Below are 46,116 nucleotides of genomic sequence, written 5' to 3' on the forward strand. Positions count from 1 at the left end.
ACCGTTCGCGCGCCTCAGCGGCGGCCAGCTCGGAGAATCGCCCGATGCCCTTGATCGCCACGATGACGGCGATCGCTTCCGGATAGCCCGAGATCACGCCCACGGCGACGGCGAGTCGTTCGAGGTAGCCGATCGTCGTCCCTCCGCGCAGCAGCGGCTCCATCTCGCCCGCTGCTGCCGCCGGATCACGTCGCGCAGGCAGCAGGATGCCACCGTCGGCCGTCTCGCGCACGCGCCCGCCGGTGGCGATGTCGAGGACGCGTCGGGTGATCGGGTTTCCGCCGAAGACGGCGACGGCGACGGCCAGCAGCGCGATGATCGCGCCGAGAAGCGCCGGAACGCCGACGGGGGTCACCGAAACGACGACGACGGCGAGCACCAGCAGCCCCGCCGCGACGGCGAGCGGTGCGGTTCGCGGCGTCCGCAGATTGAGCATCGTCAGCACGAGCGCGGTGCACAGTGCACCGAACACGGTGATCGACAGGGCGGTGATCAGCACGATGTCCGGCACGGGGAGGTCCATGGCGCCAGTCTGACACGGGCCCCGGATGCGACTGGCGGACACACGCCCGCTGATAGCCTGGAACGCGTGTCCGAAACCATCGTGAGCGCCCTGGCGCCCGCCAACGATCCGACGTTCGAGAACGTCTGGGATGAGATCGTCTGGCGCGGCCTGGTGCACGTGTCCACCGACCAGGAGGCGCTGCGCGCCCTGCTCTCCGGCGGCCCGATCACGTATTACTGCGGGTTCGACCCGACAGCGCCGAGCCTGCACCTGGGCAACCTCGTGCAGCTCCTTCTGCTGCGTCGTCTGCAGTTGGCCGGCCACAAGCCGCTCGGTCTCGTCGGCGGGTCGACCGGTCTCATCGGTGATCCTCGTCCGTCGTCCGAGCGCACGCTCAACACGAAGGACACGGTTGCCGAGTGGGTCGGGTACCTGCGCGCGCAGGTCGAGCGGTTCCTGAGCTTCGAGGGCGACAACGCCGCGCGCATGGTGAACAACCTCGACTGGACCGCGCCGATGAGTGCGATCGATTTCCTGCGTGAGATCGGCAAGCACTACCGCGTCGGCACGATGCTCAAGAAGGATGCCGTCGCCGCGCGCCTGAACTCCGATGCCGGCATCAGCTACACGGAGTTCAGCTACCAGATCCTGCAGGGCATGGACTTCCTCGAGCTGCACCGCCAGTACGACTGTGTGCTGCAGACGGGCGGCAGCGACCAGTGGGGCAACCTCACCAGCGGCACGGACCTCATCCACCGGGTCGAGGGCGTCTCGGCGCACGCCATCGGCACGCCGCTGATCACGAACACCGACGGCACCAAGTTCGGCAAGAGCGAGGGCAACGCGATCTGGCTGGATGCCGCCATGTGCAGCCCGTACCGCATGTACCAGTTCTGGCTGAACACCGACGACGCCGACGTGATCGCACGTCTGAAGGTGTTCACCTTCCTCACGCGTGCCGAGATCGAGGAGTACGAGCGCGCAGTCGCCGATGAGCCGTTCCGACGTGCCGCACAGAAGCGGTTGGCCCTCGAAGTGACGACCCTCGTCCATGGAAGGGAAGCGACCGGCGCGGCAGCTGCGGCGTCAGATGCGCTCTTCGGTCGTGGCGAACTCGCGTCGCTCGATGCGCAGACGCTGCGCGCCGCACTCGAGGAACTGCCGAACGCGACGGTCACGGCCGGCACCTCCGTCGTGCAGGCGCTCGTCGATACGGGGTTGGTCACGAGCCTCGGCGAGGCGCGGCGCGCGATCGCGCAGGGGGGCGTCGTGCTCGACGGTGCGAAGGTCGATGACGACGCGACTTCGATCGCCGGCTCGCTCCCCGGGGGAGTGTCCGTGCTGCGCCGTGGCAAGAAGACGCTCGCGGGAGTCTTCTTGGCATCCTGACCATGACATCGCGAACGACGCCGCCCGGTTCCTTGTGGACCGGGCGGCGTCGTTTTGCCGCGTGCGCGGCGAAACCGCGGAAAATCAACGATCTCGGACGCGACACGCCCGGGATGCGAGCCTGATTTGCCGGACCCCCGCAACGCACGTAAGTTATTACCTGTTCGCCCCACAGGGAAGAGCGAGAAGGCCGAAAGGCCTCGCCCCCTCAAGCGGAGAACCAACCCCCTCCTTCAAAACAAAGATTCCTTGTGTGTCTGCGTGTCGAAGGCCTAGCATGGGGGATCCCACTCCTCGAGTCTTGTCGATGAGTGCTGCCGGAGACGCGAAAACAGTCACGGACAGCCGATTTGACAAGCTGAGCGGGAGGGATAAGATAGAGAAGTTGCCCGAGAGCAGCGAGATCCACTGAGATCCGAACGCTCCGGACAGCATCTCGATCTTTGTGCCTCAGGCCGTCGAACCAGCCGCTTCCATCACGGAAAACGCCGATTTGACAAGCCGGACACGAAGAATAAGATAGAGAAGTTGCCCTGCAGGGGAGGCCGAGAGGCTGAACGGCAGGAGCATCCGATCCTTGAGAACTCAACAGCGTGCACTTGTCAAATGCCAAAAAACCTCGATTCAGCTTCGGCTGAATGAGATTCCTTTGGATCAAAGACCGGCACTTCGGTGCCGGCAACGGATAGTCAGCAATGACATCCCTTTGGTCAGATCAAACTCGTCGCAGTGACCCTATTCCGGTCGCTGTCGACAACATTTCTTTACGGAGAGTTTGATCCTGGCTCAGGATGAACGCTGGCGGCGTGCTTAACACATGCAAGTCGAACGGTGAAGCAGGAGCTTGCTCCTGTGGATCAGTGGCGAACGGGTGAGTAACACGTGAGCAACCTGCCCCGGACTCTGGGATAAGCGCTGGAAACGGCGTCTAATACCGGATACGAGCTGCGAAGGCATCTTCAGCAGCTGGAAAGAACTTCGGTCTGGGATGGGCTCGCGGCCTATCAGCTAGTTGGTGAGGTAACGGCTCACCAAGGCGTCGACGGGTAGCCGGCCTGAGAGGGTGACCGGCCACACTGGGACTGAGACACGGCCCAGACTCCTACGGGAGGCAGCAGTGGGGAATATTGCACAATGGGCGAAAGCCTGATGCAGCAACGCCGCGTGAGGGATGACGGCCTTCGGGTTGTAAACCTCTTTTAGCAGGGAAGAAGCGAAAGTGACGGTACCTGCAGAAAAAGCGCCGGCTAACTACGTGCCAGCAGCCGCGGTAATACGTAGGGCGCAAGCGTTATCCGGAATTATTGGGCGTAAAGAGCTCGTAGGCGGTCTGTCGCGTCTGCTGTGAAAACCCGAGGCTCAACCTCGGGCCTGCAGTGGGTACGGGCAGACTAGAGTGCGGTAGGGGAGATTGGAATTCCTGGTGTAGCGGTGGAATGCGCAGATATCAGGAGGAACACCGATGGCGAAGGCAGATCTCTGGGCCGTAACTGACGCTGAGGAGCGAAAGGGTGGGGAGCAAACAGGCTTAGATACCCTGGTAGTCCACCCCGTAAACGTTGGGAACTAGTTGTGGGGTCCATTCCACGGATTCCGTGACGTAGCTAACGCATTAAGTTCCCCGCCTGGGGAGTACGGCCGCAAGGCTAAAACTCAAAGGAATTGACGGGGACCCGCACAAGCGGCGGAGCATGCGGATTAATTCGATGCAACGCGAAGAACCTTACCAAGGCTTGACATATACGAGAACGGGCCAGAAATGGTCAACTCTTTGGACACTCGTAAACAGGTGGTGCATGGTTGTCGTCAGCTCGTGTCGTGAGATGTTGGGTTAAGTCCCGCAACGAGCGCAACCCTCGTTCTATGTTGCCAGCACGTAATGGTGGGAACTCATGGGATACTGCCGGGGTCAACTCGGAGGAAGGTGGGGATGACGTCAAATCATCATGCCCCTTATGTCTTGGGCTTCACGCATGCTACAATGGCCGGTACAAAGGGCTGCAATACCGCAAGGTGGAGCGAATCCCAAAAAGCCGGTCCCAGTTCGGATTGAGGTCTGCAACTCGACCTCATGAAGTCGGAGTCGCTAGTAATCGCAGATCAGCAACGCTGCGGTGAATACGTTCCCGGGTCTTGTACACACCGCCCGTCAAGTCATGAAAGTCGGTAACACCTGAAGCCGGTGGCCCAACCCTTGTGGAGGGAGCCGTCGAAGGTGGGATCGGTAATTAGGACTAAGTCGTAACAAGGTAGCCGTACCGGAAGGTGCGGCTGGATCACCTCCTTTCTAAGGAGCATCTGGCACCCACGGGTGTCCAGGCGCCGGATCGAGACGAACGTTCTCGCCGGTTAGCTCATGGGTGGAACATTTGACGAGGTGCCGGAGGGTGAACCTCGAACTCAGTACGCTGCTTGCAGCTGGAACAGTTCGGAGCGAGCCGACCGGCACATGCACGCTGTTGGGTCCTGAGGGACCGGATGAGCTCTTCGGAGCCAACCAACCTCAGGACCTTTTCTGACGCCGGCAGCGCCGGCAGCGGAGAAGGTACCGCCCGTACTTTGAGAACTACACAGTGGACGCGAGCATCTTCGAGACGACTTCGGTCGTCTCGTATAGATGATCTTAAAGATCATTAGTCAATTTCAATTGACGATTCAAACTCATGTGATTTCAAGTCTTTAAGAGCAAACGGTGGATGCCTTGGCATCTGGAGCCGAAGAAGGACGTAGCAATCTGCGATAAGCCTCGGGGAGTGGATAAGCACACTTTGATCCGAGGATCTCCGAATGGGGAAACCCCGCTGGGCGGCGTGCCGACCCAGTGACTCCCGCCTGAATATATAGGGCGGGTAGAGGGAACGTGGGGAAGTGAAACATCTCAGTACCCACAGGAAGAGAAAGCAACCGCGATTCCGTTAGTAGTGGCGAGCGAAACCGGAACAGGCTAAACCGAGTACGTGTGATATCCGGCAGGAGTTGCGTATTCGGGGTTGTGGGACTTTTCAGGCTGTTCTGCCGAACAGCCGGCGTTACAAGAAGGTATAGACGAACCGCATTGAAAGGCGGGTCATAGAGGGTGCCAACCCCGTAGTCGAAATGCCTCCCTTGGCGCGAAGAGTATCCCAAGTAGCACGGGGCCCGAGAAATCCCGTGTGAATCTGTCAGGACCACCTGATAAGCCTAAATACTCCCAGATGACCGATAGCGGACAAGTACCGTGAGGGAAAGGTGAAAAGTACCCCGGGAGGGGAGTGAAATAGTACCTGAAACCGTTTGCTTACAAACCGTTGGAGCAGCCCTAGCAGCTGTGACAGCGTGCCTTTTGAAGAATGAGCCTGCGAGTTAGCGATACGTGGCGAGGTTAACCCGAGAGGGGTAGCCGTAGCGAAAGCGAGTCTGAATAGGGCGATTCAGTCGCGTGTCCTAGACCCGAAGCGAAGTGATCTATCCATGGCCAGGCTGAAGCGACGGTAAGACGTCGTGGAGGGCCGAACCCACTTAGGTTGAAAACTGAGGGGATGAGCTGTGGATAGGGGTGAAAGGCCAATCAAACTTCGTGATAGCTGGTTCTCTCCGAAATGCATTTAGGTGCAGCGTTGCGTGTTTCTTGCCGGAGGTAGAGCTACTGGATGGCCGATGGGCCTCACCAGGTTACTGACGTCAGCCAAACTCCGAATGCCGGTAAGTGAGAGCGCAGCAGTGAGACTGTGGGGGATAAGCTTCATAGTCGAGAGGGAAACAACCCAGACCACCAACTAAGGTCCCAAAGCGCGTGCTAAGTGGGAAAGGATGTGGAGTTGCTGTGACAACCAGGAGGTTGGCTTAGAAGCAGCCACCCTTGAAAGAGTGCGTAATAGCTCACTGGTCAAGTGATTCCGCGCCGACAATGTAACGGGGCTCAAGCACGCCACCGAAGTTGTGGCATTGACATTATTGGTAGGCCTTCGTGGTCCAGCCGTGTTGATGGGTAGGAGAGCGTCGTGTGGCGAGTGAAGCGGCGGTGTAAACCAGCCGTGGACGCTACACGAGTGAGAATGCAGGCATGAGTAGCGAAAGACGTGTGAGAAACACGTCCTCCGAAAGACCAAGGGTTCCAGGGTCAAGCTAATCTTCCCTGGGTAAGTCGGGACCTAAGGCGAGGCCGACAGGCGTAGTCGATGGACAACGGGTTGATATTCCCGTACCGGCGAAGAACCGCCCAAGCTAATCCAGTGGTGCTAAGAGTCCTAGCTCGGAATGTACGGATCCCTTCGGGGTGATGACGTCCGTGTGAACGCTCGACCCCATGCTGGTGCGGCTAGCGTATTAACAGGTGTGACGCAGGAAGGTAGCCCAACCCGGGCGATGGTTGTCCCGGGGCAAGTGCGTAGGCCGAGCGATAGGCAAATCCGTCGCTCTTATGGCTGAGACACGATGCGGATAAAAAGTGGGTGATCCTATGCTGCCGAGAAAAGCATCGACGCGAGGTTCTAGCTGCCCGTACCCCAAACCGACTCAGGTGGTCAGGTAGAGAATACCAAGGAGATCGAGAGAATCGTGGTTAAGGAACTCGGCAAAATGCCCCCGTAACTTCGGGAGAAGGGGGGCCTTCGACGTATTAGGACTTGCTCCGAAAGCGTTTGGAGGCCGCAGAGACTAGTGGGTAGCGACTGTTTATTAAAAACACAGGTCCGTGCCAAGTCGCAAGACGATGTATACGGACTGACGCCTGCCCGGTGCTGGAAGGTTAAGAGGACGGGTTAGCGCAAGCGAAGCTCAGAATTTAAGCCCCAGTAAACGGCGGTGGTAACTATAACCATCCTAAGGTAGCGAAATTCCTTGTCGGGTAAGTTCCGACCTGCACGAATGGCGTAACGACTTCCCAACTGTCTCAACCGCGAACTCGGCGAAATTGCACTACGAGTAAAGATGCTCGTTACGCGCAGCAGGACGGAAAGACCCCGTGACCTTTACTACAGCTTGGTATTGGTGTTCGGTGTGGCTTGTGTAGGATAGGTGGGAGACTTTGAAGCGGTGACGCCAGTTACCGTGGAGTCATTGTTGAAATACCACTCTGGTCACTCTGGATATCTAACTTCGAACCGTAATCCGGTTCAGGGACAGTGCCTGGTGGGTAGTTTAACTGGGGCGGTTGCCTCCCAAAAAGTAACGGAGGCGCCCAAAGGTTCCCTCAACCTGGTTGGCAATCAGGTGGCGAGTGTAAGTGCACAAGGGAGCTTGACTGTGAGACTGACAGGTCGAGCAGGGACGAAAGTCGGGACTAGTGATCCGGCAGTGGCTTGTGGAAGCGCTGTCGCTCAACGGATAAAAGGTACCTCGGGGATAACAGGCTGATCTTGCCCAAGAGTCCATATCGACGGCATGGTTTGGCACCTCGATGTCGGCTCGTCGCATCCTGGGGCTGGAGTAGGTCCCAAGGGTTGGGCTGTTCGCCCATTAAAGCGGTACGCGAGCTGGGTTTAGAACGTCGTGAGACAGTTCGGTCCCTATCCGCTGCGCGCGTAGGAAATTTGAGAGGATCTGACCCTAGTACGAGAGGACCGGGTTGGACGAACCTCTGGTGTGCCAGTTGTTCTGCCAAGAGCACCGCTGGTTAGCTACGTTCGGGATGGATAACCGCTGAAAGCATCTAAGCGGGAAGCCGGCCTCAAGATGAGATTTCCATGCCTTCGGGCGAGAGGCTCCCAGCCAGACTACTGGGTTGATAGGCCGGATGTGGAAGCGCGGTAACGCGTGAAGCTGACCGGTACTAATAAGCCGATGACTTGATAACACCTTCGTTTTGAACGATGCTTGCGTCCACTGAGTGGTTCTCGATGTACGGTCGAGAACCGCATGACTCGATGAGTTATGCAGACTGAAACATCAATAGTGTTTCGGCGGCCATAGCGTGAGGGAAACGCCCGGTTACATTCCGAACCCGGAAGCTAAGCCTCACAGCGCCGATGGTACTGCAGGGGGGACCCTGTGGGAGAGTAGGACACCGCCGGACTTCTTTCGTGAAATGGCCGCCCAGTGCTGGGTGGCCATTTCTCGTTAACGCGCCCTGAAAGGAAGACGCGATGACCGAAGAAGAGCGCCCCGAGAAGGGCCGCAAGCCGCGCTTCAGCGCGGCCGATTCCGGATCCCGCCGAGACACACGAGGTGCCGGCGCATCCCGCGGGGGCGCGCGCGGCTCCGACAGCGGTGCGCAGCGCCGTTCCTTCGGCGATCGCGACCGAAAGCCGTACGGAGATCGCGAGAAGCGGCCGTTCGAGCGCCGTGACGATCGATCGACCGGCGAGCGGAAGCCCAACCGGGATCGCGACCGGAAGCCGTACGGGGACCGGGAACGCAAGCCTTCCGGTGATCGGGACCGGAAGCCCTACGGCGACCGTGAGAAGAAGCCGTTCGAGCGTCGTGACGCGAAGCCCTACCGCGACCGCGATCGGAAGCCCTACGGCGACCGCGATCGGAAGCCCTACGGCGACCGCGATCGGAAGCCCTACGGCGACCGCGATCGGAAGCGATATGGTGCCCGCGACGGGGATCGCCGCAACTCGCGTCCGCCGCAGTCGGCTGAACGGCGCGCCGCGCAGGGGCCGGAGATTCCCGAGGAGATCACCGCTCGTGATCTTCCGGGTGCTGCCCGTAACGAGCTGAAGACGCTGTCCAAGGAGAACGCGGAGCAGGTCGCTCGGCATCTCGCAATGGCCGCGCGCCTCATCGACGACGATCCCGACCTCGCGCACCAGCACGCGCTTGCGGCCTCGCGTCGGGCCGGCCGCGTTGCTGTCGTGCGCGAGACCGTCGGCATCACGGCATACGCGACCGGTGACTATGCGCTCGCGCTCCGTGAGCTGCGCACCTACCGGCGCATCTCGGGCAGCGACGAACAGATCGCCCTCATCGTCGACAGCGAACGCGGCGTCGGCCGCGCGGACCGCGCGCTCGAAGAAGGGCGTGGTGTCGATCGCAGCGCCTTGCCGGTGCAGGTCCGCGTCGAGCTCGCGATCGCCATGTCGGGCGCTCGCCTCGATCTCGGCCAGCCCGATCGCGCGCTCGGTGAGCTCGACATCCCCGAACTCGACCCCGACCGTGCCTTCTCGTGGAGTTCTGCCCTGTTCGCAGCACGCGCCGCGGTGCTCGAAGAGCTCGGCCGTGACGACGAAGCTGCACAGTGGCGCCGTCGCGCCGAGATCGCAGACGAAGCGATCGGCAGCACGGAAGCCGACCGCGAACTGCTCGAGATCGAAGAGATCGAAGAACTCGAGCTCGAAGACGACTCGGAATTCGAAGCCACAGACGCGGAGTCGGCCGACGCAGTCGAGGCGGCAGCCGACGCGGTGGCGTCGCAACCTCGCGAAGGGGAAGAGGCCTGATGCCGCTGTTCGGCAAGCGGCGCCCGACGCCGCTCGATGGGGTCGACGCCGTCCTGGCGGACCTCGACGGTGTCGTGTACGCAGGACCCGGACCGCTGCCGTACGCGATCGACAGCCTGAACGATGCCGGCCGGACGCGTCGTCTCGGCTACATCACCAATAACGCATCCCGTCGTGACGCCGTCGTCGCCGAGCATCTGCGCGACCTCGGGCTGACTGCCACCCGTCCGGAGGATGTCGTCACGAGCCCGCAAGCGGCGATGCGGCTTCTTGCCGAGCGGGTCGCGCCGGGAGTGACGGTACTGATCGTCGGCGGGGACGGACTCGTGTTCGAGGCGGAGAAGGCCGGATATCGCGTCACCCGCAGTGCCGAGGACGCGCCTGCCGCCGTCGTGCAGGGCTTCGCCCCCGAGATCGGGTGGGCGGAACTCGCTGAAGCCGCCTACGCCCTCGCCCTGCCGGAAGAAGAGGGCGGCATCCCCTGGATCGCAACCAACACCGACTGGACGATCCCGCAGGCGCGCGGCATCGCACCCGGCAACGGCACGCTCGTCTCCGCCGTGCACACGGCGGTCGGGCGTCTCGCGACGGTCGCAGGCAAGCCCGAGACACCGATCTTCGCCGAAGCGGTCGCCCGGTTCGGCGCGCAGCGTCCACTGTTCCTCGGTGACCGGCTCGACACCGACATCGCAGGTGCGCAGGCAGCCGGCATCGACTCCGCACTCGTCCTCACCGGCATCGATCGACCCAAACACGTGCTTGCCGCTCCGCCGACGTCGCGACCGACCTACATCCTCGGCGATCTGCGCGAACTGCACGAGCCCTATCCAGAGGTCGTCACGGCCGGCGACACAACGACCGTCGGATCCGCCGCCGTCCGAATCGACGGCGCGGATGTGCGCATCGTCTCGGAAGGGGCACGCCCCATCGACCTCGTCCGTGCGGGTGCCGCAGCGATCTGGTCGACGGGTCGGGCGATCTACGGGTTCCGTGTGCCCGAGCGGCTCTACGCGGATCCGTTCCACCGTCCCTGACGAAACGACATGGCGAAGGGCCACGAGCGATCACCGCCCGTGGCCCTTCGCGTTTTGCATCGTCAGTCGACGAGCGATCCCCAGGTCTTCGCGCCGACGATGCCGTCTGCGGTGAGGCCCTTCGCCTTCTGGTAGGCGACGACAGCCGCCTTCGTGCCGGCGCCGAACACGCCGTCGACCGCCACCGAGTGTCCTGCCGCGCGCAGTTCCACCTGCAGGGCGCGCACCGCTGCGCCATGCGAACCCGAACGCACGGTCGGCAGCAGCGCCGGCCACGTCTTCGCGCCGGCGATGCCGTCAGCGGTCAGTCCGCGCGACTTCTGGAAGGCGACCAGTGCCGCCTTCGTCTTCGCGCCGAACGCACCATCGACGGTCAGGCTGTATCCGCGTGCCTGCAGGCCGTACTGCAGCGTCTTGACGGCCGCGCTGTTGCCGCTTCCCGCCTTCACCGTCGGGAACGCGGTCTCGGTCGGCGTCGGGGTCGTCGGCACCGGCGAGCCGGTGAGCTTCTGGTAGTACGTGCCGATCGCGCTCTTGGCGCCCACGTACTCGAAGTGCATCGTGTCGGGCTTGGAGTAGTGGCCGCCCCAGTAGAAGCCCGCGTTCATCCACATCTTCACGACCTTGGGCGGGATCGTGCTGCGGAACGTGTAGCTGTGCGGGTTCTCGTTCCAGTTGATGTCGACGGCGCGGCCGTACGCGTGGTTCGAGGGGGTCGTCGTGCCCGAGATGTAGCGGCAGTTGTATCCGCCTGTGCTCGCGGCGTGCATCGTGTAGCCCATCTGCTTCGTGCGCTTGAGCAGCTCCTTCACGAGCGCGGCGAGTTCGGTGCGCACCGTGACGCGAACGCCGCCCGCCTCCATGGTCGTGGTCGCCACGTTGCAGCGGGGGCCGGGCTTGGTGACCTCGGCGGCGTCGTTGAAGCCGGCGGGGTGCGCGCGGTACGTCATGACCGCTGCGGGGTAGTCGCTCTTCGCGTAGTTCGCCGCGGTCGCCGACGACGGTGTCAGCGTGACGGCGAGGGTGACGGCCGCCGCGACGGCGAGCATCTTTCGGACGGGGGTACGTGTCTTCATGGGGGGAGTCCTCCGATTCTGATCGTGGGCGCCCTCACCGTACGCACGGCGCCGAGCCCGCGTGAATGGGCAGAACTGCCCACCGCCCGCGTATCGTGGGAGCCATGGCGATGGATGAGGCCGATGCGCGTCGCGAGGATCTGCTCTCAGCGCTCGAAGTGATCGAGGAGCAGCCGCTCGCGGAGCGCGCCGCGGCGTACGCGAATCTGCACGACGACCTCGCCCGACGCCTCGAGTCGGGGCCTCGCGACCCCGCCGCATGACCGGGCGACTTGACGCGGTCATCGCCGCGCGCGGGCTGGCCCGTTCGCGTACCCATGCCGCACAGCTCGTACAGGACGGTCACGTCCGGGTCGACGGGGTCGGTGTCGTCAAGCCATCGGCGCGCGTCGCAGATGACGCGCAGATCGAGGTCACGCTGCCCGATCACTACGTCAGCCGTGCCGCCCACAAGCTCATCGCCGCGCTCGACGCGTTCGCCGTCGACCCGACGGGGCGGCCCGCGCTCGATATGGGTGCATCGACCGGCGGCTTCACGCAGGTGCTCCGCGAACGCGGTGCCCCGGTCGTCGTCGCCGTCGACGTCGGTCACGGTCAACTCGCCGAATCCGTGGCGGCGGATGCCGGTGTGCGCGCCGTCGAAGGCTTCAACGTGCGCAACATGACGTCGCAGTCACTGCGGACGGCATCAGGTGTCGAAGCGGACTTCACGGTGATCACCGGCGACCTCTCGTTCATCTCGCTCACCCACGTGCTGCCGGCCGTCGCCGACGTGGCGGCGCACGGTGCCGACATCGTGCTGCTCATCAAGCCCCAGTTCGAGGTCGGTCGTACCGGTGTGCGCGAAGGGCTCGTGACCGACCCTGTGCGCCGGGCCGATGCGGTCGCCGGCGTGCTGTGGGCGGCGTGGGATGCCGGCCTCGGGGTGCACGGACTCATCGCGTCGCCGATCGTCGGCACCCACGGCAACGCGGAGTACCTGGTGCATCTGCGCCCCCGGGGCGCCGATGTCGCCGAGGGCAATCCGACACAATGGTTGAGCATCGCGAACGAACTGGCGGGAGCCTGATGACGAACGTCCCTCACACCGTCCTGGTGGTCGCGCACGCGCAGCGCGAGGACACCGTCGCGGCCGCCCGTCGCGTGATCGCCGCGCTGCAGGCTGCCGACGCACGTGCCGTGCTGCCCGGCGACGATGCCGACCTCGCGGCGGCGCTGAGTGAATTGCGTGGTGTCGGCAGACTCGGCGACGACGCCCAGGTCGACGAGATCGACCTGGCCATCGTCTTGGGAGGCGACGGCACGATCCTTCGCGCGGCGGAACTCGTCCGAGACGGGCGCGCACCGGTGCTCGGCATCAACATGGGGCATGTCGGCTTTCTCGCCGAAATCGAAGCGGACGTGCTCGACGAGGCGATCCGGCGGGTGATCGCGCACGAGTACGACGTCGAAGAGCGCATGGCACTGTCGGTGCGCGTGAAGGATGCCGCGGGCGACGTCGTGTACGAGACGTGGGCGCTGAACGAAGCCACCGTCGAGAAGGCGTCGCGCGAGCGCATGCTCGAAGTCGTCATGGAGATCGACGGCCGCCCGCTGTCGAGCTTCGGCTGCGACGGCGTGGTCGTGTCGACCCCGACCGGGTCGACCGCCTACAGTTTCTCAGGCGGGGGCCCCGTGATCTGGCCGAGCGTCGAGGCGATCGCGGTCGTCCCGCTCGCAGCACACGCACTGTTCGCCCGCCCGCTCGTGATCGGCCCCGACGCATCCGTCGCGATCGAGGTGCTCACCCGCACCGACGGCTCCGGCATCCTGTGGTGCGACGGGCGCCGCTCACACGACCTGCCGCGCGGTGCGCGTGTCGTCGTGCGACGCTCCGAAGCGCCGGTGCGGCTGGCGCGCCTGCATCCCGCCGTGTTCACCGACCGGCTCGTCGCGAAGTTCCGTCTGCCGGTCGACGGGTGGCGCGGACCCGCGGCGCCGAGCGGGCCGGGAGCGGCATGATCGAACAGATCGACCTGCGCGATCTGGGGGTCATCTCGCAGGCGACCCTGCCGATCGGCCCCGGATTCACCGCCATCACCGGCGAGACCGGCGCCGGAAAGACGATGGTCGTGACCGGTCTCGGGCTGCTGCTAGGACAGCGCGCGGACTCGGGCGCCGTGCGCTCCGGGGCCGAGCAGGCGTCGGTCTCGGGCGTCTGGCTCGTCGATGACGACGGCGCGGTCGCCGAACGGGTTCGCGACGCCGGTGGCGAGGTCGAGCCGATCGGCGGCGGCCGCGCGGAGCTCTACCTCGGCCGGTCCCTGTCGGCGGAAGGCCGCAGCCGAGCCACGGTTGGCGGGCGGACGGCGCCCGCCGGGGTGCTCGCGGATCTCGCCGACCAACTCGTCGTCGTGCACGGGCAAGCCGATCAGTTGCGCCTGCGGTCGGCGGCTGCGCAGCGCGACGCGCTCGACCGGTTCGGCGGCACCGCAGTGGCTGAGGCGCGCGCCGTCTACGTGGAGGCGTTCGAGACCTGGCGGCGCGTCGCCGGCGAACTCGAGACACTCGTCGCCGAACGCGACGAACGCGCGCAGGAGGCGGAACGCCTGCGAGAGGCGTTGGCGGCGATCGAGCAGGTCGATCCGCAACCCGGCGAAGACGCCGAGTTGACGCGCCGCGCCGAACGGCTGGCCAACGCGGAGGAGCTGCGGATCGCTGCAGCCACCGCGCACGAAGCCCTCTCCGGCGAGGACGACCGCACCGATGTCACGGCGCTCCTGGCGGAGGCGCGCCGTGCGCTGGAGCGGACGGCGAGCGACGAGCAGCTCGCCGCGTTCGCCACGGTGCTCGAAGAGATCGGGTACCGCGTCGCAGACGTCGCCGCCGAGCTCAGCGGATATCTCGCAGACCTCGATGAGGGCGGGCCGCACGAACTGGCGGCCGTCGAGGATCGGCGCGCGCAGCTGAACGGGCTCGTGCGCGCGCATGGGAGCGTCGACGCCGCGATCGACATGCTGCAGACGGGTTCGGCGCGGCTGGTCGAACTCGACGACGACGGAGACCGCCTCGAGCGGCTCCGCGTCGAAGTCGATACCGCCGCGCGCGCACTGGATGCCGCGGCCGCGACGCTCACGGCGACTCGGTCCGAAGCTGCCGGGCGGCTCGCCGAAGCCGTGACCGCCGAACTGCACGAGCTCGCCCTTCCCGATGCCCGCCTCGTCGTCGCCGTGGAGCCTGCCCCGCAGACGACCGCAGGCCGCGACGAGGTGACGCTGCTCCTTGCTCCCCACCCCGGAGCCCAGCCGCGTTCGGTGGCCAAGGGTGCATCGGGTGGTGAACTCAGTCGCGTGATGCTGGCGATCGAGGTCGTCATCGCCGGCGTCGACCCGGTGCCGACGTTCGTCTTCGACGAAGTGGATGCCGGGATCGGGGGAGCAGCGGCCATCGAGGTCGGTCGGAGGCTGGCGCGCCTCGCCGATCGCAGCCAGGTCATCGCCGTCACCCATCTCGCGCAGGTCGCGGCGTTCGCGAACAACCACTTGACCGTCGTCAAGTCGAGCGACGGATCGGTCACGGCATCCAGCGTTCGGTCCCTCGAGGGTGCCGACCGCGAGGCGGAGATGGCCAGGCTGCTGTCGGGCATGACGGATTCGGAGGCGGCGCTCGTCCACGCCCGCGAACTGATCGAGCTGGGCGAGAAGGCGTGACTGGCGGCGGTACGCCTGACGGGGCGGCATCCCTCGACCGCCCGGCCGGTTCGGTGCCGATGCCGCCGACGAGGCAGACGCCGGTGTACCGGTGGTTGTCGGCGATGCTGCGCAGGCTCGAGATGTGGTTGCGCTCGCGCGGCGGGACGGGCCTTCGGCGTACGATCCAGGTGTTCTGGGCCGTGCTCGCAGGGATCGGCGTGCTGCTGCTGGTCGGCCCCGTCATCAACGAGCCGCTCAGCTTCGAGGACATCACCTCGTCGGCAGACGACGCGACCGAGACGTGGATCGCCCGATCCTTCGACGCCGACTACACCCTGGAGCGAAACGCGGACGGGCGTCTCGAGGCGACGGTCGTCGAAACCATCGAGGTGCTGTTCACCGACGAGACGTCGGAGTCGACGGTGGAGCGCGTCATCGCCACCCAGTACGAGGGGCACGACCTCGCGCTCGAGCTGACCGCGGCGAGCCTCGACGGTGAGCAGGTCGAAGCCGACGTGCGGCGCGGGCCGACGCAGACGACGATCGTCATCGATGCGGGGGAGCAACTCACTGGCGACCACCGGGTTTCGCTGCGGTACACGCTGCACGACGTCGCCTACGTCGGCGCGGATCGCTCATCGCAGCGTCCGCAGCAGATCCTGCAATGGGACGTGTTCGGGCCGGACTGGTCGCACGCGGTGGCAGAGACGGCCGTGCGCATCACGGTGCCGCAAGAGCTGGCGGCCTCGTACGACCGGCAGCCGAGCGGCGGGGTCGCGTGGCTGCTGCTGAGTGATTCGACGACGCTGACCGTCGACGAGGCCACCGACGACGCGGTCGTCTACACCCTCGACAACGACCAGAACCTGCCGCCGCACGCCTCCTTCTGGTTCACCTTCCGCTTCGCACCCGACACGTTCACGATGCCGCCGCCGTCGTTCGTGTTCTGGGTGCAGGTGATCGGTCCGTTCGTGCCGCTGGCCCTGCTCGCGATCTCGCTGCTGCTCTCGGTGGCGGCGCGTCGTGTGGCGTGGGCGGACGCCCGCGGTCGTGAGTGGTTCGTGCCCGAGAGTGCACCGAGAGAAGAGGGCACCCCACCGCTGGATGCGCGCCTGGCACGCGCCGTGCGCGTCGCACCCCTCGTCGATGCCCTCACCGCGTATCGAACGCATCGAGACGCCCGCCGTACCCGCGCCCTCGTGCGCGCCGCGCGGCGGACCGGCCGCCTCGGCGACCTCCCCGCGGCGTGGAGCCGATACCTCGGTGCGCCGGCGTGGCGTGAGCAGTTCGCGCTCGGTCTGCGCCGCGTCCCCAAGGGGTTCGTCCGCGACGCGTTCCTCGGCGGCACGATCGCGTGGACCCTCGTGCAGTGGGGGCTCGTGCGCCAGCTGTCGCATCAGGTGGTGCTCTCGGAATACTGGTGGCCGCTCGCCGTCGTCGCGGTGACGACGCTGCTCGCTGTCGCCGTCTTGGCGGTGACGCTGTCGGCGAGGCCCCTGACCCGCGCCGGGGCGCTCGCCGCCGAGCACCTGCGCGGTCAGCGGCTCCATCTGTCGCAAACCCTCGCCGCGGAACGGATCACGGCGAAGGACCGCGACCTGCCGTACGTGCTCATGTTCCAGCCGCCGCGCCAGGCGCGCAGGCTCATGCTGCGGCTGCTCGATCAGGCCGGGGTCACCGAGAAGGTGTTCGCCGACCCCGACTTCGTGACCGGCGGACGCCTCGCGGTCCGTGTCGGGGCGGTGCTGCTCGCCGCCGCACTCATCGTCGTCGCCTTCACGGTGCCGGCATCGACGCGCCATGACCCCGATCACTTCGAGATCCTCGATGACGTCGAAGGAGACTACGGCGTCTACGTGTCGGACGTCGACATCGACGCGACGCTGCGGACCGCCGCCGACGGGCGGGCCCAGCTCGACGTCGTCGAGACGCTGACGGCGGACGTCGACTCGAACCTGCGAGCGATACCGCAGATCACCCGGGTGTGGCGCGACCGCGTCGACGGCCACGACATGCAGCTGACGGTCACGGGCATGACCGTGGACGGCGCCGAGGTTCCGTTCGATCAGGATCGGCTCAAGGGATACGCGTTCGCACAATCACGCGTCTTCGACGAATGGCCGGGGGAGCACACCCTCACGGTGTCGTACACGCTCGCCGACGCGGCCGCCGCCGCCCAGGTCGACGGCCAGTGGCGCGACCAGGTGCGGTGGACGGCCCTGCTGCCGTGGTGGACGACGACGTGGGAGGGCGTCGATCACGAACCGGAGCACCTGCGCGTCGCGCTCGCCGTCGAAGACGGCCTCGACCAGCAGCTCATCGGAGCGAGCGGGTGGATCGACGATCTGCCGCATCGACCGGAACGGCCGGTCGTGCCGTTCGAGGACCCGCAGCATCCCACCCTCGATGCCGTCCCGGACGATGAGGACTGGCCGTCGGCATCGGCGTACGTCGGCACGCAGTTGCAGTTCGCTGCGGGCACGTTCGCCGGGCCTTCGCAGCAGGAGTGGCTCGGCGCCGCGGCGGTGGCGTCGCTGCCGATCGTGCTGCCGGTCGGAGCGGCCGTGATCTCGCTGCTGTGTGCGCTCGCGGCGTGGACTGCGGGCAGGCGACTTCGTGGCGTCGCCCGCGACCTCGTGCGGTGGCTGCCGCCGCTGCTCGCGGTCGCGCAGTTCCCGTTGCTCGGGTGGACGACCGGCGACATGTACGACGACGACCCGGTGCTGCCGGTCGCGCTCCTGTCGGCAGGGCTCACCGTCGCGGCAGCCGTCGTGGTGCTGATCAAGACGCGCCGCCGCGGCCGGTGACGACGCGCCCGGGGCATCCTCACAGCCGAGGGGGCGAACTCGCTGATAGGATGAAAGCCCGTGACGGACACTTCTGACGCGGGCATCATTTCGAACGACACCACCAGGCACATCTTCGTGACCGGAGGTGTCGTTTCGTCGTTGGGCAAGGGTCTCACGGCCGCGAGCCTCGGCAATCTGCTGACCGCGCGCGGACTGCGCGTCGTCATGCAGAAGCTCGACCCCTACCTCAACGTCGACCCGGGGACGATGAACCCGTTTCAGCACGGCGAGGTCTTCGTCACCGACGACGGCGCCGAGACCGACCTCGACATCGGCCACTACGAGCGGTTCCTCGACATCGAGCTGAGCCAGGCCGCCAACGTCACCACCGGGCAGATCTACTCGCAGGTCATCGCCAAGGAGCGCCGCGGCGAGTACCTCGGTGACACGGTGCAGGTCATTCCGCACATCTCCGACGAGATCAAGCGCCGCATGCGTCTGCAGGCAGACGAGACCCCGAAGCCCGACGTCATCATCACCGAGGTCGGCGGCACGGTCGGCGACATCGAATCGCAGCCCTTCCTCGAGGCCGCGCGTCAGCTGCGTCACGAGCTCGGCCGCGACACCGTCTTCTTCGTGCACGTCTCACTCGTTCCCTTCATGGGCGCGTCCGGCGAGCAGAAGACCAAGCCCACCCAGCACTCGGTCGCAGCGCTCCGCCAGGTCGGCATCCAGCCCGATGCGCTCGTGCTGCGCAGCGACCGGCCGGTGAGCGAGAGCAACCGCAACAAGATCGCGCTCATGTGCGATGTCGACGTCGACGGCGTGATCAACACGGTCGACCTGCCGAGCATCTACGACATCCCCTCGACGCTCAACGAGCAGGGCCTCGACGCGTACATCGTGCGACGTCTCGGCCTGTCGGCGAAGGCCGGCGACGTCGACTGGACGCGCTGGAACACTGTGCTCAACGCCGTGCACAACCCCAAGCACGAGGTGACGATCGGTCTCGTCGGCAAGTACATCGACCTGCCCGACGCGTACCTCTCGGTGACTGAGGCGCTCAAGGCGGGCGGGTTCGCGCAGGAGACGAAGGTGCAGGTCACCTGGATCCCCTCCGACCTGTGCGAGACGCCCGAGGGTGCCGCGAAGGCACTGGGCGGCGTCGACGGGATCGTCGTGCCCGGAGGCTTCGGTATCCGCGGCATCGAGGGCAAGCTCGGCGCGCTGCGATTCGCGCGTGAACAGGGTATTCCGACGCTCGGCATCTGCCTCGGCCTGCAGTGCATGGTCATCGAGTACGCCCGCAACATGGCAGGTCTCGAAGGCGCCTCCTCGACAGAGTTCGACCCCGACACGCAGTACCCCGTCATCGCGACGATGGCCGAGCAGGTCGACATCATCGACCACGGCGACATGGGTGGCACGATGCGGCTCGGACTCATGGCGGCCGACCTCGCCGAGGGGTCTCTTGCCGCCGAGGTGTACGGCTCGACGACCGCCTCGGAGCGCCACCGTCACCGCTACGAGGTCAACAACCGCTACCGCGACCAGATCGCCGAAGCCGGGCTCGTCTTCTCGGGCATTTCGCCCGAGCGCGGCCTCGTCGAGTACGTCGAACTGCCGCGCGAGGTGCACCCGTACTACATCGCGACGCAGGCGCACCCTGAACTGCGCTCGCGCCCGACCGAGGCCAACCCGCTGTTCCGCGGACTGGTTGCCGCGGCCCTCGACCGTCACCGCGCGTCGGAGCTGTTCGAGGTCGAGGATGACTGATTCCGGCATCCTCACCGACGACCCGGCGGATGCCGAGGTCATCGCGACCGAGACCGTCTATCGGGGCCGGGTGTGGAACATCCGGCGCGACGAGGTGCGCTACGGCGGCGGCACCATGGTGCGCGAATACATGGACCACACCGGCGCCGTCGCAGTGCTCGCGCTCGATGACGAGGGCCGTGTGCTGCTGATCAAGCAATACCGGCATCCGGTGCGGGTGCGCGACTGGGAGATCCCGGCCGGGCTGCTCGACGTCGCCGAAGAGGACGCGCTCGCCGCCGCGCAGCGCGAACTGGCCGAGGAGGCCGACCTGGTCGCGGACCGGTGGGACGTGCTGGGGGAGTTCTACACCACCCCCGGTGGGTCGGATGAGGCGATCCGCATCTACCTCGCCCGCGACCTGCGCGACGCCGACGAAACGTTCGCGCGCACCGACGAAGAAGCCGACATCGAGAAGCGGTGGGTGCCCCTCGACGAGGTCGTCGACGCGATCCTCGACCGGCGGCTGCAGAACCCGTCGCTCGTGGTCGGCGCGCTCGCCGCGCACACCTCCCGTTCCCGCGGGTGGGCCTCGCTCGCCCCGGGGGACGCACCGTGGCCGCGCCGCTCGCGCGCGATCGGAGCGGGCCAGGCGTGAAGCTCGACCGTGCCGTCGACGCCTATCTGCGGCACATCACGATCGAGCGCGGGCTGTCGGACCACACCGTCGCCGCCTATCGCCGCGATCTCGCCGGCTACGTCCAGTGGCTTGCCGCCGAGGGCATCGACGAGCCCGCCGCCGTGACCGCGCAGCTGGTCTCGCGCTTCGCCGCCGAGCGGGCGTCGGCCGACCCGCCGCCCGCCGCGACGTCGCTCGCCCGCCTGCAGTCATCGGTGCGCGGGCTGCACCGCTTTCTGGTGCGCGAGGGGGTCACGACCGAGGACCCGACCGGTCGCCTCCGCCCGCCCAAGACGCCGCAACGGCTGCCGAAGGCCCTCACGATCGATCAGGTCACGGCGCTGCTGGATGCCGCGGGTCCCGAGCCCGGCGCAGTCACCGAGACCGACGTCGTGCGCCTGCGCGACCGCGCCCTGCTTGAGCTGCTCTACGCGACGGGTGCGCGCGTGTCCGAGGCCGTCACCCTCGACGTCGACGACCTCGCGCACGGTGACGTGCTGCGGCTGCGGGGCAAGGGCTCGAAGGAGCGGATCGTGCCGGTCGGTTCCTATGCCCGGGCGGCGATCGAGGCGTACCTGGCCCGAGGCAGACCCGAACTGTCGCGGCGGGGAGCCGCGACACCGCGACTGTTCCTGGGTGCGCGCGGGGCGCCGCTGTCACGCCAGAGCGCGTGGCTGGTGATCCAACAGGCTGCCGAGCGCGCGAAGCTCTCGGCGCACGTGTCGCCGCACACGCTACGCCATTCGTTCGCGACGCACCTGTTGCAGGGGGGCGCCGATGTAAGGGTCGTGCAGGAACTGCTCGGCCACGCCTCGGTCGCGACGACGCAGATCTACACGCACGTCACGGTCGACGCGCTGCGCGACGTCTACCTCACGTCGCACCCGCGCGCCCGCTGATGTCAACGTCGGCGCGGATCCGGGCTTGCGAGGCGGTCTGTGACAGAATCAGGGGCACGAAACCGAGAAAGCAGGAGTGTTGGTGACGCAGAAGACGCGGGGGACGAAGCAGGCCCCCACGGATGACACCCCCATCGGGCCCACCGGTCGCCCGTACCAGGGCTTCGCGACCCCTCCCAAACTCGACGGGCACGGCCCTGCGCGCATCATCGCGCTGTGCAACCAGAAGGGTGGCGTCGGCAAGACGACGACCACCATCAACCTGGCCGCAGGCCTCGCCTCATACGGCCGCCGCGTGCTGGCCGTCGACTTCGACCCGCAGGGTGCCCTCTCGGCAGGTCTCGGCATCCATACGCACGACGGCCCGACCATTTACGATCTGTTGCTCGACACGAAGCGCGACCCGCGTGACGTGATCGTGGCCAGCGAGGTCGAGGGCCTCGACGTCATCCCTGCCAACATCGACCTGTCGGCGGCCGAGGTGCACCTCGTCAACGAGGTCGCCCGCGAGACCATCCTCGCGCGCGTGCTGCGCAAGGTGTCGGGCGACTACGACGTCATCCTGATCGACTGCCAGCCCTCGCTCGGCCTCCTGACCGTCAACGCGCTGACGGCCAGCCACGGCGTGCTCATCCCGCTCGAGTGCGAGTTCTTCGCGCTGCGCGGTGTCGCGCTGCTGATCGAGACGATCGACAAGGTGCGCGATCGCCTCAACCCGTCGATCGAACTCGACGGTGTGCTCGCCACGATGTACGACCCGCGCACGCTGCACTCCCGTGAGGTGCTGGAACGGGTCGTCGAGGCCTTCGGCGATGACGTCCTCGAAACGGTCATCGGCCGCACCGTGAAGTTCCCCGACGCGTCGGTCGCCGGCATCCCGATCACCAAGTTCGCGCCCGAGCACCCGGCCGCCCAGGCCTACCTGCGGCTGGCGCGGGAGCTCGTGGCCCGTGGCGCCGTCGCCTGACGAGCCCGTCGAGAGCGACGGCGACGAGCCCACCACCGAGGCCGCACCCGACGAGTCCGGCTTCCGCGTCTCGCTCGGGGTCTTCGACGGCCCGTTCGACCTGCTGCTCACACTGCTCAGCAAGCATGAGCTCGACATCACTGAGATCTCACTCAGCAAGGTGACCGACGAGTTCATCTCGTATCTGCGCGGTCTCGAAGACGAGGAAGAACTCGAGCAGGCCAGTGAGTTCCTGGTCGTCGCCGCGACCCTGCTCGACATGAAGGTCGCGGGCCTGCTGCCCCAGGGCGAACTGGTGGATGCCGAATCCGTCGCCCTGCTCGAGGCGCGCGATCTGTTGTTCGCACGGCTGCTGCAGTACCGCGCGTTCAAGGAGGTCTCCGCGTGGTTCGGCCGGTGCATGGTGCGCGAGGACCGCCGTCACGTGCGCGCCGTGCGCCTCGACGAGAAGTACCGCCGCGCCGTGCCGGAGCTCGTGTGGACCCTTTCGAAGGAGGACTTCGCGGCGATCGCGATGCTCGCCTTCGCGCCGAAGGAGATCCCGCATGTGGGCCTCGACCACCTGCACGCGCCGCTCATCTCGATCCGCGAACAGGCCGCGGTCGTCGTCACGCTGCTGCGCGACAAACGGCAGCTGACCTTCCGCGAGCTGGTCGCCGGTGATGCGCAGCCGGGGATCGTGGTCGCCCGTTTCATCGCGGTGCTGGAGCTGTACCGCCACGCCGCCATCTCGTTCGAGCAGTTCGAGCCGCTCGGCGAGCTCACCCTGCGCTGGACCGCCGAGCGCTGGTCCGAAGAGAACCTCGCTTCGTTGGGAGCCGACTATGACCGATGAGACCGTGACCGAGCCGGACGAGGCGCCTGTCGTGCGCACGTCTGCCGACGTGGCGCGACGCCTGGAGGCGATCCTGCTGGTCATCGACGAGCCGCAGAGCCTCGTCCACCTGGCGACCGCCGTCGGCGCGCCGGTGCCCGCCGTCCGTCAGGCCGTCGAGACGCTCGTCGCCGACTACGACGGCGAGAGCGGGGGACCGCGCCGAGGATTCGAATTGCGCGAAGTGGGCGGTGGCTGGCGACTGTACGTGCGCGAGGAGCACGACGACCTGGTGAGCGAGTTCGTCAACGCACAGGCACCGTCGCGCCTGTCGCAGGCGGCGCTCGAAACACTCGCCGTCATCGCGTACAAGCAGCCCGTCACCCGCAGTCAGGTCGCCGCGATCCGGGCCGTGAACGTCGACTCCGTCGTGCGGACGCTCGTGGCCCGCGGGCTCATCACCGAACAGTTCACCGACCCCGAGACCGGGGCCATCAACTACGGCACGACCGACGCGCTGCTCGTGAACCTCGGCATCAACTCGCTCGACGAGCTGCCGCACATCTCGCCGCTGCTCGACGACGGTGCCGACGGCTTCGAGGGTGAGGTGCTGCGATGAGCTTCGAAGAGCCGACCGGCGTGCGCCTGCAGAAGGTGCTCGCGAACGCCGGCGTCGCCTCGCGCCGCGTGTGCGAGCAGTACATCGCTGAGGGACGCGTTCGCGTGAACGGCGAGGTGGTCACCGAGCTCGGCACCCGCATCGACCCCGAGCACGACCTCGTCGACGTCGACGGCACTGCCGTGCAGCTGGACGCCACGAAGCGGTACGTCGTGCTGAACAAGCCGACCGGTGTCGTCAGTTCCATGAAGGACGAGCAGGGGCGCCCCGATCTTCGCCGCTTCACGAAGGACTGGGAAGAGCGGCTGTACAACGTCGGCAGGCTGGATGCCGAGACGAGCGGCCTGCTCGTGCTCACCAACGACGGCGAGCTCGCGCACGTGCTCGCGCACCCCTCGTTCGGGGTCACGAAGGTGTACATCGCGAAGGTGCGCGGCACCGTCACGCCGCAGACGATCCAGCGGCTCCGCAAGGGCGTCGAGCTCGAAGACGGTCCGATCGCGGCAGACAAGGCGCGGTTGCTCGATGCGTCGGGTGGGACGAGCCTGGTCGAGCTGACCCTGCACTCCGGCCGTAACCGGATCGTGCGGCGGATGATGGCAGAGGTCGGCCACCCCGTGATCGATCTGGTGCGCCGCCAGTTCGGGCCGCTCCACCTGGGGACGCTCCCAGCGGGCAAGGCCCGTGAATTGACTACAGTGGAACGCGGCGCGCTGCTCACCCTCGCGCGCCAGGCCGCCCCGTCCGAGGGCGCATCCGCACCCGCTTCGGCGGAACCGTCTCGCCCGGAGTCACCGTGACCATTGCTTCCGCCCCCGCGCGTGCGCGCGCTGCGCGCACCGGTGGCACCGTACGCATCGTCGGCGCCGGCCTGCTCGGTTCGAGCGTCGGCCATGCGCTGCGGGGCCTCGGGGTCGATGTCGTGCTCGCCGATGCGTCGCCCGCGCAGCTCAAGCTCGCGATCGACTACGGGGCAGGGCGCGCGGCTGCCGACGGCGATGCGCCCGGCCTGATCGTGGTCGCCGTGCCGCCGGATGTCATCGCCGACGTCGTCGAACGAGAACTGGCCGACTATCCGGGTGCCGTCGTCACCGATGTCGCGAGCGTCAAGCTCGAACCGCTCCGTACGTTGCGCGAGCGCGGCGTCGACCTCACCCACTACATCGGGTCGCACCCGATGGCCGGTCGTGAGCGCGGCGGCGCGATCTCTGCGCGTGCCGACATCTTCGTCGGTCGGCCGTGGGTCGTCTGCCGTGACGAGGAGACCCCCGCCCGCGACCTCGCACTCGTCGAAGGGCTCGCGCTCGACCTGGGTGCCACCCCGATCGAGATGACCCCCGAGGAGCATGACCGCTCCGTCGCGCTCGTCTCGCACGTGCCGCAGCTCGTCGCGAGCCTGCTCGCCGGTCGCTTCGTCGACGCCCCCGGTGATGCGATGCGCCTCGCAGGCCAGGGGGTGCGCGACACCACCCGCATCGCGGCATCCGCACCCGAACTGTGGGTGCAGATCCTCGGCGCGAATGCGCAGCCGGTCGTCGACATCCTCGACGCGCTCGCCGCCGACCTCGGTTCGGTCGCCGACGCGCTGCGTGACCCCGACGGCCCCGGCGCCCGCCGCGCCGTCGCCGACACGATCCGCCGCGGAAACGACGGCGTCGAACGCCTGCCGGGCAAACACGGCCAGAGTCGGCGCTTCGAGCCGCTCATCGTCATGGTCGACGACACCCCGGGCCAATTGGGGCGCCTGTTCGGCGACCTCGGCGACCTCGGCGTGAACGTCGAAGACCTGCGCCTCGAACACTCTCCGGGTGCACAGTTCGGTCTCGCCGAGATCAGTGTCGTCCCCACCATCGTCCGCCAGGCCGTCGACGGGCTCACCGAGCGCGGCTGGAAGATTGCGAGCACGACCAATGACTGACACCCTCATCATCGCGATCGACGGGCCAGCGGGCAGCGGAAAGTCGAGCGTGTCGAAGCAGGCCGCGCGTGCGCTCTCGTATGGTTACCTCGACACCGGGGCCGCGTACCGGGCGCTCGCCTGGCACGTGCTGGCCCGCGGCACCGACACCGCTGACGAAAGCGCGGTGCTCGCCGCAGCCGATGACTTCGACTACGCCATCTCGCTCGACCCCGATGACTACTGGGTGCGTGTCGGCAGCGACGACGTCACCGCCGCGATCCGCGAGCCCCGCGTCTCGGACGCGGTCAGCGGGGTCGCCCGTGTGCCGGCCGTCCGCGAGACGGTCAACGCGCTGTTCCGTCGCCTCGTGGCCGAATCCGGCCGCCCCGGCGTCATCGTCGAAGGTCGCGACATCACCACCGTCGTCGCCCCCGACGCGCCGGTGCGCATCCTGCTCACCGCCGCACCCGAGGTGCGCGCGGCGCGACGCAGCGCCGAGCTCGTCGGTCACGACGCGCAGCAGGTGGCAGCCGCGCTGCACCAGCGCGACGCTTCCGACAGCAAGGTCGTCGACTTCCTTACCGCCGCTGAAGGCGTGAGCGTCGTCGACTCGTCGGATCTTGATTTCGACCAGACCGTGGATGCCGTCTTGGGCGTCGTCCGGACAGGAGTGCAGGGATGAGCCCGGCAGAAGAAGAGTACGAGGGCGGCCCCGACCAGCTCGCCGAGAAGCTCGCTGAGATCGACGACGAGCTCGCCGACCAGCGCGCCGAAGCCCTGCGCGCGTCGCTTGCCGACTACGAACTCGACGATGAAGACGCCGACCTGCTCGCCGGTCTCACCGCCGGAGGAGAGCCCGTCGAGGTGCTGCCGGCGCTGCCGGTCGTCGCGATCGTGGGGCGCCCCAACGTCGGCAAGTCGGCCCTCGTCAACCGCATCCTCGGCCGCCGCGAGGCCGTCGTCGAAGACACTCCCGGGGTCACGCGCGACCGCGTCATGTACAAAGCCGAGTGGATGGAGCGCCGCTTCACTCTCGTCGACACCGGCGGGTGGGAGCCGGATGCCAAGGGCATCGACCGCTCCGTCGCCGCGCAGGCGGAGGTCGCGATCGACCTTTCCGACGTCGTGCTGTTCGTCGTGGACGCGATCGTCGGCGCCACGTCGACCGACGAGCAGGTCGTGCGCCTGCTGCGCAAGGCGAACAAGCCCGTCTTCCTCGTCGCGAACAAGATCGACGATGCGCGACAGGAGCCCGAAGCCGCCGCGCTGTGGAACCTCGGACTCGGAGAGCCGCACCCCGTCTCGGCGATCCACGGTCGTGGTGTCGCTGACCTGCTCGACGAGGTCGTCAAGGTGCTGCCCGAAGTCTCGGCGGTCGCCAAGAACGAGATCGGCGGCCCGCGCCGGGTCGCGATCCTCGGCCGTCCGAACGTCGGCAAGTCGTCGCTGCTGAACAAGGCCGCCGGTGAAGAGCGCGTCGTCGTCAACGAGCTCGCGGGCACGACCCGTGACCCGGTCGACGAGATCGTCGAGCTCGGCGGTAAGATCTGGCGGCTCGTCGACACCGCCGGCATCCGTCGCCGCGTGCACCTGCAGCAGGGTGCCGACTTCTATGCGTCGCTGCGCACCTCGGCCGCGCTCGAGAAGGCCGAAGTCGCCGTCGTCGTGCTCGACGTCTCGCAGTCGTTGAGCGAGCAGGACGTGCGCATCATCGACCTCGTGCTCGAGTCCGGTCGTGCGCTCGTGCTCGCCTTCAACAAGTGGGACCTGCTGAACACCCCCGAACTCGAGAACCAGGACCGCCGCCGGTACCTGGAGCGCGAGATCGAACAGGACCTCGCGCATGTCGCGTGGGCGCCGCGCGTGAACATCTCGGCGCGCACCGGGCGTCACCTCGACAAGCTCGTGCCGGCGCTCGAGACGGCCCTGGAATCGTGGGATCAGCGCATCCCGACCGGCAAGTTCAACGCGTTCCTCGCAGAACTCGTCGCCGAGCACCCGCATCCGCTGCGCGGCGGCAAGCAGCCTCGCATCCTGTTCGGCACGCAGGCCTCGACCCGGCCGCCGACATTCGTGCTGTTCACGACCGGCTTCCTCGATCCGGGCTACCGCCGGTTCATCCAGCGGCGCCTGCGCGAGATTTTCGGCTTCGAGGGCACCCCCATCGTCACCAACATGCGGGTGCGTGAGCGCCGCCAGCGCTGACGTCGGTGCTGTGCAGGTGTGACAGGCTGGAGCGGTGACGATCGTGCCGCCTTCACCCGGTGAGCCGCGACGCCCGCACGGGCCGCGTGACCCGGGTGATGCCTGGGTCGTCGCCGACGACGGCACACGCTTCTGGGGACGATTCGGTGCTGCCGGACTGCTCGCGGTGGATGCCGAGCGCGGTGTGCTGCTGCAGCATCGGGTGTCGTGGAGTCATCACGGCGACACGTGGGGGCTACCCGGCGGCGCGCGTCACGAGGGCGAGTCCGCCGTCGATGGCGCACTGCGCGAGTCGGCGGAGGAAGCCGGGGTGCCGGTCGGCGCGGTGCGACCACGCTTCATGAGCGTCTACGACGTCGGCGTCTGGTCGTACAGCACCCTCGTCGCCGACGTGACCACGCCGTTCGAGCCCGTCATCAGCGACCCCGAAAGTCATCAACTCGCGTGGGTGCCTGTCGCCGAGGTCGACACGTACCCGCTGCATCCCGGGTTCGCCGCGTCGTGGAACCACTTGCGCGCCCTGCTGCCGGTGCGACCCGCCGTCGTCATCGACGCCGCGAACGTCGTCGGATCGGTGCCCGACGGGTGGTGGCGTGATCGCGCCGGTGCTGCGGCGCGGTTGCTCGACACGATCGCCGCGTGGGCGCGCGAGGGCGTGGATGCCGGTGGCCTCGACCTGCCGGAGCATCGCTGGTTCCCTGACGTGCACGTCGTGCTCGAAGGCGCGGCGCGGACGGCATCCGATATCGACGGGCTCCGTGTCGTGCGCGCCGCAGGCGAGGGCGACGACACGATCGTCGAGACCGCCGCCGACCTCGCTCGGTCGGGGCGTTCGGTCACGGTTGTGACGAGCGATCACGGGCTCGCCGATCGCGTCCGCGCCGGCGGTGCCTCGGTGCGCTCGGTGTCGTGGCTGCGAGAGCAACTGTGAGCGCGAATGACGCACCTGTCGGGCCGGCGCCGCGTGCCCGACGCATCGTCGGCGCCGTGCTGCTGCTGCTCGCGGTGACCGCGGGGCTGCTCGTGCACTTCGCGCTGCCCGACAACGCGGCGACCGACATCTTCGGCGACGTGCTGTACGCGGCAGCGGTCTCCCTCGCGCTGATGATCGTCGCGCCGCACTGGGTGCCGCCGCAGGTCGGGTTCGTGGCCGCCGTCTGGTGCCTCGCGGTCGAGCTCTTTCAGGGGACGGGACTGCCCGTGCAATGGGCGGCGGACTTCCCGCCGATCATGCTCGTGCTCGGCACGGTCTTCGACTGGCGCGACCTGCTGATGTACGGCCTGACGATCGTCTTCGTCACGGTGCTCGACACGATCATCTGGCGCCGTCGCCGCTGAGGTCAGTCGCGGCGTGCGCCCCGCGAGGCGGCGGATTCGTTCGCGCCGAACGGTCGGTCCTGCTGGCACTCCTCGCACCTCGGCGCGAACGAATCGAGTGGGGTTCGACGTCACCCCAGGGCGGATACGGCGACCTCGGACGGAGAGGCAGCCGCAAGCCTGCGGCGCAGGGATCGGACGAGCACGCGCATCCGGCTGCGCGACCAGACCAACCCGGCCCCCTTTCCGACCAGTGCCGCACCGGCCAGGTAGAGGAGCACTTGCCACCACGCGAACGGCGCCGAGAAGCCGGTTGCGATCGCACCGACGACGCTGATCGCCAGAGTTGCCATGACTGCTGCCGATCCCTGCGTGCACCCGCAGGCCGCGTAGTGCCGATTGAGGTCGCGTTCGATCCGGCGGTCCGACAGGATACCGCCGAGTTCGATTGCGTCGGTGCCAGCAGGCAGCCGGCGCTGCGCGAGCGATTCCAGGCTTGTGTGGTCGTGCACGATGTAGCGCATGATTCCTCCTTCGCGGGTCAGGGCAGGATGTCGTCGCGGGCGCGCGGCGTCGCCGTGATCCAGCGCCACACCGCATCGGCGTCGTCAGCGGTGAAGTTCGCCTCGCCGGTCGTCAGCAGATAGTTCACGAGCGTGGGACCCCACTCGGTGCCAAGGTTCGGCTTCCACATGATCTCGCCCGGATGCGTGTGCCCGTCGTGATCCAACCCGACGTAGTGCCCGACCTCGTGGGGTGGCACGTACTGGAAGACGGTCTCCGGGAAGCGGTCGCGGAAGGTGACGCCCGAGGGTCCGACGGCGTCGAGGTCTGGACGGTACCAGGTGGCCAGTCCGTGCAGCCCGGTGTCGACGTAGCCGAAGACGGCGATCAGCGGGACGCGCGACAGGTCGTCCTCGCCGGCGCGCCCGACCTCACGGAGCAGGTCGGTCTGTACCGATCCGTCGTCGATACCGGCATCCAGCGGCACGTATCGGGGCTCGGTGACCAGGAGATCGGCGACGTCGCCGAACGTGAACCGCACGCCCACCTGCGTGCCCTTTCGGGCGGTCAGCTCGAGCCGGCGGCGGAAGGTCTGGGTCTTCAGGGCGTACACCGTGAACGACGCGACGGCGTCTGCGCCGTCGGACAGGAACGTGTCGAGGTCGGTCTTGGTGACCCTGCTCGTCGTGCCGGTGTAGACCACCTCGCCCTCGAACTGGTTGCCGGTCCACTTGCCTTGGCACGATGTGAACCGCCCCGCCACTGCGTACAGGTCGATCGCGCCTTCGCGGTGCAATCTGTGCAGGAAGTCGCCGGATCGAATCGCGAGGCGATGAGGCTCGATCGCCATCGGGACGCCACGCAGTTCGCCGTCGAGCCCGATGCGCGCGCGGGAGCGTTCGCGTCGCTCCGGGTCGTCGCCGAACGTGTTGCCGAGGTAGCCGTCGATGAGTCGGGCCAGGTCATCCCTGGCCAACTGCTCGGCGGGACCGACATAGAACACGGAGCCCAGCACCCGGGTGACACTCGTGATCACCCGCAGCACGTTGAAGATGCCAAGGCCCTTCTGGATGCGGCACCAGTCCAGACTCAAGATGCCCATCACGAGGTCTACGACGCCTTGCACGGTGTCCTGTATCCAGTCCACGACGTCGGCGGCCCAGTCGAGAAGCCCCTTGAATGCGCCGAAGATTGCGCCGAACACGCTGCACATCGCCTTGCCGTAGATGCAGAACGACATACCGATGCCCGCCAGGAACGCGCCGGCTTCGCGGAGGATGCTCGCGATGTCGCCGATGAGATCGACAACGAGATCGAGCAGGCCCCCGACGGCGTCGAACACGTCGTTGACGAGATCCCATAGTGCCGACAGCGCGCGCAGGGGATCGGTGAACAGGCAGACCAGGAAGGTCACCACCCGCGTGATCACCTTCAGCACGAGGTCGACCACGACGCCCACGACGACGGTCACGATCTTGCAGACCAGGTATGACACCCATTTGACGATCGTGACGACGACCCAGGTCACGACGCGGACCACGATGGTGACCAGCCAGCAGAACCACTTGTTGCAGCAGGCGCACCACCACTTGCACTTGTTCTTCTTGCAGCGCTCCTCGGTCTTCTCGACCCAGTCCTCGATCGGCTTGCTGACCTGCTCCTCGATCTTCCGCTTCATCGTCTCGCACGCTTCGCGCGCCTCCGTGATGAAGCGGTTGACGGGCACAAGGACGTTCTCGGTCACCCACTTCGACACTTCGCGACAGACCACGTCGTCCACCCCCTTGCAAAGAGGAGGGCGAGCGCCGCGCCGTGATACGCGATCGCTTCAGTCGCGGCCGCGCAACCGGTCGATCTCGCGGCGCTCGCGCTTGGTGGGTCGTCCGGCGCCGCGATCGCGGACGGCCAGCTGCGCGACCGGTTCACGCGGTGGCGTGCGATCGTCGACCGCGAGGGCTGCGACGGGGGCGCCGACGCGCTTGGTCAGCAGCTGGCGGACCACGAGGATGCGGTCGAAGCCGGCGATCCGCACACGCAGTTCGTCGCCGATCCGCACCGGTTGGGCGGCTTTCGCCTTCTCGCCGTTGAGGCGTACATGGCCCGCGCGACACGCAGTCGTCGCGGCTGAGCGGGTCTTGTAGACGCGCACCGCCCACAGCCAGGCGTCTGCGCGGACCGAATCCGTCATGCCTCGGCCTTCGGTGCCCGCAACTGTCGCACGGCACCCCACGCGATGAGTCCCTGGCCGAGCGTGTAGGTGACCATGACGGTGACGCCCAACCACTCGGGCGTCTGCGGCACGAAGATCCGGAAGGCGAGGATCGTGTCGCTCGCGAGGAAGAACGCCCCGCCGAGGGCGACGGCGGGGGAGCACCGCGCAGACATGACCGCCGTGCCGCCCAGCACCAGTCCGTACACGGCCACGGCGACTGCGAGGGCGCCGAGCAGGGGCCACAGCACCGCGACGAGCACGATCCACCACACGGCATAGACGAGGGTCCACAGCGGCGGCCGGCGGACGGCGAGGTGCCGGGCGAACAGGACGACGTAGGCGACGTGTGCCAGGCCGAAGGCGAGGAGCATCGCCGGGAGTTCGTCGTCGAGCCCGGGGAAGAAGAATGCGGCGCCGTCGCCGAGCCACGACAGCACGATCGCGGCCAACAGGAGCCCGCCGGCGGGCGCGAGATCGGATCGCGTCGAAGCCGCGCCGAGGCGGATGCCGCGCAGGCCCCACAGCACAGCGAAGACGAGTGTCGGCATGAGGAGCAGCTTGGTCGGGTAGCTCCACGCGTGATCGAGCCCGAGGAGCACGACGTGGGCGAGCGAGACCAGAGCGTACGGCGTGAATCCCCAGGCGATCGTGGTGGGTCGGGTCTCGACGGCGGCGGTCACGTGGCTCCTTCGCGCGGACGGGCGGTGCACGGCGGCCATGGGCCGGTGTCGCCGCGCTCGACCAGACTAGTGCTCAGCCTGCGGCGATCCGCCGTTGCACGCGCTCGTGCATGGCGGCGTCGAACGAGACGATGCGCACCTCGTCCACGGCGGTCTCGGTAGCGAGGATCGTGGCGACGGCAGCGTCGACCGCGTCATCTTTCGGCCAGCCGTAGACGCCGGCGCTGATGAGCGGGAACGCGATCGAGGCGGCACCCAGTTCGTCGGCGACGGAAAGTGCGCGCCGATAGCACGAGACCAGCAGCCCACGATCACGTTCGCCCGCGCTGTGGTTGGGGCCGACCGTGTGGATGACCCATGTCGCGGGGAGGGCACCGGCGGTCGTCCACCCGGCATCCCCGGTTGCGAGGCCGTCGGGAAACCGGCGGATGCAGTCGGCGAGCACCTCGGGTCCGCCGGCGCGGTGGATGGCGCCGTCGACGCCGCCTCCGCCGCGCATCGCGGTGTTGGCGGCATTGACGATCGCGTCGACGCGCTGTGCAGTGATGTCGCCGAGCACGGCGGTGAGCGTGGGGCGGTTCACAGCGTGAGGCTCACGATCGGTCGCGCGGCGCCGGGGCGCGCGACCTCGGTGAATCCGGCGTCGAGGAACGTCGAGAGCGCGCCGTGGAACAGTTCGTTCGTGCTCGTCTTCTTCGCATCCGTGTCGATCGGGTAGCCCTCGACGACGCGTGCACCGTGCTCGCGCGCGTGTCGCACGGCGGCATCGAGCGGACGCGCGTTCAGGCCCTGCTTGCGGTGCTCGCGGCGCACCACGAAGCAGGTGATCGCCCAGACATCGGGGGCGTCGAGCGGTTCGGGTGAGGACGCGACGTTGCGGGTGCGTGCGAGCCGTGGCTGTGCGGGCCTGGGCGAGACCTTCACCCACCCGGCGGGTTCGTCGTCGACGTAGGCGATGAGCGCCGAGGTCGGCGCGGTGGCGAGATCGCCGCGAAGCCGTTCGCGCTTCTCATCGCGCGACGTGTCGTCGAACTCGCGACCGGTGAGCATGAACCACTGGCACCAGCAAGAGCCGCCGTCGCCGCCACCGGTCAGGGCGTGCTCCGCATCGGCGAAGCGTTCGGTCGTGGCGGGACGGATCGTGATCTCAGCCATGTCGTGACCGTAGCGGCGACGCCCGACATTCGGAAGGCCGGTCGTCGCACGATGGTTCGCGGCACCGCTCGAGAGCGGCTAGGATAGGGGAGTTGTCCGCAAGACGACATCCGGGATGTGGCGCAGCTTGGTAGCGCACTTGACTGGGGGTCAAGGGGTCGCAGGTTCAAATCCTGTCATCCCGACCGGGAAGAGGCTCGGAATCACGCAGAAATCGCGAGATTCCGAGCCTCTGTCGTTTCTGCAGCAGCACCCGAGTTGTGCACTCGTTGTGCAGTAGCGCGCGGAACGAGCGCTGAAGCGCTCTCCGCAGCACGTCGAGCAGCGTCACCGATCAGGTGCGTGTAGATGTCCGACGTGATCGAGATCGACGAGTGCCCGAGCCGCTTCGAGACGAGCGCGATGTCGGCACCAGACGCGAGCAGCAGCGACGCGTGCATGTGGCGCAGACCGTGCAGCGTCATCTCGGGTAGATCGGCAGCAGCGCGCAGTGAGTCGAACAGTCGCGTCACGTACTGCGGTCGCAGCGGCTCGCCGTTCTCGTACGTGAAGACGTAGCCGCCGCCCGGCCACGCGGCGTCCCACTGTGCGCGCTCGCCGCTCTGAGCGATCTGCCATGCGACGAGAGCACCGACAGCAGCGTCGTCGAGTTGCACGACGCGTCGACCCGCGCTCGTCTTCGGCGCGTTCTCGACGACGCCCGTCGACGTCTCGACACGAGTCGATCGGACGCTCAGTTCGCGACGCGCGAGATCGACGTCGACCCAGCGCAGGCCGACGAGTTCAGCGCGACGCAGACCCGTCAGCACAGCGACCTCGAAGAGCGCGCCGAGACGATGCTGCGATGCGTGATCGAGGAACGCGCCGACCTGCTGCGGCGTCCACGGCTCGAACTCGTGCGCGTCGACGTTCGGCAGACGCACGCCGCGCGCCGGGTTCGTCGCGATGATGTCGTCGCGCAGCGCTGCGGTGAGCGCACCCTGCACGACGGCGACGATGCGACGTACCGTGACAGCACCGCGCCCGTCTGCGATGAGCGAGTCGATGAACGCGCGCACGTGCAGACGCTTGATGTCGGTCAGACGCAGTCTCCCGAGCGCTGACGGCTTGATGTCGTTCGTGACGTAGCGGCGGTAGTTGTCGAGCGTCGACGGCTTGATGTCGCCGCGCTGCTCGCGACCAGTCAGCCATTCGTCGAGCCAGTCAGCGAAGCGCACGCGGCTCGTCTCGACGAAGTCGCCCGCATCGTGCTGCGTCTTCGCCTTCGCGAGCGCTGACTGCGCTGCGCGCTTCGTGTCGAATGTCGCGACGCGCGTCTGCAGACGCTTGCCTGCCGCGTCGAATCCGCGCGAGAGGTAGTAGCCCCACTTCCCGTGCTTCGCGCCGCTCTCGCGAGCGCTGACGAGCGCTGGGCACGCTCTCGCGATCTGCTCTGCTGTCGCGTGCTCGGGCAGATTGCCGTACGGCTTCCCGTCTGCGCGCTTGCACGCGCATCTGCTGTAGATCATCTGTCTTCCTCTCTTTCGGTTGGCCGTCTCAGTTGGACGGACGATTACGGGGCGCGCGACCCTGCGCCCAGATCTCTGCCGGGAGCGGCGCATCGCTGAGCGCATCCTTCGCCGCGACCGTCAGGGGAACGACGGGCGCCCACATCGGCGGCGGCTCGGCGCCGACAACCCGAGCATGCTCGATGTCCTCAGCGTGCATCGCTTCGAGTTCGACGCGAAGCGACTCAACCGCGCCCCGCCCTCGCGCGAGGATGCGAGCGCGCAGCGACTCGCTGACTTCGTCGCCCCGCGCCAGAGCGCGCCGCACAGCGTCGATCTCGTTCCGGTAGCGCGCTTCCGCATGCCGCTGCTCATTGAGCGCTTCGGCGGCGCGCTCGAACCGCTCGAAGATCACTGACTCGGGAATCGAGTCTGCGCCGCCCATCACAGCGTCGAGGCGCGCCACGATCGAGCCCTCCCCGTCACCGCCGAGATGCACGGGCGTCGGTGTGTCCACGATCTCGGCGACGGTGCAATGGAAGACATCGGCGGCTGCGACGAGTTCGGCGAACCGCATCGGCTGCTGCCCGCGCTCGACGCGCATGACGGCGGGCGGCTGCCAGCCCTGCCCGAGCCGTTCGCGCATCTGCCTTCCGAACTCGTCGATCGTCATCGGCTTCGGCGTCGTGGTCGTGCGCAGGTGCTTGATGCGGGCGCCGATCACTTCGTCAATCGGCTGTACTACTCGTTTGTTAGTAGGCATACACGCCACGATAGCAGAGCACGTATCGTCATGACTAGACACCCGACCAAAGGGGGACAACATGACCACCACAGACACGAAGCACGACACCGCGACGCCCGCGCTCGCTCGCGGCACGCTGACGCTCGATGACGTGCGAGGGCGCGCGACGATCTCGGTCGACGAGGCCGCATCGGTGCTCGGCGTATCGCGCTCGAACGCCTACGCGAGCGCTCGCCGGGGCGACACGTTCCCCGTGAAGCGCATCGGGCGTCGCCTGCTCGTGCCGGTGCCCGCGCTGCTCGCCTGGCTGGGCGAGTCCTGACAGATACGCGACTGAATCACTCGACGGAGGGCGAGACGCACATCATGACCACGACCCGAGCGCGCAGCACGCGCGACGGCTTCACGATGATCCCTGACTGGTTCGTCGAGAGCAGCGAGATCGCGCTGCACGACTACGCCGTGCTGATCGTCCTGATGAAGCACGCGCGCAGCACCGGGCAGTGTCATCCGGGCTTCGCGACGATCGCCGCTCAGGCGCGCATCTCGCGCGACAGCGTGAAGCGCGCGCTCCGCTCTCTCGAAGAGCGCGGGCTGATCGAGATCGAGCGACGTCGTGTCGGCACGAAGAACCTGCCGAACCTCTACACGCTGCACATCGAGCGCGCGCGGGTAGGTGCTCACAGCACCCACCCTGCAGATGAGCGATCGAGCGAAGTGGGTGCAGAGAGCACCCAGGTGGGTGCTGACAGCACCCAGGGGTGGGTGCAGAGAGCACCCCTAACGAGACTTAGCAACGAGACTCACGAACGAGACAAAGCGCACCGCTTCGCGTCGCGCGCCGATGACGACGTCGAAGCGACGAAGTCGACGAGAGCAGCGACTGCGTCTCAGCGTCGGTTCATCGACGATCTACGATCGCTGCTCGACATCGACGACGACGTCATCGTCGACAGCATCGACGACGCTCACGATCTGATCCGCGACTACTGGCAGCAGATCGAGCATCGACGCAGCCGCGACGAGTCGCTGCACGGTCGACTCGACGATCTCTCGCCCGCATCTCAGCGCTACGTGCGCGAGCACGGGCTGCTGCTCGACAACAGCGAACGGAGCGCGTCATGACAGCGCAACGGGTGCACTACTCGTGCACACACGACCAGGAAATCGCAGATCAGACGCGTGGCTCGTTGACTCAGTGTCAACCCTCCCGAGAGAGGATGACGACTGCATGAGCGCACCGATCAAGACCCCCAGGATCAATGCGCCGTGGCGCGAGCACACGACTGAGATCGCTGCAGCGCTGCGTGATCTCGCCGCGACGATCACACGACTGACCGAAGCCGCCAAGAAGGGAGAGCAGCAGTGAGCGACCTCAGACGAGAGATCGAAGCACGAGACGCGCAGCACGCGACGTCGTACTGGTTCGAGAGCGACGAGGCGATCGACGATCTCGTCGACGCGTACGAGCGTCTGCAGCAGAACGGCCCGTCGAGCGAGATCAGCAGCACGATCCGGCTGCTGCGCGAGCAGACGACGCTGACGATCGCGCAGACCGCGCTCGTGCTCGGCATCGACGAGCAGCACGCGCGCCAGTTCATCGAGAGCGGCGAGATCGAGACGCTGCGCATCGGGCGCACCGTGCGCGTGCTGACGCAGCCGCTCGCGCGTCTGCTCGGCGACACGTGCTCGCACTGCGGGCGGATTGGCGGTGAGTCGTGAGCAGCAGAACGTACGCAGCAGTTCACGCGCGACTGCGTCGTCGACGCGGTCGGGCAGTCGGGCAGCCGTGCGCAGCGCCAGAGTGCGATCGTCTCGCTACCGGCTGGGCGCTCGTGGGCGAGGCGATGATCTACGGCGAGCACGCGAGTCGTGCCGTGCGCTGGTCGACCGATCTCGACGACTACGCGCCGCTGTGCGACAGCCATAACGCGCTGCTCGATCACGGCGGCGACTGGGAGATGTGCCCGCGCGGACACGTGCGCGTCGTCTGGGGCAAGAAGCCGAACGGTCACTGTCGCGGGTGCGCTCGCGTGCAAGAGCGAGCGCGACGACGTCGTCTCGCGAGGAAGGAGAACGACGATGCGTGATCTGACGCTCTCTGAACTGCTGCAGCGCGCTCGCGTGCTCGTCGAGATGAAGCGCCCGTCGCTGCGCGAGGCGAAGACCCGGCGTGCTCGCGCTGTCAAAGCGTACGGGCAAGCGCTCGATCAGATGCCGCCGCGTCACGAGTTCGCGGTCAGCGCGTATGTGGCTGCTCTGACTGCTGAGGCTGCAGCGAACCGGGCTGATGCTCGCGAACTGCGCGAACTGCTCGCCGAGATCATCGCGCGAGCCACGAGAACGGAGAACAAGGCTTGAACGAGTCGAACAACGTTGGGGGCGATCGTCACAGCACGAGCGCCCGTCACGCCGCCGCCCAGCGGCAGAACGAAGCGCTGCGACTGCGTCTCGCGCGCATGTCGTATCGGCAGATCGCGCAGCGCGTCGGCTACGCCAACCCCGGCAGCGCGCATCGCGCCGTCGAGAAGGCGCTGAAGTCGATCCCGCGTGAGAACGCGACCGCGCTGCGCACGCTCGAAGTCGAAACGCTCGACGCTGCGCAACTCGCGATCATGCCGCGAGTTCTGCGCGGCGACCTCGTCGCGGTTGATCGGTTGCTGAAGATCATCGACCAACGCGCGCGACTGTTCGGCCTCTACGAGAACACGACCGACAGCGGCGTCGAAGAGTTCAAGGCCGTGCTCGTGCAATGGCGTCGATCGCTCGTCGCTGACGATCTCGACGACCCCGAAGAACCTCTGCCCGACGACCCCGTGCAGATCACCCAGAGAGAGGAAACACCGTGACCGACACGATCCCCTTCGCTGCAGCAGTGCAGCAGTACCGCACGGCGCTCGCGACCGCGATGCGCTTCAACGACGCGAACCTCAGCGAGCAGGGCAACGCGCAGCGTCGACGCGACATCGTCTCGAAGGCACGCGCCGATCTGCTCGCGAAGCGCCCGCTGCTCCCGCAGAGCGGCGAGTCTCGCGACAGCGTGCTCGCGTCGATGACCGCGACGACCGCCGACGAGATCGCTCGTCTGCAGCACGCACAGTCGAAGGTGCGCGCTCGACTCGACGCCGGTCAGCCGCTGTCGCGCATCATCGCTGACGCTGACGAGCAGACCGCGCTCGCGATCGCCGATCTCGTCGACACGCTCCCGCAGGTGCTGCAGTCGAACGACGGCGCAGCGATCGTCGACGAGACGCGCAGCCTCGTCTTCGACCGTCTCGCTGATCTCGGCGTCGAGCGTGCTGCGACGTCGCGCGACATGGCGCAGCGCAACGCGCCTGCGATCGCATGGCACGCTGCGATGACCGAAGCGGCCGAGCACGGCAACGCGTCGATCGGTGCATGGGCGAACGTGCATCGTGCCGACGCTGACGGCTACAACGCAGTGCGCGACTCGTTCGACGGTCAGGTCGACGAGTGGCTACGCCGACTGGATGCCACTGAAGGCTGAAGGCTGAAGGCTGAAGGCTGGAGGGTGGAGGCAGTTCGCGACCGCGACTGCCTCCACCGGTACTGCTACTCGCCCATGTCGAACAGCGGCGCGCGGGCTTCTGACTTCACCTCGGCAGACACTGGCGTGGTTTCGACACGCACCGCTTCAGCCCTATCGATCGCTGAGCCACGAGTTCGCTGCTCGACCTCGCCGGTGACGCTGAGCATTACTTTCGCCCCGTGGGCGCGCACGGCCTGGTCATACTGTTCGTCGCTCAGGTTCACCAAAATCGAGCGAGGGCGCCCGTCGATGCGGGTATGCAGGCGAATCTGTCGCTCGGCGTCTGCCTGCGACGAGCGTAGAAGCGTCACCTCGCCGCTCACTGTAAGAAGGCGTGGCTCCGGTGCCTGCTCGAAGTGCTGGCGAGCCCGAGCGATGACCTTGCCGTCTTCGGGGGTGAAGGCGAACTCCGCGCGATGAACGGGCATCTCGGCGAGCGCCAATTGGTCGTTCTCGTTGAACTCGACCACAATCGCTGACTCATCGCCGGTCGTGATCGGTTCCAGTGCTGCAAGGAGTTCGTATGAGACGCCGCTGCCGATCTTCTCATCGAATGCCTGAAGCGCATCCTTCGCGCCTCGACTCTCCTCGATGGCCGCAGACACTGCTCCCAGAGCGCCTACCAACGTGGCCGTGATCTGCCGCCCCGGGATGCGGGGATGCTTCTTCGACTTGGCGGATGCCGACTTGGAGGTCGCGAACGACTCTTCAGATGGAGTGAGCGCTGTAACTACATAGCTGCCAACTCGGGTCTGCCCCATGTAGCAGTGTCGTAGGTATTCGTCGGCGATCGTAGAACTCGCGTGGGCGAATCGCTTGCGTGGGCCGCTTGCGGTCTTGGCGGCGGTGGATAGAAGACCCCGCGCGCTATCGATCATCTGGTTTCCCGACTGCCACGCGATCAGACCGGCTTCGTTGTCGGTCTCGCGCTTCACATCGACTTCGTCCAGACGTCGGCTGATCATCACTCTTACAAGGTCGATCGCGCGTGCCAGATCGTCGCCGTGCAAGATCCGCAGCCGCTGTTCGAGATCGGTTAGCAGATCTTCGTAGTCGGGAGCATCGGGAATCAGTGGGAAGACTAGGCGAGTGTCGCGAAGTGCGGACATCTCGTGTGAATGCGTACGGGCCTCCCAGTAGTCGAGCGCATTTCGGAAACCACCCGTTCGCTGCCAACCGAGGCGTTGCAGCACTCGTCGGAGGACAATCGATTCTGGGGACGGGTCCGTCATGGCCTACCCCCCGCCCTGATGCGAGCCATGATCGCGCAAAGCGCGACGTCGTCGAAGAGGTTAGTAGCGGGCGCCGACACGCTGACGGTCTTTCCTGAGCGGGCGGGCGCGCCCTCCAGGCTCACCCAGTAGCAGCAGTGCTGCATGGTCGTGTGGGGATGGCCCGAGGCGAACCAGTCGTCAACGTCCTTGGGGAGATCCATGATGACGACAATCGAGGGCATCATCACTCCGGGGCGGCGCATCTTGTCGTAGCGCTTGAGAGACAGGTCTGCGCTTATCGCTGAACGATTCGCATTCCAACCGCTCGTCACGGCCTTGAGTTGTACGCGCAACGGCACGTCTTCGTCCCCTGGCAATTCGTGGGTGAGATCGATGTCGATGCCGTTGTCGATGATTGGGGCGCTGACATTGCAGCCAGCGGCAGCAGCGAGCGACTCGACGACGCCCAACTGAAACAACTCCATGCGGTCGGTGGCGCGGGTCGGCATGCCTCGAAGCAGCGGTGTCCCGGTCGACGGCTCGATCGCGTAGGGGAAGGCCGTCATACGAGCAATCTAGGGGAGACGCGCTGATGCTGCCCAATCCGGCGTGACAGGTGCACACGCGTTGCACGATCATCCCGGAAACTGCTGATCAGCAGCGTGGGACGTTGACGCGCTGTCAAGTAGCCGGCGGGCGGCTGACGGCTACAAGTGCTTGACGAAGTGCATCACCGAACGACAGGTGCTGAAAGTGACGAGTCGTGTATCGCTGCCACCGGGTCGGGTGTCGAGGGCCATCCCCAACTACGTAGACGGGCAGGCCGGACTCACGAAGAAGGTCGGTGAGCCAACGGACTTGCTCGCGATGGAGATCTCGGGCGATGCCGGTCGGCTCGCTGATGCCATAAGCGAGCAGAACCGCATCAGCGCGCTCAATTGCCTTCGCGATCGTGGGTCTTGCCGAGAGCCATGACTCGGGCGCGACTCCAGCGCGACTGATCTCATCGCTGCGATACGTCGGCAGAGAGAACAGATTGACGACATCGATAGTCGAAGTACCGAGCGCGGCGCTCGCCTGCTGCACGCGGCTGAGCGTGCGACTGCCGTCTGTTTCGCTGGGCGGGTTGGAGAGTACCGCGACGAGTCGTCGTGAGCCGTCCGGGTCAGACGAACGCTGGTTCACTGACCTCGTCTTCGTTCACATTTACGAGTCGACCGGACTTCGCATCGATCGTCCACCCCGCCTCGATGAGCGCAGCCGTAGCGTCGCGGAGATCAAGATCGGCGACGCTCCAGTCCTCGAACAGCGCGTGTCGAAGGAGTTCGAGGTACAGGTGGCTGGGCGACGGGTGATCGGCCTCAGCCAAGCGTCGAGTGACGTCCTGAATCTCTGAGCGGGAAGGTGCGTGCAGCCCAGGTGCGGGGTCGTTCGTCGCCGTCATCGTGAGGATGAGGTCCAGAGTCGCGACGTGCTCGAACCCGGAGGCCAAGCCCTTTACGCTGCGCTGTCCTTTATTCAGGATGGCGATCGCGCCCGGATCAATCCTGAGTCCTGCATTCGCAACTGCTCGCTGCACGAGAGCCCAGACCTTGCCGGAAGAGTTGCCGAAGACCATGCTGATCTTCCCGCCAGGCTTGACGATGCGACGGCACTCGCGCAAGGCGTCAGTCAGAAGATCCTCATATCGCCCTGCGGAGCGCTTGCTGTCGCGGCTTCGATCGATCACCGCCTCCTGATGGACATCAGTGAACTCGCCCAACCAGCCCTCTTGGAACAGAGCCATGTCCGCGTAGAAGAGGTTCGAGCCGAACGGGGGATCGGTGAAGACGTAGTCGACGCTCTCATCTGCATAGTTGAGAGAGGCTGCGCTCTGAGTGCTGTAAACGACGTCGGGTACTGCGTCTGATGTTCCGGTGAGTCGAGCCGTCTCAGCGCGAACCCACTGGTCCGACTTGATGACTGCGTCGACCTTGCGGTCGAAGAGGTCGAAGATGTTCCACTCGTAGAAGACCGCCGCCACGTAATAATTGGCATTGGCAGCATTGAGTGGGCGCTTGTGCGACCACTGATAGCGCTTCGATGCCCTAGTGAGAGTTGCAGTGAACGCGAACAGCAACTTCGAGCGAATCGCTGTGTTCGGCTCGCGCTCAATCTCTTCACGAAGTGTGGAGAGTGCGAGCAGGTTCCGCTTGGAGTAGAACGAGGCGACCGTGGTGAGCCCGCTCTTGCCGAGCGATTGAGCCTTGTACATCTCGCGATCCGGCGTGATCTCAACGCGGGGGTAATGTGCACCGCTGAGGTCGACGTCCGTGCTGTCGGGCGACGACGGCTGCTCGACCTGAGTCTTCGAACATGCGCTCTTCACATAGTCGACGACCGGCGCTTCGCCAACTCGGGCTGCGCGGCCCGTCAGGCTTGCGGAGCAGTGCGGGCAGGTCATTCGAGCCTTCGACCATTCGGCGTGCTTCAGCGAGTCATAGAAGTTGACAGGTTCGTGGCATTCGTTGCACTCGACGAGATAGCTCCACACCGTCTTCGCGAGTTCGCCGTCCTCACCGCACGATGCACATGTGACTGAGTACACGGTGCCCAGCCGTGCCTGCGCTCGTCCCAATGCATCGCTCGCGGCTTTGCGGACTGTCGTCGCGTCCACCAAGTTGACGTAGTTCGATCCGATGTGGCGACCCAGAACCGAGATGTCTGACAGAAGGGCCCGTCGCCCGCAGATCGCCGCAGCGACGCCTGTCATGCCCGAGCCTGCGAACGGATCAACGACGACGTCACCGGGCTTCGAGTACGCGCTGATGAACGGGACGATGGCGGGCACCGGCACCTTGGTCAGGTAAGCGTGAGCCATGTAGACGGGGTCGCCCCGTCCGACCAATATTTCCTCGGGCACGAGGTCGATGTTACTCATAGTCTGTAGCCTCATAGTCTTCAGGTTCGTAGCGTTGAGGGCGATGTCTCGCGCTCCGGAGTTGCCTTCGCCCACACACCGCGAAGCCTTCGGGCACCGGCTACGCGATCTTCGTCTCGCGGCTGGGCTGTCGCAGGAAGCACTCGCGGAGAAGTCAGGACTCCACCGTACCTACGTTTCTAGCGTGGAGCGCGGACATCGCAACGTAGGGCTGGACAACATCTACGCGCTCGCGGAGGCCCTGGGCTTGCCGGCTGCGCGGCTGTTTGGAGAACACAACTAAATGGGGTTCAAGGAACCGGACGATTTCGCGCGCTTTCTCACGATCGGGGCACACGCGGCCTCGGCCATATCGCGAGACCTGGAGCAGAATCACGGGCATCGCATCATCGAACTCGAGCGTTACGCACGCGCGAACAAGATCTGGCAGGTCAAGGTGAAGCGTATGCGCCTGCCCGATCTCATGTGTCTGCGCTGCGGCCGACGGTTCGAATCGAAGGGTAAGTCGGCGCTCGAACTCAAACTTTCTGACAGCGCAACGCCCGGGCGTGAGTGGTGGGCGGGAGGGATGCGACAGGACGACGTGTTCGGGTTCGTTCGAGTCGCAGTTCAGCCAAACCGCGTCGACGTCGGTCAGGTCGTCTACGTGACTCGCGAGGCGCTGCATGAAGCGAAGGACGCGCTCGTCGCCGGTCAGCGGAAGTCGGTCGCTGACGGCTCGGAGATCGCAGTGTCGTGGCCATCCTGGACTCCGACGAGCGGGGGGATCATCGATGTCCTGACTGATACAGAAATCGTGATCGAGAAGAGCGATGGTCGGCGTCAGACTTACCGAAACCACGCGAAGTGGCCGAGTCAGCACCCCTACCTGCCTCAAGGGGCCCACTTCGCTGCGGGCGACATGGTCGTTAGTTCCGTCGCTCCAGCAGACGTAGCGTGCGCGGGTGACGTGTGGGACTGGGAGGCTGATCTTGCGTCCCCGGACACCGATGACCGATTCGCGGCTGTGAAGGCGGCGCGTTGGCTCAATCGGGGAAGCGCTGACGACGCACTGCGCGTCCTCGCTCTCCAGTCGGGTGCCGATTGGCGAGTCGCCATCGAGGCCGCGGCGAGCCTGAGCCCGCACGAGCCCTCAATGGTTGATGTCCTTCTTCAGCACGCACTTTCGGGGGCGAAGGAAGGCGCGCCAATGGAAGCGGTGTTCGTCCTCACCGAACTCGCCTCGAATGATGCAGCAGAGGCATTGGAGCAGATCGCCGCGGACGTGACGCTTGCCTCGGAGTTGCGTTCGGCTGCGACATGGGGCTTGGGCCTCGGCGCTGCGGGACAGCCGGACCGCCTCATCGCATTTCTTGACGACCACGATGACCTCGTCGCGCTTCATGCGGGCGCTGTCGTGCCTAACCCGCTGACGAACTGGCTGAAGGCGGAACTTGAATCCTGGCTGACGAGCACGGATCTCAGGCGAGTCGCGTCTGCGGCGCATCTGCTGGCCAGACGGGGAGAGATTCAGACGCTGGTTACACACGCCCAGTCCGCGGCTGGGGACAACAAGGCACTCATTATCCGAGCCCTGGGCGATCTGGAGCGAGCAGACGTCGATCCCTATCTTGGTGGCGCAGATCACACGACGAAGTCAGCGCTATGGGCGCTCTGGGTGCGAGACGTTGATTGGCTGCGGGCGGACGATACAGACGGCGGACTGGAGATTCTTGAGCAGCAGTCGCTTGTGCTCTAGCGGCGAATCAATCGCATGTTCGAGACGAGGCCGAGATATTCGAGATGTGGCCACTGCTCGATCTCTCCGGTCGCGCGCTGCACGACCAGCCAAGGTCGGCCGATCTCGATGAGGCCGAGCGCTTCGTCGTCAGCGACGCGCTGCAAGGTCACGAGACATGCGTCGTGGTCTTCGAAGCCGTCGACAGCAACAGGCTCACCGAACTCGTGATCGACGATCGTGCGACACTCGTCAAACGTCAGCATGCTGCTCCCTTCGGGCGTGGCAACGGTACGTCAGGCAACGTCGCGGCGTTGTGCAGCGTGTTGTGCACACTGCACATCACGGCCCGCGACGAGACGTCACGAGAGTGTCGGGCGTAGCCGAGAGACGTCAACTCCCGACTACGTCCCGACACTCGACGACACGAGACGAGATGTCGTCTCGATGTCTGGGGGTCAAGGGGTCGCAGGTTCAAATCCTGTCATCCCGACCGGACGAGGCCCGGAATCTCAACAGAGGTTCCGGGCCTTCTGCATGTTCCAAATCAGCGGAGGACTCCTAAAGGACTCCGGTTATCAACGGATGTCTCTGCTGTCCGCCAAGATAGGTGGCGTGGGGGAACCAGTAGCCGATCCGCAAGAATCCGGACGACAGAGACGTCGTCGCGCGCGTCCGCCTAGGTGTGATGTCCAGGCAGGTTGTTGAGTCTGCTGATCGGTGTCCCGCCGATCGCGGAGTGTCGCCTGTGCTGATTGTAGAAGTGGATCCAGCCCGGTAGGGCGTCGCGCCGCTCGGTCTCGGAAGTGTAGAGCTTCGCGTAGGCCCATCCGTCGGCGAGGGTGCGGTGGAAGCGCTCGATCTTCCCGTTGGTCTGGGGTCGGTAAGGGCGGGTGCGTTTGTGGCGGATGCTGAGCTCGGAGCAGGCATCTCGCCAGGCGTAGGAGCGGTA

General features: G+C 66.4%; 46 protein-coding genes, 1 tRNA gene and 3 rRNA genes (1 of these 50 only partly in view). 34 read left to right on the forward strand and 16 right to left on the reverse strand.

Annotation, left to right across the window (positions count from 1 at the left end; genetic code table 11):
- Positions 1 to 523, reverse strand: partial view of a hypothetical protein gene (locus ACSF8R_RS10450; protein WP_434811819.1) — the 5' portion only. 74 nt of this gene lie to the left of the window's left edge; only the first 523 of its 597 coding nucleotides appear in the window; it begins with the start codon at positions 521 to 523; its stop codon lies off the left edge, out of view.
- 66 nt (positions 524 to 589) lie between these two features.
- On the opposite strand from ACSF8R_RS10450, the gene tyrS reads away from it, so the two are divergent.
- From tyrS to ACSF8R_RS10480, 6 genes are all read left to right on the forward strand, one after another.
- The gene (gene tyrS / locus ACSF8R_RS10455) at positions 590 to 1,894 is read left to right on the forward strand and encodes a tyrosine--tRNA ligase (RefSeq protein WP_434811820.1); all 1,305 of its coding nucleotides are present in this window, start codon (positions 590 to 592) and stop codon (positions 1,892 to 1,894) included.
- Positions 1,895 to 2,657: 763 nt separating this feature from the next.
- A 16S ribosomal RNA gene (locus tag ACSF8R_RS10460) occupies positions 2,658 to 4,181 on the forward strand.
- Positions 4,182 to 4,563: 382 nt separating this feature from the next.
- A 23S ribosomal RNA gene (locus ACSF8R_RS10465) occupies positions 4,564 to 7,667 on the forward strand.
- Between the two features lie 102 nt (positions 7,668 to 7,769).
- A 5S ribosomal RNA gene (rrf, locus tag ACSF8R_RS10470) occupies positions 7,770 to 7,886 on the forward strand.
- Together the 16S, 23S and 5S rRNA genes form the textbook arrangement of a ribosomal RNA operon.
- A gap of 70 nt (positions 7,887 to 7,956) precedes the next feature.
- Positions 7,957 to 9,255 (forward strand): primosomal protein, encoded by a 1,299-nt coding sequence (locus tag ACSF8R_RS10475; RefSeq protein WP_434811821.1) that lies wholly within the window; start codon positions 7,957 to 7,959, stop codon positions 9,253 to 9,255.
- Positions 9,255 to 10,289, forward strand: coding sequence for an HAD-IIA family hydrolase (locus ACSF8R_RS10480; RefSeq protein WP_434811822.1), 1,035 nt, complete (start codon positions 9,255 to 9,257; stop codon positions 10,287 to 10,289). The genes ACSF8R_RS10475 and ACSF8R_RS10480 overlap by 1 nt, the downstream gene beginning before the upstream one ends.
- Before the next feature lie 62 nt (positions 10,290 to 10,351).
- On the opposite strand, the gene ACSF8R_RS10485 is transcribed toward ACSF8R_RS10480, so the two are convergent.
- Positions 10,352 to 11,365, reverse strand: coding sequence for a peptidoglycan-binding protein (locus tag ACSF8R_RS10485; RefSeq protein ID WP_434811823.1), 1,014 nt, complete (start codon positions 11,363 to 11,365; stop codon positions 10,352 to 10,354).
- Positions 11,366 to 11,469: 104 nt separating this feature from the next.
- On the opposite strand from ACSF8R_RS10485, the gene ACSF8R_RS10490 reads away from it, so the two are divergent.
- From ACSF8R_RS10490 to ACSF8R_RS10570, 17 genes are all read left to right on the forward strand, one after another.
- Positions 11,470 to 11,628: a hypothetical protein gene (locus tag ACSF8R_RS10490; RefSeq protein WP_434811824.1), complete on the forward strand. Its 159-nt coding sequence runs from the start codon at positions 11,470 to 11,472 to the stop codon at positions 11,626 to 11,628.
- Complete coding sequence (locus ACSF8R_RS10495) at positions 11,625 to 12,434, forward strand: TlyA family RNA methyltransferase (protein ID WP_434811825.1); 810 nt, start codon at positions 11,625 to 11,627, stop codon at positions 12,432 to 12,434. The genes ACSF8R_RS10490 and ACSF8R_RS10495 overlap by 4 nt, the downstream gene beginning before the upstream one ends.
- Positions 12,434 to 13,366: an NAD kinase gene (locus ACSF8R_RS10500; RefSeq protein WP_434811826.1), complete on the forward strand. Its 933-nt coding sequence runs from the start codon at positions 12,434 to 12,436 to the stop codon at positions 13,364 to 13,366. The genes ACSF8R_RS10495 and ACSF8R_RS10500 overlap by 1 nt, the downstream gene beginning before the upstream one ends.
- Complete coding sequence (gene recN / locus ACSF8R_RS10505; RefSeq protein WP_434811827.1) at positions 13,363 to 15,054, forward strand: DNA repair protein RecN; 1,692 nt, start codon at positions 13,363 to 13,365, stop codon at positions 15,052 to 15,054. The genes ACSF8R_RS10500 and recN overlap by 4 nt, the downstream gene beginning before the upstream one ends.
- Positions 15,051 to 17,843 (forward strand): DUF2207 domain-containing protein, encoded by a 2,793-nt coding sequence (locus ACSF8R_RS10510; RefSeq protein ID WP_434811828.1) that lies wholly within the window; start codon positions 15,051 to 15,053, stop codon positions 17,841 to 17,843. Before recN ends, ACSF8R_RS10510 begins: the two co-directional genes overlap by 4 nt.
- A 60-nt stretch (positions 17,844 to 17,903) precedes the next feature.
- Positions 17,904 to 19,601 (forward strand): CTP synthase, encoded by a 1,698-nt coding sequence (locus tag ACSF8R_RS10515; RefSeq protein ID WP_434811829.1) that lies wholly within the window; start codon positions 17,904 to 17,906, stop codon positions 19,599 to 19,601.
- Positions 19,594 to 20,238, forward strand: coding sequence for an NUDIX domain-containing protein (locus ACSF8R_RS10520; RefSeq protein ID WP_434811830.1), 645 nt, complete (start codon positions 19,594 to 19,596; stop codon positions 20,236 to 20,238). The genes ACSF8R_RS10515 and ACSF8R_RS10520 overlap by 8 nt, the downstream gene beginning before the upstream one ends.
- Positions 20,235 to 21,158, forward strand: a complete 924-nt coding sequence (gene xerD, locus ACSF8R_RS10525) for a site-specific tyrosine recombinase XerD (RefSeq protein ID WP_434811831.1) — start codon at positions 20,235 to 20,237, stop codon at positions 21,156 to 21,158. The genes ACSF8R_RS10520 and xerD overlap by 4 nt, the downstream gene beginning before the upstream one ends.
- Positions 21,159 to 21,240: 82 nt before the next feature.
- Positions 21,241 to 22,125 (forward strand): ParA family protein, encoded by an 885-nt coding sequence (locus ACSF8R_RS10530; RefSeq protein WP_434811832.1) that lies wholly within the window; start codon positions 21,241 to 21,243, stop codon positions 22,123 to 22,125.
- The gene (locus ACSF8R_RS10535; RefSeq protein ID WP_434811833.1) at positions 22,109 to 22,960 is read left to right on the forward strand and encodes a segregation and condensation protein A; all 852 of its coding nucleotides are present in this window, start codon (positions 22,109 to 22,111) and stop codon (positions 22,958 to 22,960) included. Before ACSF8R_RS10530 ends, ACSF8R_RS10535 begins: the two co-directional genes overlap by 17 nt.
- Positions 22,950 to 23,558, forward strand: a complete 609-nt coding sequence (gene scpB, locus ACSF8R_RS10540) for an SMC-Scp complex subunit ScpB (protein WP_434811834.1) — start codon at positions 22,950 to 22,952, stop codon at positions 23,556 to 23,558. Before ACSF8R_RS10535 ends, scpB begins: the two co-directional genes overlap by 11 nt.
- Positions 23,555 to 24,358 carry a pseudouridine synthase gene (locus tag ACSF8R_RS10545; RefSeq protein WP_434811835.1) on the forward strand — a complete coding sequence of 268 codons (804 nt, stop codon included), beginning with the start codon at positions 23,555 to 23,557 and terminating at the stop codon, positions 24,356 to 24,358. The genes scpB and ACSF8R_RS10545 overlap by 4 nt, the downstream gene beginning before the upstream one ends.
- Positions 24,355 to 25,476: a prephenate dehydrogenase gene (locus ACSF8R_RS10550; protein ID WP_434811836.1), complete on the forward strand. Its 1,122-nt coding sequence runs from the start codon at positions 24,355 to 24,357 to the stop codon at positions 25,474 to 25,476. Before ACSF8R_RS10545 ends, ACSF8R_RS10550 begins: the two co-directional genes overlap by 4 nt.
- Positions 25,469 to 26,140 carry a (d)CMP kinase gene (gene cmk / locus ACSF8R_RS10555; protein ID WP_434811837.1) on the forward strand — a complete coding sequence of 224 codons (672 nt, stop codon included), beginning with the start codon at positions 25,469 to 25,471 and terminating at the stop codon, positions 26,138 to 26,140. Before ACSF8R_RS10550 ends, cmk begins: the two co-directional genes overlap by 8 nt.
- Positions 26,137 to 27,663, forward strand: a complete 1,527-nt coding sequence (gene der / locus ACSF8R_RS10560; protein ID WP_434811838.1) for a ribosome biogenesis GTPase Der — start codon at positions 26,137 to 26,139, stop codon at positions 27,661 to 27,663. The genes cmk and der overlap by 4 nt, the downstream gene beginning before the upstream one ends.
- Positions 27,664 to 27,697: 34 nt before the next feature.
- On the forward strand, positions 27,698 to 28,594 hold the full coding sequence (locus ACSF8R_RS10565; RefSeq protein WP_434811839.1) for an NUDIX domain-containing protein: 897 nt from the start codon (positions 27,698 to 27,700) through the stop codon (positions 28,592 to 28,594).
- A complete protein-coding gene (locus ACSF8R_RS10570) occupies positions 28,591 to 29,001 on the forward strand; it encodes a DUF2809 domain-containing protein (RefSeq protein WP_434811840.1) in 411 nt (136 codons plus the stop codon). The genes ACSF8R_RS10565 and ACSF8R_RS10570 overlap by 4 nt, the downstream gene beginning before the upstream one ends.
- A gap of 110 nt (positions 29,002 to 29,111) precedes the next feature.
- On the opposite strand, the gene ACSF8R_RS10575 is transcribed toward ACSF8R_RS10570, so the two are convergent.
- The 6 genes from ACSF8R_RS10575 to ACSF8R_RS10600 all read right to left on the reverse strand — a co-directional run bounded on the left by ACSF8R_RS10575 (position 29,112) and on the right by ACSF8R_RS10600 (position 33,531).
- Positions 29,112 to 29,504 carry a hypothetical protein gene (locus ACSF8R_RS10575; protein WP_434811841.1) on the reverse strand — a complete coding sequence of 131 codons (393 nt, stop codon included), beginning with the start codon at positions 29,502 to 29,504 and terminating at the stop codon, positions 29,112 to 29,114.
- Positions 29,505 to 29,521: 17 nt separating this feature from the next.
- On the reverse strand, positions 29,522 to 31,228 hold the full coding sequence (locus tag ACSF8R_RS10580; protein WP_434811842.1) for a hypothetical protein: 1,707 nt from the start codon (positions 31,226 to 31,228) through the stop codon (positions 29,522 to 29,524).
- Between the two features lie 84 nt (positions 31,229 to 31,312).
- Positions 31,313 to 31,672: an RNA-binding S4 domain-containing protein gene (locus ACSF8R_RS10585; RefSeq protein ID WP_434811843.1), complete on the reverse strand. Its 360-nt coding sequence runs from the start codon at positions 31,670 to 31,672 to the stop codon at positions 31,313 to 31,315.
- On the reverse strand, positions 31,669 to 32,376 hold the full coding sequence (locus tag ACSF8R_RS10590) for a lysoplasmalogenase (protein WP_434811844.1): 708 nt from the start codon (positions 32,374 to 32,376) through the stop codon (positions 31,669 to 31,671). Before ACSF8R_RS10590 ends, ACSF8R_RS10585 begins: the two co-directional genes overlap by 4 nt.
- Before the next feature lie 73 nt (positions 32,377 to 32,449).
- Positions 32,450 to 32,959, reverse strand: a complete 510-nt coding sequence (locus ACSF8R_RS10595; RefSeq protein WP_434811845.1) for an O-acetyl-ADP-ribose deacetylase — start codon at positions 32,957 to 32,959, stop codon at positions 32,450 to 32,452.
- The gene (locus ACSF8R_RS10600; RefSeq protein WP_434811846.1) at positions 32,956 to 33,531 is read right to left on the reverse strand and encodes a GNAT family N-acetyltransferase; all 576 of its coding nucleotides are present in this window, start codon (positions 33,529 to 33,531) and stop codon (positions 32,956 to 32,958) included. The genes ACSF8R_RS10595 and ACSF8R_RS10600 overlap by 4 nt, the downstream gene beginning before the upstream one ends.
- A 111-nt stretch (positions 33,532 to 33,642) precedes the next feature.
- Between ACSF8R_RS10600 and ACSF8R_RS10605 the strand changes: the two genes are divergently transcribed.
- A tRNA-Pro gene (locus tag ACSF8R_RS10605) sits at positions 33,643 to 33,716 on the forward strand.
- Between the two features lie 18 nt (positions 33,717 to 33,734).
- Here ACSF8R_RS10605 and ACSF8R_RS10610 read toward each other — a convergent pair.
- Together ACSF8R_RS10610 and ACSF8R_RS10615 are read right to left on the reverse strand one after the other, a co-directional pair.
- Positions 33,735 to 35,039 carry a site-specific integrase gene (locus ACSF8R_RS10610; RefSeq protein WP_434811847.1) on the reverse strand — a complete coding sequence of 435 codons (1,305 nt, stop codon included), beginning with the start codon at positions 35,037 to 35,039 and terminating at the stop codon, positions 33,735 to 33,737.
- A 28-nt stretch (positions 35,040 to 35,067) separates the two neighbouring features.
- A complete protein-coding gene (locus ACSF8R_RS10615; protein ID WP_434811848.1) occupies positions 35,068 to 35,781 on the reverse strand; it encodes a hypothetical protein in 714 nt (237 codons plus the stop codon).
- Between the two features lie 61 nt (positions 35,782 to 35,842).
- Here ACSF8R_RS10615 and ACSF8R_RS10620 point away from each other — a divergent pair, with 61 nt between their 5' ends.
- The 8 genes from ACSF8R_RS10620 (at position 35,843) to ACSF8R_RS10655 (ending at position 39,271) form a co-directional block, all read left to right on the forward strand.
- Positions 35,843 to 36,085 carry a helix-turn-helix domain-containing protein gene (locus tag ACSF8R_RS10620; protein WP_434811849.1) on the forward strand — a complete coding sequence of 81 codons (243 nt, stop codon included), beginning with the start codon at positions 35,843 to 35,845 and terminating at the stop codon, positions 36,083 to 36,085.
- A 44-nt stretch (positions 36,086 to 36,129) separates the two neighbouring features.
- Complete coding sequence (locus ACSF8R_RS10625; protein WP_434811850.1) at positions 36,130 to 36,888, forward strand: helix-turn-helix domain-containing protein; 759 nt, start codon at positions 36,130 to 36,132, stop codon at positions 36,886 to 36,888.
- A gap of 106 nt (positions 36,889 to 36,994) precedes the next feature.
- A complete protein-coding gene (locus ACSF8R_RS10630) occupies positions 36,995 to 37,132 on the forward strand; it encodes a hypothetical protein (protein WP_434811851.1) in 138 nt (45 codons plus the stop codon).
- Positions 37,129 to 37,485 (forward strand): helix-turn-helix domain-containing protein, encoded by a 357-nt coding sequence (locus ACSF8R_RS10635; protein ID WP_434811852.1) that lies wholly within the window; start codon positions 37,129 to 37,131, stop codon positions 37,483 to 37,485. Before ACSF8R_RS10630 ends, ACSF8R_RS10635 begins: the two co-directional genes overlap by 4 nt.
- The gene (locus tag ACSF8R_RS10640; RefSeq protein WP_434811853.1) at positions 37,482 to 37,853 is read left to right on the forward strand and encodes a hypothetical protein; all 372 of its coding nucleotides are present in this window, start codon (positions 37,482 to 37,484) and stop codon (positions 37,851 to 37,853) included. The genes ACSF8R_RS10635 and ACSF8R_RS10640 overlap by 4 nt, the downstream gene beginning before the upstream one ends.
- Positions 37,846 to 38,124, forward strand: coding sequence for a hypothetical protein (locus ACSF8R_RS10645; RefSeq protein ID WP_434811854.1), 279 nt, complete (start codon positions 37,846 to 37,848; stop codon positions 38,122 to 38,124). The genes ACSF8R_RS10640 and ACSF8R_RS10645 overlap by 8 nt, the downstream gene beginning before the upstream one ends.
- The gene (locus tag ACSF8R_RS10650; RefSeq protein WP_434811855.1) at positions 38,121 to 38,612 is read left to right on the forward strand and encodes a hypothetical protein; all 492 of its coding nucleotides are present in this window, start codon (positions 38,121 to 38,123) and stop codon (positions 38,610 to 38,612) included. Before ACSF8R_RS10645 ends, ACSF8R_RS10650 begins: the two co-directional genes overlap by 4 nt.
- Positions 38,609 to 39,271 carry a hypothetical protein gene (locus tag ACSF8R_RS10655; protein ID WP_434811856.1) on the forward strand — a complete coding sequence of 221 codons (663 nt, stop codon included), beginning with the start codon at positions 38,609 to 38,611 and terminating at the stop codon, positions 39,269 to 39,271. Before ACSF8R_RS10650 ends, ACSF8R_RS10655 begins: the two co-directional genes overlap by 4 nt.
- A 65-nt stretch (positions 39,272 to 39,336) precedes the next feature.
- Here ACSF8R_RS10655 and ACSF8R_RS10660 read toward each other — a convergent pair whose 3' ends face one another.
- From ACSF8R_RS10660 to ACSF8R_RS10675, 4 genes are all read right to left on the reverse strand, one after another.
- Entirely contained in the window at positions 39,337 to 40,506 is a 1,170-nt protein-coding gene (locus ACSF8R_RS10660; protein WP_434811857.1) for a hypothetical protein, read from the reverse strand.
- 35 nt (positions 40,507 to 40,541) lie between these two features.
- A complete protein-coding gene (locus ACSF8R_RS10665) occupies positions 40,542 to 41,093 on the reverse strand; it encodes a DUF4365 domain-containing protein (RefSeq protein ID WP_434811858.1) in 552 nt (183 codons plus the stop codon).
- Positions 41,094 to 41,208: 115 nt separating this feature from the next.
- Complete coding sequence (locus ACSF8R_RS10670) at positions 41,209 to 41,712, reverse strand: DUF1643 domain-containing protein (RefSeq protein WP_434811859.1); 504 nt, start codon at positions 41,710 to 41,712, stop codon at positions 41,209 to 41,211.
- Positions 41,693 to 43,447, reverse strand: coding sequence for a DNA methyltransferase (locus tag ACSF8R_RS10675; protein ID WP_434811860.1), 1,755 nt, complete (start codon positions 43,445 to 43,447; stop codon positions 41,693 to 41,695). Before ACSF8R_RS10675 ends, ACSF8R_RS10670 begins: the two co-directional genes overlap by 20 nt.
- A 43-nt stretch (positions 43,448 to 43,490) precedes the next feature.
- Between ACSF8R_RS10675 and ACSF8R_RS10680 the strand changes: the two genes are divergently transcribed.
- Both ACSF8R_RS10680 and ACSF8R_RS10685 read left to right on the forward strand, forming a co-directional pair.
- On the forward strand, positions 43,491 to 43,730 hold the full coding sequence (locus ACSF8R_RS10680; protein WP_434811861.1) for a helix-turn-helix domain-containing protein: 240 nt from the start codon (positions 43,491 to 43,493) through the stop codon (positions 43,728 to 43,730).
- The gene (locus ACSF8R_RS10685) at positions 43,731 to 45,185 is read left to right on the forward strand and encodes a hypothetical protein (protein ID WP_434811862.1); all 1,455 of its coding nucleotides are present in this window, start codon (positions 43,731 to 43,733) and stop codon (positions 45,183 to 45,185) included.
- On the opposite strand, the gene ACSF8R_RS10690 is transcribed toward ACSF8R_RS10685, so the two are convergent.
- Both ACSF8R_RS10690 and ACSF8R_RS10695 read right to left on the reverse strand, forming a co-directional pair.
- The gene (locus ACSF8R_RS10690; RefSeq protein WP_434811863.1) at positions 45,182 to 45,430 is read right to left on the reverse strand and encodes a hypothetical protein; all 249 of its coding nucleotides are present in this window, start codon (positions 45,428 to 45,430) and stop codon (positions 45,182 to 45,184) included. The two genes, ACSF8R_RS10685 and ACSF8R_RS10690, sit on opposite strands and share 4 nt — an antisense overlap.
- A gap of 413 nt (positions 45,431 to 45,843) precedes the next feature.
- The coding region (locus ACSF8R_RS10695; RefSeq protein WP_434811864.1) for an integrase core domain-containing protein at positions 45,844 to 46,116 on the reverse strand (273 nt) is incomplete at its 5' end.

The organism is Microbacterium sp. bgisy189 (genome assembly GCF_965345345.1).
In the GTDB taxonomy this organism is placed as follows: Bacteria; Actinomycetota; Actinomycetes; order Actinomycetales; family Microbacteriaceae; genus Microbacterium.

Excerpts from the sequence above, each read along its gene's own strand:
- ACSF8R_RS10685 (WP_434811862.1), top strand. The coding sequence starts at position 43,731 with ATGGGGTTCAAGGAACCGGACGATTTCGCGCGCTTTCTCACGATCGGG.
- ACSF8R_RS10690 (WP_434811863.1), bottom strand. The coding sequence starts at position 45,430 with ATGCTGACGTTTGACGAGTGTCGCACGATCGTCGATCACGAGTTCGGT.
- ACSF8R_RS10585 (WP_434811843.1), bottom strand. The coding sequence starts at position 31,672 with ATGACGGATTCGGTCCGCGCAGACGCCTGGCTGTGGGCGGTGCGCGTC.
- ACSF8R_RS10500 (WP_434811826.1), top strand. The coding sequence starts at position 12,434 with ATGACGAACGTCCCTCACACCGTCCTGGTGGTCGCGCACGCGCAGCGC.
- ACSF8R_RS10645 (WP_434811854.1), top strand. The coding sequence starts at position 37,846 with ATGCGTGATCTGACGCTCTCTGAACTGCTGCAGCGCGCTCGCGTGCTC.
- ACSF8R_RS10615 (WP_434811848.1), bottom strand. The coding sequence starts at position 35,781 with ATGCCTACTAACAAACGAGTAGTACAGCCGATTGACGAAGTGATCGGC.
- ACSF8R_RS10675 (WP_434811860.1), bottom strand. The coding sequence starts at position 43,447 with ATGAGTAACATCGACCTCGTGCCCGAGGAAATATTGGTCGGACGGGGC.
- ACSF8R_RS10490 (WP_434811824.1), top strand. The coding sequence starts at position 11,470 with ATGGCGATGGATGAGGCCGATGCGCGTCGCGAGGATCTGCTCTCAGCG.
- cmk (WP_434811837.1), top strand. The coding sequence starts at position 25,469 with ATGACTGACACCCTCATCATCGCGATCGACGGGCCAGCGGGCAGCGGA.
- der (WP_434811838.1), top strand. The coding sequence starts at position 26,137 with ATGAGCCCGGCAGAAGAAGAGTACGAGGGCGGCCCCGACCAGCTCGCC.
- ACSF8R_RS10475 (WP_434811821.1), top strand. The coding sequence starts at position 7,957 with ATGACCGAAGAAGAGCGCCCCGAGAAGGGCCGCAAGCCGCGCTTCAGC.
- ACSF8R_RS10520 (WP_434811830.1), top strand. The coding sequence starts at position 19,594 with ATGACTGATTCCGGCATCCTCACCGACGACCCGGCGGATGCCGAGGTC.
- ACSF8R_RS10620 (WP_434811849.1), top strand. The coding sequence starts at position 35,843 with ATGACCACCACAGACACGAAGCACGACACCGCGACGCCCGCGCTCGCT.
- ACSF8R_RS10545 (WP_434811835.1), top strand. The coding sequence starts at position 23,555 with ATGAGCTTCGAAGAGCCGACCGGCGTGCGCCTGCAGAAGGTGCTCGCG.
- ACSF8R_RS10495 (WP_434811825.1), top strand. The coding sequence starts at position 11,625 with ATGACCGGGCGACTTGACGCGGTCATCGCCGCGCGCGGGCTGGCCCGT.
- ACSF8R_RS10630 (WP_434811851.1), top strand. The coding sequence starts at position 36,995 with ATGAGCGCACCGATCAAGACCCCCAGGATCAATGCGCCGTGGCGCGAG.
- scpB (WP_434811834.1), top strand. The coding sequence starts at position 22,950 with ATGACCGATGAGACCGTGACCGAGCCGGACGAGGCGCCTGTCGTGCGC.
- ACSF8R_RS10485 (WP_434811823.1), bottom strand. The coding sequence starts at position 11,365 with ATGAAGACACGTACCCCCGTCCGAAAGATGCTCGCCGTCGCGGCGGCC.
- ACSF8R_RS10610 (WP_434811847.1), bottom strand. The coding sequence starts at position 35,039 with ATGATCTACAGCAGATGCGCGTGCAAGCGCGCAGACGGGAAGCCGTAC.
- ACSF8R_RS10480 (WP_434811822.1), top strand. The coding sequence starts at position 9,255 with ATGCCGCTGTTCGGCAAGCGGCGCCCGACGCCGCTCGATGGGGTCGAC.
- ACSF8R_RS10665 (WP_434811858.1), bottom strand. The coding sequence starts at position 41,093 with ATGACGGCCTTCCCCTACGCGATCGAGCCGTCGACCGGGACACCGCTG.
- ACSF8R_RS10625 (WP_434811850.1), top strand. The coding sequence starts at position 36,130 with ATGACCACGACCCGAGCGCGCAGCACGCGCGACGGCTTCACGATGATC.
- ACSF8R_RS10680 (WP_434811861.1), top strand. The coding sequence starts at position 43,491 with ATGTCTCGCGCTCCGGAGTTGCCTTCGCCCACACACCGCGAAGCCTTC.
- ACSF8R_RS10600 (WP_434811846.1), bottom strand. The coding sequence starts at position 33,531 with ATGGCTGAGATCACGATCCGTCCCGCCACGACCGAACGCTTCGCCGAT.
- ACSF8R_RS10575 (WP_434811841.1), bottom strand. The coding sequence starts at position 29,504 with ATGCGCTACATCGTGCACGACCACACAAGCCTGGAATCGCTCGCGCAG.
- recN (WP_434811827.1), top strand. The coding sequence starts at position 13,363 with ATGATCGAACAGATCGACCTGCGCGATCTGGGGGTCATCTCGCAGGCG.